We start from the raw sequence: 56,149 nt of genomic DNA, 5'->3' as shown, positions 1-56,149 counted from the left end.
CGAGTTTCATTCCCATCACGCGCCCCGCGGTGGGCGCACGTATGATCACGTGGCGCATCGCGACCGTCTTTCCGAGCAGCCGAAGCTCGCTGGTCATCGGATGGACTTCGGCCCTGGCCGCGCTCACCAACAGGACGGGATTGGGCTGCGCCGCGCCTTCGCTGTCGCCTTTCTTTGCGCCGCCGCATCCTGCAATCAACGCGCTGGCGATCGCCGCCGCGAAGATCGTCCTTGCGCAACTGTGCCAACCCGCGCGCTTCATCATTCGATACGGCCGAAAACCAGGTTGGTCTCCGCTACCGCCTCGCGCGCGTTGAATTCCTGGGCGTGGCGCTGGAGCCGCAATTGCTCGGCCTGCTGATAGGCATCCAGCACCTCGAGCATCGTCGCGGTCCCGCCGCCCATAAAGCGCGTCCACGTCAGTGCGAAGTTGTCGTCCGCCGTCGGCTGCGCGCGCGACAGGAGATCGAGCTGCCGCTGCGCCTGGTCGTAGCGAATCGACGCGTCTGCCATTTGCCGCTTCAGCAGGTACTCGGCCTGCCGCGCCTGCGCTGTCGCCGAATGCTCTTTCGCCTTCGCCTGATCGATGTGCGATGAGATCAAGCCGCCATCGAACACCGGGATCGACACCACGCCGTCGTAAGAGCCGCCAAAGTTGTGCGAGATCGTCGGACGCGGATCGACACCGAGAAATCCGGTTGTGAAGGCGACCTGGAACGTCGGCAGACGCTCGGCCTTCGCCGCCTCGATTTGCGAGCTCGCCGACGCGATCTCGCGGTTCGCCGCCTGCATCACGGGGCATTGCGCGAGATCGCCCGACGGTTTCGGCGGAAATCCGCTGATGCCCGCGAGGTCGAGGTCGGCCTGATTGGGCTCGCCAATCAAAATGCCCAGCGCCGCCGTCGCGCGCTGGCTATTGCCGCGTGCGGCGTCGAGCGCAAGCTCGGCGCTGTCGCGCGCGGTGCGGAACTTCAGCACGTCATTGGTGATTACGCGCCCGCTTTTTTCGAGCTGCTCGATCGTAGTGACGTAGCGAGTCAGCCGTTCGAGGCTGGCCTGCAAATCCCGTTGCTCTCCGCGCGCGCGCAGTAGATCGAAGTAGGCGATCGAAGTATCGAAGACAATTTGCGCCCTTGCCACTGTCACCCCCAGCCGCGAGGCTTCGCTCATATACTCGGCCGCGCGAAGCCGCGCCTGGCGCCGTCCCCCGTCCCACGCCGTGTAATCGAGCGTCAGCTGACCGCTGGAAAGTCCGCGGTTGGTGATGACCTGATCGTAACCCGGCGCCTGGTAGTACTCTGCTCCCGCCCGGACGGTCGGAAACAGCGGAGCGCGCTGCCCGCGCACGTCCGCGGCGCTCATATCGCTCGCCGCAGCGGCGACGTCCACCGAAGGCGCCAGACGCAGCGCCCGATCGATCGCGTCGGATAGAGTAATGGTCGCGGCGGTGGCCACCGAAGCCCAGGTCAGGATCGCGGCAGCGAGCACCGCCGCAGATAGGTTGCGGCAAGTTTGCTCCATTCACGAAAGAGTAACAGCGGCTTGCCAAGCGGCCAAGTTAATGGACGTTAAGCTGAAATTGAGAAGCGGCGACTAGCGCAGCGGCGCGGTCGCCCGGTTCGGATCGTCGCGGTAAAGCGCCAGCGTCACGACGAACGCGCATCCGCCGGTGGGAAGATTCGCGGCTGCGATCTCGCCGCCATGCGCCCGCACAATTTCCCGGCACAGGCTCAAGCCCAGGCCGCTGCCTTCGCCGGGCGACCCTGCGCCACGAAAAAATCGATCGAAAATATGCGGCAGTTCCGCCGGATGGATCCCCTCCCCGCTGTCGACGACGCGGATAATCGCCCGATTCGAATCGCTCCTCAGCCCGACTTCGATCGATCCCTGGGCCGGCGTGAACTTCAGGGAGTTGTCGAGCAGATTGACGACCAGGCGGCGCAGATGCGCCGCGTTGCCATTGACGAAAACGTCCTCGGGCGCGTTGACCGAAAGCTTTATCTCGCGCGCCTGCGCCAGCGGTCCGACCGTCGCCGCTATCTCGCTCAGCAGCGCGCGAAGATTCAGCCGCTGCCGATCGACCATTACTTCGCCGTTGAGCCGCGACAGCATCAGCAGTTCGTCGGCAATCCTGCACAGCGACAGCGCCTCGCGATGCGCCGCCCCAAGTGCGGCGCGATTTTCCTCGGCCGAGCGTTCGCGCGCGAGCGCTACTTCCAGCCCCGTGCGCAGCACCGCCAGCGGCGTCCGCAGTTCATGCGCGGCGTCGGACGCGAAACGGCGCTCAGTAGCCGACGCGCGTTCCAGGCGCTCCAGCAGCGCGTTGATGACTTCCGTGAGCCGAGCGACTTCGTCGGCCACCGGCGGGACTGTCAGCCGCGAGCCCAGATTGGCCGGCCCAATCGCGTCGAGCTCCGCCGTCACCGATTCAATCGGCCGCAGCGCCCGGCCCGCCAGCAAGTATCCTCCACCGACGCAAAGCAGCAGCACGATCGGCACCATCAGCAGCAGCAGGTTGCGAAGGCTGTCAACCGATTCCTGAACCAGGCCCGCCTGCACCCCGCTTTGCAGGTACGCGAGCTCGCCGTCGTACATCATCGGAACGACCGCGAACCTGGAGGCGCGGTTGCCGACAATCGCCGGGTGGGTGGGGAGTGTCGGATCGAACGGCGGCGGAATCGTGTGGATGTTGCCGTAGTTTCCAAGCTCGCCATGCGCGGTGACGATTCGTACGCGCCGGCCGGGCCCGATATCCGTTTCCAGACTCAGGTGCTGCAGGATTCCAAGGGCGCTCGAGGCGCCGCTGCGCTGGATTTGATCGGCGGTGGTTTGGGCCTCTTCCAGTAGCGCCGCGTCCAGCGCGCTCCATTGCTGACGCGCGAATAGTTTTACCGCGGCGATCGCCGCGACCAGCAGGATCGCCGCCAGCACCGCGGCCCAGTAAATGGTTAGCCTGAGTCTGATCGTCATTGGCGGCCGCCGCGCGGCAACGGCAACGCGCGGCGTCATTCCGCGCGCATCGTGTATCCGACTCCGCGCACGGTGACTATCAGCGAACGATCGGCGCGCGGATCGATCTTCTGGCGCAGCCGATTGACGAATACTTCGATCAGGTTGGTCAGCGAGTTGTAATTTGAATCCCAAACCGTCTCCGCGATCATGCCGCGCGTCACCACCTGCCCGGCGTTTCGCATCAGCAATTCGAGCAGCATCTTTTCCTTCGGCGACAGGTTCAGATTGTGCTCGCCGATTTTCGCCCGCCGCTTGACGGTGTCGAATTCCAGCTCGCCGACTTTGAGAACCGCCGATAGCGGCGCCCGCGGACGCCGCGCCAGCGCCTTGATTCTCGCCACCAGCTCGGCAAACGCGAACGGTTTGGTCAGATAGTCGTCGCCGCCGCTGTCGAGTCCGGCCACGCGTTCTTCGAGCAATCCGCGCGCGGTCAGGATCAACACCGGCGTCTGGTTGCCCGCCGCGCGGATCTCGCGCAGCAGTTCCAGTCCGCTTTTCCCCGGCAGCCCAAGGTCCAGGATGATCAGATCGAGCGCGCCGCCTGCGATTATCGGTCCCGCCGCCTCGGCACTCCCGGCGATTTCGACCGTGAAGCCTTCCTCGACCAGTCCCTGCTTGACCGCGTTGGCCAGCCGGGCCTCGTCCTCGATCAGCGCAATGCGCAGCGCGTTCATACCCTCCGATGCTGGCACGGCGGCGCGTCCAAAAAAAGCGATGCCCCCACCCCGTCGGACCGCCTAATCGTTGCCCCATCCGCCGCCGCTTGAGCTAACATCGCGCTGGCGCCGGCGCGGCGACTATCGAATCGGGACAGGATGCCCATGGAAGACAAAACAGTTCTCTACGAGAAGCACGACCGCATCGCCAGGGTCATCCTCAACCGCCCGCGCTATCGCAACGCCCAGTCGCGGCGATTGCTCGAGGAAATGGACCACGCCTTCGCCACCGCCAACGCCGACGACGACGTCCGTGTCATCATTCTCTCCGGCGCCGGCGATAATTTCTGCTCCGGCCACGACCTTGGCACGCCCGAAGAAAAAGAGGACCAGCAGCGCCGCCCGTTTCCCAAGGGCGTGCGCGGCGAGTACGCCCGCTCGCGCCAGCTGTTCCTCGACAACGCGCTGCGATGGCGCGATCTCGACAAGCCCACCATCGCGCAGGTGCAGGGCCTGTGCATCTTCGGCGGATGGATATTGGCGGCCGCGATGGATCTCGTCGTTGCTTCCGACGACGCCAAGTTTCTGCCCGCGCTCTTGCAGTACTTCTCGATCCCGTGGGATATGCCCCCGCGCAAGGCCAAGGAAATCCTCTTCCAGAGCCGCTTCGTCGACGCCGACGAGGCCTGCCGCCTCGGCTTCGTCAATATGGTCGTGCCGCGCGCCGAGCTCGAGGCCGAAACGATGGCGCTCGCGAATCGAATCGCCGAGAGCGACCGCTTCACGCTGCGCATGGTCAAGTGGGCGGTCAATTCTGCGCAGGACGCGATGGGCTTCAGCACCGCGATTCGCAACGCTCATTCGCATCACATGGTGCTCGGCATCGACGGTCTAATCGCCAGGCTGGAAGGCAAAGAGCTTCCCAAGCGGATGCCCGGGGTCGATCAGGCGCTCAAGAAAGTGAAAAAATAGACCGCGCAGATCGCTGCTCGCGCTCAATTAACGGCGAGCTGCGTTCGATTTGCGACTTTAGAGTCCCCACAAGACCACTTCCGCACGAACTGCTTTGGCCTTGGTTTCCAAAAGTCGTCACAATTGAAGTGTGACGACTTCTACTCGAACACTTAGCTACGCAATCGTCGTGGCATTCCTTTTTGTCGCGCTCACAGCGACCGGCTCCAGCCCATCTCTTTTGTCCGACGCAAGTCCAACTGCCGCGCCTGCTCCTTCGTCGGACCCAAAACCGCCCCCTGCCGCGGCGATCTCCGCCGAGCCGATCGCGACGCTCGCGCCGATTGCGCATCGGATCGCAGGGGGAGAGTTCGATTTCATCGTCGCCGAGGGCAACTCCTTTACAAGTATCGGTTCGCGATTCGGTGAGAGCCCCAGGATATTGGCCCGCGACAACGGCAAGCAGGTTACAGACCAGCTGCATGCCGGCGACACGATTCATATCGACGATCGTCATATCGTCCCCGTCGAAGCATCCGATTTGATCGAGATCAACCTGCCGCAGCGGATGCTCTTTCATTTCGAGAGCGGCCGGGTGAGCGGGGCGTATCCGATCGCGATCGGGCAACCGGGGGTGCAGTGGCGGACGCCGATCGGCGCTTTCAAGGTGATCCAGATGCGCGAAGATCCGGCCTGGCGCGTGCCGGCGTCGATTCAGCGGGAAGAGGAAGAACAGGGCAGGGAGGTCATTGACGAGATCGAGCCCGGACCCGACAATCCGCTCGGCAAATACTGGATCGGGCTGAGTTTCCCGGTGATCGGGATTCATGGCACCAATCATCCCATCAGCGTTTACAGCTACCGAACCCATGGATGCGTCCGGTTGCACCCCAACGATATCGAAGCGCTGTTCAACGCCGTCGATCTGAATGATCGCGGCGAAATCTTCTACTTGCCTGTGATGCTGGCGCGGCTGGACGACGGGCGGATTTTCCTCGAGAGCGAGAGGGACATTTACCGCAAGGGCACCGGCGGAATCGACGCGGTGCGTGCTCTTGCGCAGGCCGGTGGGATTGATAGCCTGATTAACTGGTTCCGTGCCGGAGAAGTAGTAACCGACCAGGAAGGAATCGCGCGCGACGTGACGCTCAAGTCCGAACGCGCAGGGGGAACGCCAGCAGATCCGATCGCGGCGACGACAAGTGAGCGAGCACGCACAGTCGCAATCCGGGCATCGCGCGGACTTATCGCGGCGGCGCTTCCTCCGCATTAGCGCGATTGCCGCTGCGCAACTGGTTGTGCCTGCGCTCGCGATGGCGCGCACCACCGTCGCGCTTCGGCGCCGTTCGCTCAAGTTCTACAATCTGCACACCGGCGAAAGTCTGAGCACCACTTACTGGCAGGACGGTCACTACGTTCCCGGCGAGCTCGATCGCGTCAACTACATCCTGCGCGATTTCCGCGCCAACGAAGTAAAGCCGATCGATCCCGCGCTCCTCGATCTGTTGGTGCAAATCCAGCACCGGCTGAGCACCGCCGAGCCGTTCCAGGTGATCTCCGGATACCGCTCGCCCGTGACCAATGCGATGCTCCATGCGCATAGCGAGGGCGTCGCCGTCCACAGCCTCCATCTCGAAGGCAAGGCGATCGATATTACCGTGCCGGGACGGAGCCTCGCGCAGCTTCGCGGCGCCGCGTTGGCGCAGCAGGCCGGCGGCGTCGGCTACTATCCGCACAGCGGATTCGTTCACGTCGATACCGGCCGCGTCCGCTTCTGGTAGCCCGCGCGCGCCGCCCCTTCGCATTCAATACGCGGCGTCGAGAATCGCGATCAACTGCTCGAGCGTCACCTCGGCGCCGACCGTGTTTGCCCGCTTCACCTCTTCGAGCACCGTTCCCGCGATTCGCGAAATTTCCTCGCGCGGCACCCCCACGTCCCGCAGCCGCGTCGGCACCTCGAACTTGCCGATGAACTTCGCCGCACGATCGGCGCATTCCACCGCCGCCGAGCGTGGACTGCGCGCGTCGAAGCGCACGCCGAATCCTTCCGCGATCGGCCCAAAGCGATCTGCGGCGACCCCGGCCATGAAGCGCATTACATGCGGTAGCGTGATGCATGACGTGACGCCGTGCGGGACGTTCCAGAACGGTCCGATCTGATGTCCCAGCGCGTGCGAGATTCCGCTGCGAGTGTTCGTCATGCCGAAAATCGAGAGCCACGCGGCAAGCTGGCATTGCACGCGATGCTCGAGCTCATCGTCGCCATGCGTTTGCAGCGACGGCAACAGATGCTCCGTCAGCAGCGAGATCGCGCGCGCCGCGAGCGTGTCGGTGACAATCTGATGGCGCGTCGAGTACGAACCCTCGACCGCGTGATCGAGCGCGCGCATCCCGGTCGAGGCCCACAGCCATGCCGGCGTTTCGACCGTCAGCGCCGGATCGAGGATGACCACCTTGGCCTGCAGGCGCGGGTCGGCAACCCCGCCTTTCACCCTGGTCGATTCGTCAGTGACACCGCCCCCCGGCGTGAACTCGCCGGCCGACAACGTGGTCGGCATCGCGATATGCAGAATCTCGCGTGCATCCGCCGTCTCGGTTGCCGCCGCGCTGAAATCGACGACGCGCGAGCCGGCGCGACCGCCCATCAACTGCCACGCCGCGTTCTTCACGGTGTCGATCGGGCTGCCACCGCCGAAACTGACCATCGCGTCGGCGCCGACGCGGCGCGCCTCTGCCACCAGTTCCGTGACCGTATGCGACGGCACATGCTGAGCGGCGCCGGCGAACACGCCCGCAATCGCGGGACCGGCCGCATTCTTGATCTTGTCGAGCAGTTTCGAGCGGCCGAGCGTCTTGCCGGTCACGATGAGCGCTCGCTTCGCTCCGCGGCGCGACAATTCGCGCCCGAGTGATTCGGCCTTGCCGACGCCGAAGACAACCGTCTCGAGTCGCGTGAAATGGTACTCGCCAGCGGTTTTGTCCAATTTTTTTCTCCTGACGAAAAATAAATTCGCTTGGCCCCGAGAATCATATTCCGGCGCTTATCGCTACGGAAAACAAGCCAGAATCATATTTTGGTGCTTGTCACTACCGAAAACACGGGTTCCACTGCTTGCAGCGCCGATCGAACAGGGCAACACTCATGCGGCTACCTTCGATTGGTAACTCCCGCGTTTGATCGCTTTTACAGGGACAGGTGAAATATTGAATCTACGACACACTGCCGTCGCGCTCGCGCTTGTGGGCTGGTATTTGATGGCGCCGCCGCAAACCAGGACCTGGTGGATCGGCCCGCAACGCTCTGATGTTGCCGCCCCGCTTAGCAGGTGGACGAATGAGCAGTCGTTCGAAAAGGCGGATCTATGTGAGGCGGCTCGGCTGGCTGGCCAGCAGAATGCTGGAGATGCCGCAATCGGCTCGGGTTCCGCCGTATGCGTTGCCACCGACGACCCGCGCCTCAAGGGCATTTAGTATCTGAGGCACGACACAAAAAAGTGAGCAGGCCGGTTTTTGTGATCGCGAGGCGAAGTTGAACTGCCGGAGCGATTATTTCGCCCCGGCGGCTTCGTCATCGAAATCGGTATAGCACGGCTGCGTGCCCGTGCCCCTGAGGCTCACGTCGTGCCGACTCGCCGAATCTTGCGAAATGCCGACGGCCAGCATCGCATCGCGCGTACCAATCGCGAAACCTTCTTTTGAGGTGGCACTTTTCCTTGAGAAGACGCTCTTGCTCGTCGAAGTGGATGTCCACGGCGGCGCATCCGATCGCCAATCCGGCAACCATCATAGTCGCGGCTAAAGCACTCGCTATCATGGCCTACGCCTCTAATCGCGTCGCGCCTAGAGCGCCGGCGGCGCCGAAGTTCGCGTGCGCGCCGCAGCGTCGCTTTCCTGCGTACTTGTTCATATGCTCCTCCTCTATGCTTGACGAGGAAATCATCCAGTACGACTTAAAGCGCGCTAATCCCTCCTAATACCACCAGTACCTGATATTAAGACAATCTTATGCGCATAGACCGCGCCATGCAAACCACATTCCCGTCTCCGACCGAGAACGCCTTGGTCGATTCGTGCGACGAGCGCAGTGAGGGTTTAGTTGGCGGTCGAGGCGCCCGGATTTGAACCGGCGACTATGCGCGCCGCAGCGGGAGCGCGCTAGGGCTTGATTATCACTATCGTGCCGTGAGCGAATCGGAATGAGGCTCTGGGCGTTGGCCCTATTTGGCAGCGCGAGGCGATGGGGGGCAGGTGATTTTGCGACCAGGATAGCGGCAGGTGAGGGTGCCTCCTTCGTCGCCGTTCGTGAGCAGGATCCTAGCGCCACGCGGTTCACGAATCACGCCTGCGAGCTGCGGGAACCCAGTCTCGTCAGACGGAGACAGCGTGGTTTTCGCAACGAGGCACCATTTGCCCGCGGCAAGTTTCCATACGGCTAGTTCGCGGGCGGAGGGTCCCCATATCGAGTCATTCCTGGTGTCGAGTACCGCGACGATTTCCTTAAAACCGTCGCCGCCGACCTGAGCGATCTGCGCATAAATCACGTAGGGTGGCCTTTCCCAATCCGGCCACCACACACGGTAGGTGGTGCCGGTCCATCGGAGAATCGCAGCGCCCTGCGCGGCGGTGCGGTCGCGGCCGCGGGCCGGAATGAAAATCTCCGCATTGCCGTCGTGGTCGAGGTCCTCGAAGACGGGCTCGCCTTCGAGAAAATAGTAGTCGCTGATCGGTTCGAGGGAGTGTTTGTGCAGGTCGAGATAGAAAAGGCATTCGCCCGACGAGCCACCGCATCGCGTTTGGAAGACCGCTTTACGAGGAGATTCATCGAGAAACCATGCGCCGGGAGCGTAGCCTTCGGTCGGCGCGCTCAAGGTCAGGTAACGCTGATAACCGCCGCCGGAATAGCGATACACGAGCAGAGCGATCGCATCGCAGCCTGTCTTTTCGCCGGGCCGATAAGGGGTTTGATTGTAAGGCGCAAGACAGTCCGGGGCGTTATACTGAGGCCAGTAATCGACGAAAACTTGTGGGACGCCGTCGCCGAGTAGATTGAAAACTCCATCGAAGTTGGCAGTGCGACTATCGCCAATAATTTTGGCGTCCGAAGCGGGAAGAGTCCCAAGAGAAGTACATTGCGAATGATCGTTTGCCTCGATTGCGCAGACGGTACCGTCACGCAGTATCACGGCCGGTTGCGACCCGACGCCGCTCGCCTTTCGGACTACATCGGTGACGCTGAAGGTCCGCAACGTACCCGCGTTCGCGCCAACGAATGAGCATCCGATAAACGCGAGTATGATCAGTAGCCGCGCCGTGATCACTTCCGCCCGCATCTCTCCTTCCCGCCTTCAGGGCTTGATTATCACTATCGTGCCGTCGGGAAGCAGCCGCTTCAGCTCTTCGACATCTTCGTCGTCCACCGAGATGCATCCCGTGGTCCAGTTGATATTGCCCTGGTTCAGTTCCGGTTCGTCGGTGCCATGGATTCCGATTCTGCCGCCCACGCCAAGCGGATGGCCGTCTTCGTTCGGCACCGCGCCGCCGTCGCGCAGTTCCTCGTAGCGGCGCCGGTCAAGCAGGTTTGGATAGTTCAGCGTCAGGAACCAATCCCAGCGCCGGCTCGGATGCTTCCCGACGATTGTGTAAACGCCTTCGGGCGTGCGCCGGTCTCCCTCCCACAGCTTCGTGCCGGGCTCGAAGCTGCGCCCGAACACGGCGTGGTAGTTCTTAAACATCCGGCCTTTGTAATAGACGATGAGCTGGTGGCGCCTTTTGAAAATATTCACCGACCAGCTGACCGGGTCCATGAAAGTTATGTCGCGCGTCGCTTTGAAGAGAAGTTGACCCGGAGTCGGCACGCGACCGGTTCGGACCCCGTCGATTTTCACCTGCGCGGCAGGAGTTGGCGTCGCGGTCGGCGTCGGCGTGAGAGTGGCCCAAGGATCGGGCGGCTCCGGCGTCGGCATCCCCGGATCGACATATTTCACCACGGTCGGATCGTAGGGCGGAGGCGGTGGCATCGTGCCCGCTTTCTCCGCATCGCCGGCGGTGATCGGCGTATCTTGCAACATGAGCGCCGCCGAGGATTCGGCGCGCACGGGCTCGGCCGCACACATCGCCACCATGGTCGCGGCAACCAATACGGCGGCGATCGATCCAACAGTCCGGCCCATCAACTCCAGCAAAGCTCCAGCATCGCGGTCACATTCTCTATTTTGGGAACGCTTGGTGTGTAGATCAATCGCCAAGCCGGGTCAATCTGCCGCGCTATCCGCTTTGACGGTCGGCAAAATCGTCTGATAGCATCCGCCCGCGGAGAGATTTGGATGGCGATCGAAAAGAACGAGCTGCGGCGCGTGATGGGTCATTTCGCGACCGGTGTTACCGTGGTCACGTCGCGTCGCAGCTCGGGCGAGCTGCACGGCCTGACGGCCAACGCGTTTACCTCGGTCTCGCTGGTTCCTCCGCTGGCCCTGGTTTGCGTGGACAAGAAGGCCGAGAGCTATCCCTGCTTCGAGGAGAGCAAAATCTTTACCGTCAATGTACTGGCCTCCGACCAGGAAGCGTTGTCGCGCAAGTTTGCGGTCAGCGGCGGCAACAAATTCGAAGGCGTCAGTCACAAAATTGGCGCCAACGGCGCCCCGATCCTCGACGGCGCGCTCGCTTATCTCGAGTGCAAAGTGACCAACGCGATCGATGGCGGCGACCATACGATTTACATCGCCGAGGTCGAGCAGGCCGAAACGCCCCGCGAGGGCAAGCCGCTGCTGTTTTTCCGCGGCGGATACCGTGAGCTCGGCGACTAGATCGCCCATCCCAACGTGAGCTCCCCGGCCCGAATCCCCGCAATCAGCGTTTTCCTGCCGTCGCATAACGAGGAAGGCAACGTCGAGCGCGTCGTGCGCTCATACCTGGCCGAATTGCCGCGCGTCGCAGACGACTTCGAGATAATCGTGGTTGACGACGGCAGTCGCGATCGCACCGGCGAAATCGCCGAGCGCCTAGCCGCGGAGGATACGCACGTCAAGCTCGTACGCCACCAGGTCAACCAAGGCTACGGCGGTGCGGTGATCTCCGGAATTCGGGCCGCGACCAAGCAGTACGTGCTGCTATGCGACGGCGACGGGCAGTTCGATCCTTCAGATCTCGAGCGTTTGACCGCGTTTGTCCCCCAATACGACGTCGTTGCCGGGCACCGAGTGCGCCGTGCCGACCCTCTGATTCGCAGAATCAACGGCAAGGCGTGGACCCTGCTGGTTCGGGTGCTACTCGGCATCACGATCAGCGATATCGATTGCGGCTTCAAATTGTTCAAGCGCGAGAAGCTCGAGGGGATGGATTTGCGCGCGCATGGCGCGATGATCTCGACTGAGCTGATGGCGCGGCTGGCCGGCCGTAATGCGAAGGTAATAGAAGTGGACGTGAAGCATCTGCCCCGGCTGACGGGCGAGCAGTCGGGCGCCAATCTCAAAGTGGTCGCGCGGGCATTTAAGGAGCTAATCGCGCTCTATCGAGAGCTCAGGGCCGAGCGCCGGGCGCGCGGTTAGGGGGCGGGGGCGACCGTGAAGGGATACCAGCGCAGACGCAAAGCGGATAGACGATAGACCGATTGCGTCATCGCGGAGCGTCCTCCCGGCGAAATTCCCTTGTAGTTCCACGGAGATCTTGCCGTCACGCCGATGGCACGGGTATAGCAATACCCTTAATAGTCACTTTGCGGTCCATTAAGGGCCGCCCAGATCAAGGAGATCCAAGAGTATGAAGCGCACCCTTTCAGTTCTTTCCGCAGCTTTCTTCGCCGCCGCGTTGGCGATGCCGGCTTTCGCCCAGGATGCCCCGGCTGCAGCTCCCGCGGCCGAGGCGAGCGCGGCAGCCCCGGCCAAGGTAGCATCGGCGGCCAAGCGTAAACATCGTCGCCACAAGAAGGCGACGGCCGTAGGCGAGGCAGCTGGCTCAAAAGCTGGCGCCGAGGCAGGAGCAGCGGCAGGAGAAAAGGCCGGTGCAGCGGCTGGTGGCGCGGCGGCTCCCGCTCCCGCTACTCCGTAATTTCGCTCAGGCTTGATAGCCACGAGGGCGGCTGCATTGGCAGCCGCCCTCGTTCGATTCGCTTAAGGTCTATCGATCCACCCAGGATCGGGGGGCAAAGATGGCTTCGCCCCCGGCGTCCGGCCAGCCGCGTGAACCCGGATTTATCCGGTCCGCGGCTGGCACGACGCCTTTTTTTTCCGCTCGCGGCGTTAAAAACACACTGCGCGTTTTTTTGTAGCGAAAATTCCTGCTAACATCAGATTTCTTCCTGCGGGGACGCGGGAGATAGTAAGTTGTTGAGTTGTCGCCGTTCGAGCATTTGTCTTTTGGTTCTGATTGCGCTGGTGCTCCAGTCGCCGGTCAGCGCGCGGGCCAGCGCTAAAAGCAGTTCTTACGACGAGCAAGTTTGCGATCCGCTGGCGGATTACTTTCTGGGTATGGAAGATTACCCTGAGGCAATCCGCCGTCATCGCATCGTGATCAGCGACGATCCCACCAACGCGCTCGCGCATTACCATCTGGGTTTCGCCTACGGCGTCGTCGGACAGCATCGCCAGGAACTCGCCGAGTATCAGAAGGCGATCGGCCTTGGCCTCGATGACTGGCAGTTGTTCCTGAACCTCGGCCTGCTCTACCTCGAAAACGGGCAGACTCGCGACGCGACTCAAGTGCTGCGGCTGGCGGCGCTGCTCGGACCGGAACGGCCCGAGACCCATTTCAACCTCGCGCTGGCATACGAGCGGCGCGGCGCGCTCGCACAAGCCGAGCAGGAAGCGCTACTGTCGCTACGAATTGATCCGAGTCAACCGGACGCGCGCAACACCCTGGCCGCAATCTACGCCGAGGAAGGCAACTACGTCAGGGCGAGCCAGGAATGGAACGAACTGGTTGGTGAGATTCCCGATTACGCGCCGGCGCGGACCAACCTCGCGATTCTGCAACACGTCAAGAGCAGCGGCTCGAAGGGCGCGCCCGAATCAAGCGGTTTCATCCGCATTCCTTGAACGGGACGAATCGGATTTCGACAGGAGACAAACCGGTGGTGGAATTGGGCAGGTGGAGGCGGGCAATCGTTAATTTAAAATCTGCGGTCTTGTTTGGCTCGGCAATGATGTTGAGCGCGGCCGTCGTGTTCGCGGCGTCGCCCGCGGGCGCGACCGCGCAATCGCGCCGGCATAAGGCGGTCCGGTCGAAGCGGACGGCAAGAGCGACGGGAGCCCCGCTCTACAAGGGTGCGCTGCTCGAGGATGCCGACAGCGGCCGCGTGCTGATGGCGTACAACGCCGACATGGAATGGCCGCCGGCCTCGATGGCCAAGATGATGCTCCTGCTGGTCACGCAGGAGCAGATCAACGCCGGTCGTTTCAAGTACGATGACCTGGTCAGAATTTCCGAACGCTCCGCGCATACCGGCGGCTCGCGCATCGGCCTCAAGCAGGGCGACGTCTATCCGCTGCGCGAGTTGATGAAAGCGGCGCTGGTCAAATCGGCCAATGACGCCGCGGTCGCAGTCGCCGAAAAGATCGGCGGATCGGTCGAGGCGATGGTCCGCATGATGAACGAGCGGGCGCAGGAACTCGGGATGACGCATACGCAGTATCGGACCGTCGATGGACTGCCGCCGCGTCCGGCCCATGATGCGGATCGCACCGACGCCTACGACCTGGCCACGGTCGGTCGCGCGATCATCCGCGAGACCAGTCTGCTGAGCTGGTCGAGCCAGCAGAAGATCGATTTCGACAACGGCGTCTGCATGCTGAACAATACCAATCATCTGATCGGGCATTTCGAAGGATGCGACGGGCTCAAGACCGGATTCACGTTTCAGGCGGGGTTCAACGTCACGAGCACGGCCAAGCGCGGCGGCATGCGGCTGATCGCGGTGATTCTCGGCGCCCCGTCGAATCAGCAACGCTTTGCGCAGGCGGCGAAAGTGATGGAGTGGGGCTTCGAGCAATTCACCTCGGTGCCGCTGCTCAAGTCCGGCCAGCCGCTTCCGGTCCAGGTGCAGGTCAGTTCGGGCCCGCTGATTCAACCGGTCGCGGCGAGCGATCTCAAAGTTGTGGTGCCGAAGGCCGATGCCTCGGCGGTCACGCTCGTGTACGATGTACCGCCGGCAATCGATGGGCCGGTCGTGACGGGAGAACCGCTCGGACGAGTGATCGTGCAGAACCAGGGGCAGGCGATGACCGAAGTGATGGCGATAAGCCCGGTAGCGTTCGCCGCCCCGCAGACCGGACCGGGCGAGGCGTACAACGCATCGGCGCCGCCGTCGTATAATCCGAACCAGGAGAACCAATGAAGGTAGCCTCGAAGCAGCGAAATCGGCGCAATCGCAAACTTGCGCGCAAGAAGAAGAGCGATCCGCATCAGGCGAAGTCACGGCTGCGCAAGATGCGCCGCACGCGCATTCGCGGCAAGTAGTTCGCGCGCGCGTCGCGATCTGTTTTCGATGGGCGGCCCTTACCGGGTCGCCCGTTCGTTTGTGACGCGACGGAAAACCCGCGACTATCGTCGGTGTCTCGGCAATCGAGCCGGTGCTGGTTCAGTTTCTCGATCCGAAGACTGCGACGGGCCTGATTCTGACTGATCGAAAAGAGCTGAGGAGAGCAATTCACACCATCGGTAGTGGTTTTGGGACGGCTGCGCTCTATGGCTAGCTTTGTTCCGTCAAAAATAATTTTTGCCAGACGCAGGGGTCGCCCGATTTCGGGCGAGGCGAGTGAGTACGGGACATCCTGGCGGTTGACCATAGCGTACGCATAGCACGCTGCATCAGCCGGGGTCAGGCTGAACTAATTCATCCCCATTGACAGCCGTAGGTTTGTTTATGGCGGCGGAATGTTTCCGGGCGCAGGCTGCACTCTCACCTACCTCGCTACGCTCGGCCTCCTCTCCCGTGAAAGAAGGCGATTATGCCGACCTTGACTAGCAACGGGTGCTGGGTCTATGCTCTGCCCTATGGCAGACGAAAAAGACAAAGAGAAAACCGAAGCGGTCGGGGAGTTTTTGAGAGCGTTCACGGAACGGAACGCAGACATTCGCAAGTTCTTGGACAGCTACGCCACTGCGGGGGAACAAACCCGCAAGTGGGCCGAAGATCTGACGAAGCACGCCGCATCCAAAGTGAACGCCCTGAACGCCGCGACGTTGGGGGTGGGAAAACAGGTTGCCGAGATCGCGGAATGGATGAAATCGCTGGACGAAGTGCTGCGGTTAACGAAGGAAGGAAAACTTGGGGCGTATTCCGACGATACGCCGGTCCCAGAATTGATGGAAAGGATGAGGCGGTTAAAGGAAGCGCAAAAGACCGCCCTCGAAACTGGTCAAGTAGATTTAGCGGCGGCCAACGAATGGCTTATAAGCCGCTGGCCAGCACATCGACCCTGCCCGCTCTGCAATCACGAAGAGTGGGCAATCGGCCCTTCTTTCACTCAAATTCCGACAAGTACCCCCGGATTGCAAAAACCGCCACGAATCAACCCGTGCGTCGCCGTCGTATGCGGTCACTGCGGCAATACGATTCTTCTGAATGCCATAATCATGGGTCTTCTTCAGAGCGAGGGCTAAGCAGATGCAAACAGAAGAATCTGCCCCGATCGCGCCTGTTGGAGAGAAGCCACTCACAATACGTAACGACCTCACCCTGGTTCCGCCGAGCGGCGATATGACACGGCAGGTTGTGATCTATCGCAATACTTGGGTGCGGCTGATCGGCGAACTCGATCAATGCAAACTCTACGGCGCCGGAGTGCTCTCGAATCTCGCCAGTGGCGCGTTTGGAATTTTGTTGTCCGCAGGCATTCAAACAAAGCTTGCCTACGACCCAAAACAGCCGTCGCTTTGGGTTCCGTGGGTAATAGTCGCCGCATGCTCTTTCTTTGCGTGTGGGGTGTTCGCGTACTGTGCCCACTATGTCCGTAAGCGCGAAAATGCGTCCCTTCAATCCGTGATTGCTGAGATGGAAGAACATCGCGAACGTTGGGGCTGAAAATGTACAAGCAAAAGATCATTCATTTTTTCTGCCGTCCCTGCGGCGAGTATCACCTAAAAACGCACCCGCACTATGCGGCGCAGAAACGCAGAGCCGCGAAGCGGCGCGCGCTCAAAGCTTCTGCCGCCAATCAGGTGTAGCACCGTGCTCTCGGAAACAAATCCAATTGCGTCGGCTTTCTGGCTGGCGACCGCTGAAGCGCCCGCCAGTCAGGTCGCTTCAGCATCCTGCTATCGCCTTCCCGAAAATGTCGCTTTCCTTGCGATTGTTGAACCGAAACGAAAACTCATTCAAATACAGCGGCAGATATTTCTTGCTGACGTTGTGGTACGTGCCGACGATCCCGCGCTTCAACAGCGACCAAAACGATTCGATATTGTTCGTATGGACTTCGCCGCGAACATATTCTCCTTGGCCGTGGCGAATCGTCTGATGGGGGTAGCCCTGCCAGCGATCCAAATACTGGTAACCGCTATGTTCATCGGTCGCGACCAGCGACACTTTCTGACTAACCGCTTCGGCCACAAATCGGCTCATAGTGGGCATGTCGGCGTTCTCGATCATTTTGCAGACCACGTTGCCCTTGCGCGCGATAGCGCCAATGACGGGAGTTTTATCCCACCCGCCAGTCTTGTGATGCTTCTTATTGGCGTGCCGGTTACGGTCACTTCCGCCGATATAGGTTTCGTCAACCTCGACGATGCCCATCAGTTGGCGAAAATCCGGATCGGCCAATCCGGCGCGAAGCCGATGGCAAATAAACCATGCGGTGCGATACGAACCGGACCCGATCATCCGATGGATTTGAAGTGCGCTGATTCCCTTTTTGCTGGTCAGCATCAAGTAGAGAACCTTGAACCAGATCAACAACTTGTAATTCGTGTTCTCGAAAACCGTATTGACGGTGACCGAGAACCTGTAAGGAGCGCGCGGAGTCTTCCCGCATTTGGTGCACTGCCAATGAAAGGGCCGCGCCTTGCTCGCGTAAACCTTTTCATTTCCGCAACGTGGGCAACGGACGCCCTTCGGCCAGCGTTGATCGCGGAGATACGCCTTGCAGGAATCCTCATCAGGAAACATGCGGTCGAATCCCCCAAGGGTCAACTGTTTTACGATCAGCTTCGGTTCGTGTTCTGCCTGATTGTTCTTGCGCATGAATCAAATATAGCGCATCCCACCATGATAGTCAAGGGGTGCATAATCGCCTGAAATAACGGGCGAGGTAAGAAGCCGAAGTTGTTGGCAATCGAACGGCGCGAAATTGACAAACGCCGCGGCGGGCGGTTACCAATGTACGTGCCCCTCGGATCGACAACCTCGAACAGCGGAGAAAGTTTCTGGCCGACGTCTCAGTGATCGCCGTCGTACCGGCGCGGTACGCGTCTTCCCGCCTGCCCGCAAAGGCGCTGGCGGAGATCGCGGGAGTGCCGATGGTGGTCCGGGTGTGGCGGCAGGCGTCGAAGGCAAAGTCGGTTGCGCGCGTGATCGTTGCGACCGACGACGAACGAATCGCGGCGCCGGTGCGCGCGGCCGGCGGCGAAGCAATCATGACCTCGCCGGCGCATCAGAGCGGCACCGATCGAATCGCCGAGGTCGCATCCAAGATTGTCGCCGACGTCTATCTCAGCGTGCAGGGCGATCAACCGTTTATCGCTCCGGCGGATCTCGATGCGCTGGCGGCGGCGATGCGCTCCGACGCGTCGATTCAAATGGCGACGCTGGCGGCGCCGATCGAAGACCTGGCCGAATGGACGAATCCGAGCAAGGTGAAGGTCGTGTGCGGCGCCGACGGGAACGCGCTATACTTTTCGCGAAGTCCGATTCCACACGCGCGCGGCGGCGGGATGCCCAAAGCGGCGCTGCGCCATATCGGTGTTTATGCTTATCGGCGCGAGTTCCTCATGAAATTCGCCGCCCTGCCGATGGGTGTGTTGGAGAGCCTGGAAAAGCTCGAGCAGTTGCGCGCGCTCGAGCATGGCTACACGATCAGAGTGGTTAAATCGGTGGCGCCTTCGCTGGAAGTGGACACCGCGGACGACTTGGCGCGCGCCCGCGCGTTGGCGGCTGAATCAACTCGTTGAGGATGGGGAGGGATTCGACGTGGAGCGGGGAAAGACAAAATTTATTTTCGTAACCGGCGGCGTGGTCTCGTCGCTTGGCAAGGGCCTGGCCGCGGCGTCACTGGGCGCGCTGCTCGAGGCGCGCGGGCTCAAGGTCACGCTGCTGAAGATGGATCCCTATATCAACGTGGATCCCGGCACGATGAGTCCCACCCAGCACGGCGAAGTGTTCGTAACCGACGACGGCACCGAGAGCGATCTCGATCTGGGCCATTACGAGCGCTTCGTGCAGACTCCGATGGGCCGGCGCAACAACTGCACCACCGGCCAGATCTACGACACGGTTATTCAGAACGAACGGCGCGGCGACTACCTGGGCGCGACCGTGCAGGTGATTCCGCATATCACCGACGAGATCAAACGGCGCATCTTGAGCGCTGCCGAGGGCGCGGACCTGATCATCGTCGAAATCGGCGGGACGGTCGGCGATATCGAAAGCCTGCCGTTCCTGGAAGCCGTGCGCGAGTTCCGCTGGGACCTCGGCCGCGAAAATGTCCTGTACGTGCACCTGACGCTGGTGCCGTTTATCCCCACCGCTGGCGAGCTCAAGACCAAGCCCACGCAGCACAGCGTCAAAGAGTTGACCGGCCTGGGGATTCAGCCCGACATCCTGCTCTGCCGATGCGATCGCCAACTCGAACAAAAGCTCAAGGCGAAGATTGCCCACTTCTGCAACGTCGAGGAGAACTGCGTGATCTCGGCGCCGGACGTGCCGACGATCTACGAAGTGCCGCTGCGTTTTCACGACGAGGGTTTCGATCAGCGCGTGTGCGAGAAGCTCAACATCTGGACCGGCGCGCCGAACCTCTCCAAGTGGCGGCGAATCGTCAAGACCGCGCAAAATCCCAAAGTTACCCTCAACGTCGCGGTGGTCGGCAAGTACGTCAACCTGCAGGATGCGTACAAGAGCCTGCACGAAGCGATCGCGCACGGCGCGATCAGCAATGAGGCCCGGGTCAACATCGACTACGTCGATTCCGAAGAGCTCGAAAAGCAAAACGTCGAGGAGCGGCTGGCCCAGGCCCACGCGATAATCGTTCCCGGCGGCTTCGGCGAGCGCGGCACCGAGGGCATGATTCGCGCCGTCCGCTACGCCCGCGAAAACGGTGTGCCGATTCTCGGCATCTGCTACGGCCTGCACATGATGGTGATCGAGGCGGCGCGCGACCTGCTCGGCCTCAAGCGCGCCAACACCTCCGAAAACGCGCCCGACTCGCCCGACCCCGTCATTGCCATCATGGAGTCGCAGCGCGACGTCTCGAAAAAGGGCGGCACGATGCGCCTGGGCGCGTACCCGTGCATGCTGAAGTCGGGCTCGCTGGCGGCGTCGCTGTACCGCAAGGCGCGCATCTCGGAGCGCCATCGCCATCGCTTCGAAGTAAACAACGCATATCGCGAGAGGCTCGAGAAAGTCGGCCTCATCGCGACCGGCACTTCACCCGACAACAGCCTGGTCGAGATAATGGAGTTGAAGGGGCATCCGTGGTTTCTCGGCTGCCAGTTCCATCCCGAGCTGAAGTCGCGTCCGCTCGATTGTCATCCGCTGTTTCGCGGTTTGATTCGCGCGGCCGTACAGCGCCGCTCGGAGCTTGCGGTGAAGAGCCCGAAGGTGCGGGAGCTGAGATCGGTTTCGTGAGCGTGGCCCGGGTCAAAGCCGGCGACGCCGTTTTTGGCGGGCCGGAACTCGTGCTGATTGCGGGTCCATGCGTGATCGAGAGCTACGAATCATGCATCCGCCACGCGACCCGGCTGGCTGATATCGCTCGTCGCGCCAAGCTGCCGTTGGTCTTCAAGTCTTCATTCGACAAGGCCAATCGCACCAGTCACAGCTCGTTTCGCGGCCCCGGCTTGATCGCCGGGCTCGAGATTCTGGCGCGCGTGAAGCGCGAGGCCGGCGTGGCCGTGCTGACCGACATCCACGAACCGTCGCAAGCCGTGGCCGCGGCCGAGGTCGTCGACGTGATTCAGATTCCCGCGCTGCTCTCCCGCCAGACCGATCTTATCGACGCCGCCGCGAAGACCGGGTGCGCCGTTAACATCAAGAAGGGCCAGTTCCTCGCCCCGTGGGACATGAAGGCGGTGGTCGCGAAGGCCGAGGCGGCCGGTACGCGGCGAATCATTCTGACCGAGCGCGGGTGTTCGTTTGGCTACAATAATCTCGTCTCCGACATGCGATCGCTCGTGATAATGCGCGGATTCGGCTACCCCGTCGTCTTCGATGCGACCCACTCGGCGCAGCTTCCGGGCGCGGGCGCCGGCGGCGAACGCTCGGGCGGTCAGCGCGAGTTCGTAGCGCCGCTGGCGCGCGCGGCGGCTGCGGCGGGAATCGACGGAATTTTCATGGAAGTGCATGAGGATCCCGACCGCGCGCTCAGCGATGGCCCCAATTCATATCGGCTCGACGACCTGCCGGCGTTGCTCGACACGCTCAAGCGAATCCATCACCTGTCCCGCGAGGCCGACTGATTTGCGCTAACCGGGTTTGTGTGGGGTTACGCGCGGTGGTTGCAAAGTAGCGAGCGCAAGTTCGCGCTGTTTTGCAAGTATGGTGCCGAAGCGCCGCTCGGTTTACTTGGAAAAAAGCGCTTGATACCCTCAAGCATCGGAGAGATTGATGTTGAGTCCCAGGCAAATCGCCAGGGCGCTGGCCGGTTTCGGAGCGGCCGCGCTTATTTTCCTGCTGATTGCGACCATTTGGATCGTGCGCCATCGCTCCGCTGCTAAAGTGTTGCCGGCCGCGGCCGGGATGGTCCCCGGAACTCTCCTTCGTGCGCATAATTTTCATTGGACGCAGATGAAAGCCGGCGAGCGGCAGTGGGTGCTGACCGCGGCCGAGGCTGACTACGCCGCTGACAAGACCACGCTGAAGCTGACCGACGCTGTGGTCACGATGGACTCGTCGGACGGCAAGCCGGTGGTCGTCAATGCACCGCATGCGGATTTGACCTTGAACGGGAATCATGTGACGCGCGCGTATTTGACCGGAGGCACGGTCATCCACTTCGGCGATTACGTTCTCAGCACCGATTCCGCGACCTTCATGCCTGATGATGACAAGGTCGAAGCGCCGGGTCTCGTGACGGTCGTCGGCGACGGACTGAAAGTGACTGGGGTAGGGCTGAGCGGTCATCCCAAAACGCGTGTCTTCCAGCTCAATACGCAGGTGGAGACCGTAGTCACACCGAAGAACGATAGTGAAAAATCCAAGCAAAGTTAGTCGGGCGTCGCGTATCGTCGCGACTGCGATAGTCGCAATTGCGCTCGCATCGCCGGCATGGGCTCAGGACGGCGTCAATGCGCCGAGGTCGTCGCCGGATTCAGGGCCTGCGATGGGTTCGGGCACGGTCGGTGATTCGATCCGCAACGAACCGGCGAATTCGGCGTCGCCGGCCGCGTCCGCTCCCCAGCCCGCCAACAGCGACGATTTAAGCGGCGATTCGATCAGCGTGACCGGTGGAGTGCCGGGCACGCCGCCATCTGCGGCTGCATCGGACACCAACGGCAGCGGCTCGCAGGCTCAACCGTCGGTGGCGACGGCTCCGGCCGAAGCGCCGCCTTCGGCGCCGGCCGTCGCGATCGCGCCTGCTCCGGCAGAAGCGCCGCCTTCGGTGGCGGCTGTGCCGGTCACCGCAGCAGACGTTGCACCCGCCGCGGCGCCGTCAATTGCTACGACCACGACCGCTCCGGAGGCGGTTGCCCCGGAATCAATGCCAGTAACGACCGCCGCGACAGCCCCGCCGGCTGGCGCGATTGCGCCGCCGATGACGCTCGCGCCGGTCTCGGCTGACGTGCCCGCAGCCGAACCGCCGACTTTTGCGGCGAGCGCTCCCGCAGCCGCGACTCCCCCGGCGAGCGCCACCGCGCCGGCCGAAGCTGTCGCGCCGCACAAGGCGCACAAGGCGTCCGGCGGCGAAACCAAGCTCGCGTCAAATGCTCCCCAACAAGGCGGTGCGTTCGGGGGTATGCAATTCGGCAACAACAAAGCCCCGATCGATATAAAGTCCAAGTCGATGTCGCTCGATTACCAGAATCATTCGGTCCTGTGGGTGGGAGATGTGCACGCTACCCAGGCGGACGCTCAACTTACCAGCGATCAGCTGCGGGTAAACTATCTCGACAAAGACTTCAAACAGATGAAGGACATGGTCGCGGACGGGAACGTTCGGCTCAGCCAGGGCACGCGATGGGCCACCGGCAAGCACGGCGTAATGGACCAGACCAACCACACCGTAGTCTTGACCGGCAGTCCGGTCGCGCATGACGGCAACGATCAGATTACCGGCTGTAAGATCACGGTGTATCTCAACACCAGCCAGAGCGTGGTCGATTGCGCTCATGCGGTACTGTTCCCGCATTCGGAGGCATCGCCGGGTGCGGGCGCGGCGCCGGCCGCTGCAACGGATTAGCAAACAATTCTTCGATGGCGCTGGAAGTAAAACTCGGACAGGACCTGCGGCTTCGCCAGCAACTGGTGATGACGCCGCAGCTCCAGCAGGCGATCAAAATTCTGCAGCTTTCGCTCCCTGAACTCGAAGCGATCGTGCAGTCGGAACTCGAACAGAATCCGATGCTCGAGCCGCTCGATCAGAGTCCCGCCGAAGCCGCTTCCGAATCCGAGGTGTCCGATCCCGAGGCCCCCGCCCAAGCCGACGGTGAACCGTTGCCGGCCGAGGCCGACGGCGCCGCCGGCGCAAATTCCGACGACGATTGGGAAACCGGCTCGCGCGAGGAAAAACCCGCGCCCAGCGTCGAGACCGAAGCGCGTGACGCCGCGCTCGAACTCAAGGAACTCAACAATCTCGAAAAGCTCGACTGGCGCGAATATCTCGAGACCTATTCGAACAACTGGCAGGAAAGCACGCCGCCTGATTCCGACGACGACCATCGAAGCGCGCTGGAAAACACGCCCCTGCGCCGAAGCTCGCTCGAAGACCACATGATGTGGCAGCTGAGGCTTTCGAACCTGACCGAATCCGACCAGCAAATCGGCGCGACCATCATCTACAATCTCAACCAAGACGGATACCTGGAAACTCCGCTCGATGAGCTGGCGGCGCAGCTCGAAGTTGAGCCCGCCGAGGTCGAGCGCGTGCTCGCGCGCGTGCAGCGCTTCGATCCGCCCGGTGTCGCCGCGCGCGATCTTCGTGAATGTCTGCTCGCGCAGTTGCAGAACCTGGGGATGGAAGAGTCGCTGGCGGCGCGAATCGTCAGCAATCACCTGGATTTGCTCGAAAAGCATCGCTACACCGAAATCGCCAAGGTTCTCAGCGTGCCGGTCGAAACAGTCGGGCAGTCGGCCAAAATAATCTCGCTGCTCGAACCCAAACCGGGACGCGACTACGGCGGCGACGAGCCGACTTACGTGGTGCCCGACGTTTATATCCAAAAGGTTGGCGAGGATTACGTCGTCACGCTCAATCGCGACGCGGTGCCGCGCCTGCGCCTGGCAGGCTACTACCAGCGGGTGCTCAATGACGTGGACGTTGCGCCCGAGACGCGGGAGTATCTGCAGGAACGGCTGCGCTCGGCCCGCTGGCTGGTCAAATCGATCTACCAGCGCCAGCAGACGATCTTCAAGGTCGCAACCTCGATCGTGAAATTCCAGCGCGCGTTCTTCGATCACGGCATCAGCCTGCTCAGGCCGCTGGTGCTCAAGGATGTCGCCGAAGATATCGGGATGCACGAATCCACGATCAGCCGCGCGACCGCCAACAAGTACGCGCATAGTCCGCAGGGAATCTACGAGCTGAAGTTTTTCTTCACCTCGGGGGTTAAGGGCGCCAGCGGCGAAGACGTGAGCGCCGAGACGGTCAAGGAACAGATCCGCGGGATGGTGACGGCGGAGATTCCGCAAAATCCACTGTCGGATCAGGTGATCGCGGAGATGCTGCGGGCCCGGCAGATCAATATCGCGCGGCGCACGGTGGCCAAGTATCGACAGGCGATGGGAATCCCTCCGTCGGCAAATCGCAAGCAGATCGGATGACGGCGCCGGACGCGGGCAACGAAAAACGAAAAACGAAAAACGAAAAAAAACAAGATGAGTAAAATCGATAAACAGGGAAAGCGCGGCCGGGCGACGGCCCGAAAGGTGCGGCGCGCGGCGCGGATCGCCGACGCCCCCGCGACTCAAGTGACGGTGACGTTTCGTCACGTCGAGCCATCCGATGCGCTCCGGCTGTACGCGGAACGAAAATTCGCGCACGTTGGCAAATTGATCAAACGCACCTGCCAGGCTCATCTGATTCTCACGGTTGACAAATACCGGCAGCACGGCGAAGTTACCGTCAAATCAGGGCGCCTGTCGGTGAGCGCGCAGGAAGAAACCAAGGATCTTTACTCGGTGATCGATCTGCTCGCGGACAAGGTCGGACGCCAACTGAAGAAGCACCTGGAAAAATTCAAGGCGAAGAAAGTCAGGTCGCCCTCGACCGGCGAGGTGCTTAGCGCCGGCGAGGAAACTTGATTCGCGGCGGGATGCTCCGGCTGCGAGTTCGCCAATCCGTATCCGCATATCTCAATTTTGATTTTTCACTTTCTCACTGGACCTTGATGACGAGATGAAAATTACCGATATCCTCAGCCCTGACATGGCCATTGCCGACTTGAAGGGCGCCACCAAGCCCGAGGTCTTGAATGAACTGGCCAAAGCGCTGGCCGCCAAGTACAAGGAGATTAAGCTTGCTGACCTGACCGCGGTGCTGGCCGAGCGCGAGCGGCTGGGCTCGACGGCGATCGGCGACGGAATCGCAATCCCGCACGGCAAGCTGCGCGGCGTGACCAAGATAATCGGAGTGTTCGGCCGCCATGCCCAGGGAGTCGATTTCGATTCGCTTGACGGCGGCCCGTCGCAACTGTTCTTCATGCTGGTCGCGCCGGAGGATTCCGCCAGCCTGCATCTGAAAGCCCTTGCGCGCGTGTCGCGATTGCTTAAGGACGGGGCTTTTCGAAGCCGCCTGCTCGCGGCCAAGGACAGCGCCGAGCTGTATTCCCTGATCAAGGAAGAAGACAACAAGTACTGAGGCGATGAACCGCGTCCGCCTCACGGCGCGGCGCAAACCCAGAGCCCGATGAGCTCACCTCAGCCACCTCGCCTGATAATAGTTACCGGTGTCTCAGGATCGGGACGCGCATCTGCGATGCGCGTGCTCGAGGACCTCGGCTTCTACTGCGTCGATAATCTCCCGGTTGCGCTGGCGCCCAATGTCGCGATGCTCGCCGCGGGACGCGATCCCGCTCTACGGGGCGTCGCGCTCGGGGTGGACTCGCGCGAGCGGCTGTTCTTCCCGCAATGGCCGCGGGTATTCGCGGAACTCGATGCCGCCGGAATCCGTCCCGAAGTGATTTTTGTTGACGCGTCCGACGACGTGCTCGCGCGCCGCTACTCTGAGAGCCGCCGGCCGCATCCGATGGCTGCAAGCGGAGCGACTGTCGCCGAGAGCATTCGCCGCGAACGTCTTGCGCTGGCCGAGATGCGCGAGCGGGCCGACCGGGTGATCGATACGACCGCGCTCACGGTCCACGAACTGCGCGAGGTGGTCACCGCGGCCGTGCTGGGCGCGGGCGCGGGATCCAGGATGTCGATATCGATAGTTTCTTTTGGTTACAAATACGGATTGCCGGTCGGAATGGACGTCGTGCTCGACGTGCGGTTTATTCCCAATCCGTTCTTTGTCCACGAGTTGCGGCCGCTCACCGGATTGGACCCGCGCGTGCGCGAGTACGTGATGGCGCAGCCGGAGTCGCAGCGCTTTATCGACGAGTTCGGCCGTCTTTTGGATTTTCTGATTCCGCTGTATCGGCGCGAAGGCAAGAGTTATCTGACGGTTGGTCTCGGATGCACCGGCGGACGGCATCGCTCACCCGTGCTCGCGCGCGAGCTGATGAAGCGGATCGAGAGCGGCGGCTTCGAGAGCAGCGTGCGCGACAATGACATCGCGCGTTAGCTGCCGACGCCGCGCCTAGTTCATGATGCTGCCGCAATCGACGTTCATCGTCTGACCGGTGACTCCCGCCGACAACTCGAGCGCGAGGAATAGCGCGACGCGCGCGACTTCCTCCTCCGTCGCCATTCTGTTCATCGCGGCCTGCGCCACGAACTGATCGCGTATTTGCTCGTACGGTCGCTTGAGGGCCTCGGCCCGCGCGCGCATCACGCGCTCGATTCGTTCGCCCTCGATTGCGCCGGGGCAAATGCAGTTGCATCGGATTCCACGCTGACCCCATTCGCCGGCCACCGTCTGCGTCAGCCCGATCATTGCCCACTTCGCCGCCGCGTACGGCGAGCGCATCGGAAAACCGCGCCGTCCCGCGCCCGACGAGATGTTGATGATGTTGCCGGAGCCCTGCTGGTCCATTACCGGCAGCACGGCGCGAGTCGCGAGCCACGTTCCGGTCAAGTCGATATCGAGCGTCTCCTGCCATTCGGCGAGCGACATATCGGTGATCCGCTTGGTCGGCCCCGAGATACCGGCGTTGTTGACGAGAATGTCGATGCGGCCGAATGCCTTCAGCGTCTCGCCGGCCATCTTTGCGCAGTCGGCTTCCTTGGAGACGTCGGTGCTCAGGTAAATCGCGCGGGCGCCGACGCGCTCGAGTTCGGCGCAGGTCTGCTTCATCGGTTCGATCGAACGCGCCGCGATTACAATTTTCGCGCCGGCTGCTCCGTACTTCAGCGCGATCTGTTTGCCGATTCCGTAGCCGCCGCCGGTGATGATTGCGACTTTATCCGGGAGTTCGTTCATGAAAATGGCTTATTCCTTGGCGATCTCGAGAGTCGAGCGCTGCGCCGACTTTAATAGCATCGTGACGCGCCTACAACGCGCGCGCGAAGTCTTGTCTTAATCCGTTGCCGCCCAATATCATTGAGGGCTCATGGCCGCCGTCAATCCAATCGGGACTCGAGCACCCAAGCCGAGCGCAAACGGCTCGAGGCTGATGAACGTCGTGAAGATCGCGGTAATCGCGATCCTGCTTGGCGGCTCGATCTGGCTTCTGATTGCGCACTCCGAATGGTTCACCAATCCCGCCTTGGTCAAAGCCCAGGTAATTCAGTGGGGCGCGTGGGGGCCGGTCGTTTATATGCTGCTGTACGCGGTGGGGCCGTCGTTCCTGGTGCCCGGCGCGGTGATGACTATCGCGGGCGGACTGGCGTTTGGCACCAAATGGGGTTCGGTGTACTCGCTCATCGGCGGCGATGCGGGCGCGCTGATTGCGTTTGCAGCGGGAAGGTTTCTCGGCAAGTCGTTCGTCGAGCGGATCGTCGGCGAGCGATTCGAGTCGATGCTGCGCCGGATCGCCAAGCACGGCTTCCAGATAATCCTTTACCTGCGGATGGTCCCCGTGATTCCGTACAACGCGCTGAACCTGCTGGCAGGGGCGTCTCCGATCACCTTTCACGACTACTTCTGGGCGACGATGATCGGCATGATTCCGGGCACGATCCTGTTCGCCTTTTTGGGCGACGCGCTATGGCATCCGCTCTCGCTGAGGTTCGTCCTTGCGCTGTTGCTGATCGGCGCGTCGGTCGGATGCGGTGAGATCTACCGCCGCTGGTCGCGCGTCAAAATCGACCAGTAGCGATCAAGCGGCTTTCAGCCTTTTGACCCGCCGAAGGGCCGGATTCTTTCGCGCGCGGTAAAGGTCGTACTGCTGCTGCACGTTGAGCCAGCTCTCGGGCGATGAATCGAAGGCGATAGCGAGCCGCAACGCCATCGAGGGGCTGTCGCAACCTCAGCGCGCAGGTTGTTCCCGCTTCGGGAACGATGCTACGCTGTTGACGGTGCGGGTGCTAGCACGACGAACCCTGCTGCGGTTTGTGGAGTCGCTAAAGGGGCAGCAGGGTCAAAAGGCGGTGAAGGGGGCGCTCGATGCGTGGTTTCACGAAGCGCAGCGCGCCGAGTGGCGCAGCCCAGCCGACGTGAAGCGCAACTATGGTGCGGCCAGCATCGTCGGCAGCGACCGTGTGGTTTTCAACATCAAGGGAAACGATTACAGGCTGGTGACCGCGATCAACTATCGTCGCCAGATCATTTTCATCAAATGGATCGGGCCGCACCGGGACTACGATGAGATCGACGCAAGGACGGTCCAGTATGGAGATTAAACCGATTCGGAGCGAGCTGGACTACGAGCGGGCGCTGCGGGAGATCGAGCGTCTGTGGGGCGCCAAAGAAGGAACTCTAGAAGAAGACAGGCTCGACGTGCTCGCGACTCTGGCGGAAGCCTATGAGCGCAAGCATTTTCCGATCGATGCGCCCGACCCGATTGAGGCGATCCGATTCCGGCTCGAACAGGAGGGACTCGACCCGCGGGCATTGGTGGGGGTGATCGGTGGCCGCAGCCGAGTGTACGAGGTTATGAAGCGCAAGCGTGCGCTGTCGCTGGAGATGATCCGCCGCTTGCATGAACGCTTCGGGATACCCGCCGAAGTGTTGATTCGCCCCATCCGCGCCGGCCGTCGCCGCCGCGCTGCGTCAGCCGGCTAGGTGCCGGATTCCCAGCTTGCCAGGTATTTGCGCTGCTCGGCGGTCAGCGTATCGATCTTGAGGCTCATCGCGGCCAGCTTCACGCCGGCGATTTCCTCCTCGATCTCGACCGGTACCTCGTGAACCTTGACCGCGAGCTGCGCGCCCTTTGCCACCCACTCCGACGCCATCGCCTGCGTCGCGAAACTCATGTCCATGACCTGCGCGGGATGGCCTTCGGCGCACGCGAGGTTAACCAGCCGGCCCTCGCCCAGGAGATAGACGATGCGCCCGTTGGACAAATGGTATGCGTCGATGTTGCGGGTGACGTCGCGATCGATCTTTTTCGCGGCGTCGTTGAGGTAAGCGACGTCGATCTCGATATCGAAATGGCCCGAGTTGCTCAGGAACGCGCCATCCTTCATCAGGCCGAAATGCGCGGAAGTGAGCACGTGCTTGTCGCCGGTCGCGGTGATGAAAATATCGCCGACTTTCGCTGCCTCGACCATCTTCATCACCCGGAATCCGTCCATCGCGGCTTCCAGCGCGCGTATCGCGTCGACTTCCGTGACGATTACGTCGGCGCCAAGCCCGCGCGCGCGTGACGCGATACCGCGGCCGCAATAGCCGTAGCCCGCCACCACCACGACCGAACCCGCGATCAGAACACCGGTAGCGCGGATGATCCCGTCAAGCGTGGACTGCCCGGTGCCATAACGATTGTCGAACAGATGCTTGGTCTGTGCGTCGTTGACCGCGACCACCGGAATCTTGAGCGCGCCATCCTTGGCCATCGCCCGCAGCCGGATTACTCCCGTGGTCGTTTCCTCCATGCTCGCCTTGACGCCGGCGGCATGGCCGGCGAACTCGGTGTGAAGCAGGCTGACCAGGTCGGCGCCGTCGTCCATCGTGATCGTCGGACGGCGTTCGAGCACGGCGCGCAGATGGCCGTAGTAGGTGTCGCGATCTTCGCCGTGGATGGCAAAGGTGGGGATGCCGTACTGATCGACGAGCGCCGCCGCCACGTCATCCTGCGTTGAGAGCGGGTTGGACGCGCAGGCGAGCACTTCGGCCCCGCCCGCCTTGAGGGCGCGCAGCAGGTTGGCGGTCTCGCAGGTGATATGCAGGCAGGCGCCCAGCCGCTGGCCCTTGAGCGGCAGTTCTTTCGCGAATCGCTCGCGCAGCCGCCGCAGCACGGGCATCTGCTTGTCGGCCCATTCGATCCGCTTGCGTCCGGCCTCGGCGAGTCCAAGCTCGTGCACGTCGAAGTCGCGGCCGTTTCCGTTGGCGTGGGATTTAGAAATTGCCCTGGCCTTTCTTGCCGTCTTGGCCATCGTGTTCAAACTCCAAAAGTTGCTGTCTGGTTTGATTGAGAGCGCGGGCCGCTATCAGCCGCGGCCGTCGAGCCCGAACGCGCTGCGCAGAGTCTCGGCCATATCGACCCGCTCCCACGGGAACAGCCCGTCATGCGGGGTGCGGCCGAAATGCCCGTAGGCGGCGGTCGGCTGATAGATCGGGCGCTTCAAGTTCAGCGTCTTGATGATTCCGGCGGGCCGGAAATCGAACAGCTCGCGCAGCGTGGCTGAGAGTTTGCTCTGGGGCACAATGCCGGTGTCGAAGGTATCGATGAGTATCGAGACCGGCTCGGCGACGCCGATCGCGTAGGCAACCTGGATTTCGCATTTCGTGGCCAGTCCCGCCGCGACAACATTCTTGGCCACGTGACGCGCCATGTAGCAGGCCGAGCGATCGACCTTGCTCGGGTCCTTGCCCGAGAACGCGCCGCCGCCGTGACGGCCGTAGCCGCCGTAGGTATCGACGATGATTTTGCGCCCGGTGAGCCCGCAATCGCCATGCGGTCCGCCGATGATGAAGCTGCCGGTGGGGTTGACGTGATAGACGGTGGCGCGGGTCAGGTACTGTTCGGGAATCGTTTTCTTGATCAATTCCTCGATCACCGACTCGCGGATTCTTTCGTATTTGACGTCGGGCGAATGCTGCGTCGAGATGACGACCGCCGTCACTTCGACCGGCCGGCTGTCGGCGTAGCGCACCGTGACCTGGCTCTTCGAGTCGGGACGCAGAAAATCGAGCTGACGGGTTTTGCGCAGCTTGGTCAGATTTTCCATCAGCCGATGCGCCATCGCGATCGGCAACGGCATCGCCTCCGGCGTCTCGTCGCACGCGAAACCGAACATCAGGCCCTGATCGCCCGCGCCCTGTTCCTTGTGCAGGCCTTGCCCCTCGGTGACACCCTGCGAGATATCGGCCGACTGCGGCTCGATCGCGGTCAGCACCGCGCACCGGTTGCCGTCGAAACCCACGTCGGCGCTGTCGTACCCGATTTCGACCGCGGTCTGCCGCGCGATTTTCACATAGTCGGGGCGTGCGCGGCTGGTTATCTCGCCGGCCAGCACGATAAGCCCGGTCTTGGCGAGCGACTCGAGCGCGACGCGCGAGTCGGGGTCCTCGGCGATGAGCGCGTCGAGCACGGCGTCTGAAATCTGATCGCACATTTTGTCCGGATGGCCTTCGGAGACCGACTCGGAGGTGAACAGGAAATCCTTAAGCGGCATTCGCGATTGCTCCTTGAAAAGCGCGTTTTCGGGCGCCCCGTCGCAGACTAGGATTCAACTTATGCGGTCGGCGCGCGGGACTGAGAAGTTCAATTGAGTTCTATTCCAGAGGGGTCAGCATAGCGCCTGCCGAAAAGTGCAAAAACGGCAGCGCGCCTCAAGATTTTCGGGTAGTGAAGGGTATAACTGACCAATCGGACAGAATCAAGACGGCGGCCAGCCAACGCTGTTCGGTGCGCCGCGACCACCGCGAGTCAGCCCGCTCATTCCTCGCCGAAGCGCTCGTCGAACAACGTCTGCACGGCTTTGAGAGCCTCGCGCGCGTCGGCCCCTTCGGCGCGGACCTTGAGCCTGGAGCCCTGGGCGGCGCCCAGCATCATCAGGCTGGTCATGCTCTTGGCGTTGACCAGGTTCTTGCCCCGGCCAATCATGACCTGCGAGGCGAATTTCGCGGCCGTCTGCGCCAGCGCGGATGCGGCGCGCAGATGAAGTCCGAGCCGGTTCCTGACCTCCACGGTCGCCTCCGCCGCATTCACGAGCATTACGATAAAGGTATCGCCGGCTTCGGTAAACGACCGCGCGCGATCAATCCGCTTGCGGAACTGTCCGGGCCGTGCGAGCAAGCTCGACGCCGGCCCGCCGCCCGCTCACTTCAGCGCCGGCATGATACTCCAGCGGGATGAAAAGCAGCGACGACAGCAGCGCGAGGACTCCCATGACCATAAAGGCCGGGGTGAAATCATGCACCGACAGATGGGCCGCGCTGCGCGCGCCCATGCTCATGTGCAGCACCATCGCGCCTATCGCCACACCCAGGCTCAAAAACAGTTGCTGCGCCATGCTCGACAGGCTGCTCGCGCCGCTCATCATCGCGTTGGACACGTCGGCATAGGCCAGGCTGCCCAGCGCGGTGAATTGAAGCGAGCGGAAGAATCCTCCGGTCAGCAGCGCCAAGATGATGACGAAGTGAGGCGTGGTCGAGCGGAACAGTGCGTAACTCATCATGATGAAAGCGCTGAGCACGCCGTTGCCGATCAGCACCGAGCGAAAACCCAGCCGCCGGATGATCGGCGTCGCCGTCATCTTCATGAACAAGGCGCCCGCGGCGCTGGCGAACGTCAGCATTCCCGATGCGAACGGGCTGAGTCCGAAAACCACCTGCAGCAGCATCGCCAATAAAAACGGCAGCGCGCCGATGCCCATCCGAAAAAGTCCGCCGCCCAGCGTGGCCGCGTTGAAGGTCGGGATTTTCATCAACCCCAGGTCGATGATCGGATAGTCAATCCGCTTGGCGTGCAGGATATAGAGCGCCATGCAGATGCCGCCGGCGGCCATCACGCACATGATGATACTGGGGGAAATGACGCCGCGGCCGATCGACTCGAAGCCGAACACCAGACCCGCCAGTCCCAGCCCGGTAAGCAGAAAGCCCCGCCAGTCGAGCGGGACGACCGCATCCTCGCGGATGTTGGGGATGTACCAGGTGATCAGCGTGATCCCGATCGCGCCGATCGGCACGTTGATGAAGAAAATCCAGCGCCACGAATAATAGGTCACGATGAACCCGCCGATCGGCGGCCCGACCACGGGTCCCAGCACCGCCGGCACGGTCAAATAAGACATCGCGGTTACCAGCTCGGACTTGGCCACGGTCTTCAGAACGATCAAACGGCCGACCGGCACCATCATCGCCCCGCCGAAGCCCTGCGCAATACGCGCGGCGACCAGTTGGTGCAGCGATTGCGACACTCCGCAGAGGATTGAACCGATCGTGAAGATCACGATCGCGGCGCGAAACACCGTGCGCGCGCCGAATCGATCCGCCATCCAGCCGCTGATCGGAATAAAAACGGCCAGGCTCAGCAGGTAGGAGGTGATCGCGAGGTTCAGCTTGATCGGATCCTCGCCCAGCGACTTGGCCATCACCGGCAGCGCGGTCGAGATGACCGTCGAGTCGAGCATCTCCATGAACAGCGCGCAGCCGACGATCATCGGCGCCAGAAATTCGAGCGGGGAAATTTTGAACAGCCTCGGACTCATCGCAGCAGATCACACATCACGCATTGCCGCCAATCACGATATGTAAATCGCGCTAACCGGTAAACGGCCGCGCCGCCACGCGGCAATTCCGGGGTCCCTCGGCTTCGCTCCGGGTGACACAAAAAAAGACTTCGTTCGGGGTGATACGAAAAAACGGCTAACGCCCGATCTTGTCGCACTCCGTCCACGAACCACCGAGGTTTTTGAAGTCCCTGCACATCCGCCGCTGATTTCCCTTCAACACCTTGTCGCAACTGCTCCCGACTTTGTAAGGAGTCAAGTAACCGGTTTGCTCAGCCTGCGGCGAAGTGATCGTGGCGTCTCTTCGCAATGAAACCGTAAGAGTGAAGTAAGTCGGATTCCCTGCTTTATCGACTTCGACACCTCCGAAGCTAAGAGTCAGTTCAAAGCCCCTCAATCGAAAGTGACGTAGTGCACCATATTCCGGGTACCTGGCGCACGATCCCGTTAGTTCGCGGAAATTGTCAAGCCTTCCTCGCGAATACCAGTACGGAGACTCATCTTCCGAGAGGAGGCTGTCCTCAGACTTCACAGGGTCCGTCTTTCCTTCCACGAGTCGGCATGCGAATGGTCCAACGTAGTTAACGTCCCAGGGAGCACCTAGCTTGGCGAGGTATTTCTCGCTCCCGCCTGCGCATATGAAGCCATACCGCGTTTCTCCGTGGACATCGATCAATGGAAATTCGAAAAATATGCGATCGGCGGAGGTTTCGATTTCGACTTTGGCGGTGAATTCCGCCATCTCTGGCCACGCATGCCCTGCGCAGAATCCGGCATTCGATTTGACCAGCAGCGATAGTGCCAGGACGAGGAAAAAGGTTGTTCGACTCATCGGCGGAGCCTCCCTTACTTCCTGAAATCGATCGGTTGCGGACATGCCTGTCCGCGGCGGAACGCGTCAGTTGCCGTTGCGGGCGGGCGCGCTGCGAACCGCGCCGGCTTCGGCCTCGCCCTTGATCGCCGCGCTGAACAACTCGCGCAGCCGCGTTTCGATTTGCGAGTCATGGGTAGTGCCCTCGCGCCGCCGCCATGCTCGCAGCGGGATCACCGCTTTGGACATGTTGCGATGCCCGCCGGCGCTGCCGATATCGGCGAACAGATTCTTCACCGCCTCGCCCGCGTTGTCGCCGCTCATGCCGTGGTTGCGCACGCTTATCACCAGTTTGCTGCCGAGCTTGCCCGCGACCGCCACCCACGCCACGCCCTCGAACTGCAGGCAGAAGTCCGCCATCTGCACGATCAAGTCGTCGCGCTCGACCGGGCCGAGATTGAGCACCACCAGGCGGTCCTTGACCACCATCCGTTTCATCGCGCGCGCCAAAATGTGCGCGAAGCTCAGCGGCAGCTCGGGACGATCGATCTGCCGGAGCATACTGTAGTTGGCCAGCCGAACCAGACGGGTGAACGCTAGCAGGTCGTCGTCGGTCACGCGGCGCGACAACGCCAAAGTGTCGCTGCGAATTCCGTAGAGCAGCGCAGTCGCCAGCCGCTCGCTGATTTTTTCGTCAGCCGTGACCAGGTACTCGGTCATGATCGTCGCAGTCGCGCCGTATTTCGTGCGCACGTCCTCGAACGGAGCGGCGCCGCCGGGGTAGCCGGTATGATGATCGATCACGATATCGGCGCGCGGAATTTTCTCGCCGAAGTACGGCGGCTGCACATCGACCATCGCAATCTTGTCGAAAGCGCGCAGCGCCTCCGTATCGGCCGGCTGGATTTCGATCTCCAGCAGATGCTCCATGGTGAGATTTTCCGGGCGCGTCACCGGCTTGAACGCGAACAGCGGCGTGGTCTGCTTGTTGCGCCCGAGCAGCGTGCGCAGCGCCATCGCGCTCGCCATCGCGTCGGGATCGGGATCGTCCTGCAAGACGATCGCAACCCGATCGCCTTCGCCGACCATCGCGCGCAATTCCTTGATTTTCTGCCTGGTGAACGCCTGATCCATAAGATGAAATTATCCCGCGCCGCCGCGCGCGGCGACGGGTGAAGTCGCTGGTTTAGCCGCGGACAGCTCGGGTGCGGGCGTTTGGGGCGCGATTGGCTCGAATAACCGGACCGGCGGTCTGAAAATGCAGGCAGTCGTCGCAATTGTGGCGAACCGTGGAAGAATTCATGGATGGTCGGGAAATACCACAGCGCAAAGAGTCGAAGCAATGATATAGAATAAAGGCCGTCTATGGATTCCACCGATTCCCATTCCAATAAATTTCACTGTGCGATTTGCCGCCGCGCATTCGCCGAGTGGTTGCTGCGCATTTGCGTCGAAGATACCGCGGGCTTTCGCCAGCAGGCCTTTATCTGCGGCAACTGCGCGGTTAAACTCCGCCTCGCCTCGGAAAAAAATCGCGACCTGCAGATCGATCCATGGATACACGAGGCGGTCGCCAGCGTGCTGCGCGGCAAGAATCCCGACAAGCCGGAAAGCTAGGCGGGCGGGTCTAAGGAAGAAAACCAATCGATGGCGGACGCATCGAGATCCGGCCGTTCGGATAAGTCAGATTCGCAACCCGGCAACGCGGCCGGTGCGGAACTATGGCCCCGTGAGGAAGCTCGGCGGCTTGCAGAGCGCGTCGCGGCGTACGAGCCGGCGCGTCCGGTAATTTTCCAGAGCGGCTTTGGGCCGTCGGGATTGCCGCATCTGGGCACGATGGCGGAAATTCTGCGTCCGTCGTTCGTGCGCAAGGCGTTTGCTCTGATCGAGCCGTCACGGCCGTCGCGGCTGATCGTCTTCATCGACGATCTCGACGGACTCCGCAAGGTGCCGGAGAACGTGCCGAAGCGCGAGGACGTCGAGCAGTACCTCGGCATCCCGGTCTCGAAGATCCCCGACCCGTTCGGATGCTGTGCCAGCTTTGCCGATCACATGATCGGACTGCTCGGCGGATTTCTGGCGCCGGTCGAGGTCGAGTACGAACTGATGCGCTCGGCCGAGATGTATTCGTCGGGGCGCTTCGACGAGGGACTGAAGTTGATCCTCGACAAGCACGCCGAGATCACCGCGATCATCGCGCCGACGCTGCGCGAGGAAAATCGCGCGGGATGGTCGCCGTTTATGCCGATTTGTCCCAACTGCGGGCAAGTCGTCGAGCGAACGGTGTCGGCGTACCACCCCGAGCGCGCATCGATCGAGTTCGCGTGCGAAAAGAGCGCCGGTGGCAAGTCGGGATGCGGTTTTCGCGGCGAGCAGTCGGTGCTCGGCGGCAAGGCCAAGGTGCAATGGAAGGTCGATTGGGCGCTGCGCTGGTACGTGCTCAAGGTCGATTACGAATTGTACGGAAAGGACCTTACCGACTCGGCGCGGCTCTCGGGACAAATTATGCGCGTGCTGGGTGCGCAGGCGCCGCTGGGATTTCCGTTCGAGATGTTCCTCGACGAGCAAGGCCGCAAGGTCTCGAAGTCGGTCGGCCGCGGCGTGACCGTTGACCAGTGGACGCGCTACGCGCCGATCGAGGTGCTCAAATTTTTCCTGCTGCGCAATCCGCGCCGGGCGCGCAAGTTGTTTCTCGAGGCGATTCCGCAATACGTCGACGAATATCTCGACGCGTTGCGCGCCTACGCGGCGGCGTCGCAGCAGCAGCGGCGCGAATCGGTGCTCGAATTTGTCATCCAGAGCTCGACGCCGCGGCGATTCAACTCCGAGCTCAGCTTCGCGATGATGACCAACGTGGTCGGCGCGCTGGGCACTTCGGATCGCGAGCACATCTGGAATTATCTGGTCCGCTACGACGCCTCGATCGCGGGCGATCCCGAAACGGAAGCGATGGGCCGGGCGCTGATGGAATGCGCGCTCAATTTCTACCGCGATTTCATGGTGGCGGAGCCCTACACGCCGACGGATGCGCAGCGCGCGCAGCTGAAAAATCTCGCGGCGTATTTGACTGAAAATCAGGGTGCCAGCGCCGAAGAGATCGAGAAGAAGATTTACGATCTTGGCCGCGAAAATTACGACAAGCCGGGCAAGATCTTTCCGCTTGTGTATCGCTCGATTCTCGGCCAGGAGCGAGGTCCGCGCCTGGGCGCGTTCATCCGGCTGGCCACGCCGGCCCGCATCGTCGAACTGCTCGACGCAACGATCGGACGCTCGGGCTAGACGAATTCGGCAAACACGGAGTCGGCCATTTCCAGGCCGCGATCGGTCAGTTTGATTCGGCCGCGATCGAGCGTCAGCAACCCGTTGTTGAACAGCGGGGTGGCGACGCTACCGAAGACGCACTCGAAGTTGCGGCCGAAGCGCTCCTGAAAATCGGCCGGCGCGAAGCCTTCGCGCAGGCGTAGATTGAGGAACACGAATTCACTCTGCGCGCCGGCTTCTTCGATCGTCTCGGCGCCGGCCTCCGCGTTCGCGCGCTCTTCGATCGCGGAAATGTAACGCGCCGGGAGCTTTTCGTTCCACCATCGCTTTGGCCGGCCGCCACGTTCATCGCCTGCGTAGCTATGAGCGCCCGCGCCGATTCCGAGGTACGTCTGCGCGCGCCAGTAGGTCAGATTGTGGCGCGCTTCGTGGCCGGACGCTGCATAGTTCGAAATTTCATACATCGGATAGCCGCGCCGCGGGATTTCCTCGCGCACCGTTTGATACATCGCGGCCTGCTCGTCGGTCGCGAGCTGTTTGATTCGTCCGCGCATCAAGTCCGTGAAAAAAGCGGTGCCTTCTTCGAAGGTCAGGTTGTAAGCCGAGATGTGATCGGGTTCGAGCGCGGCCACCGATTCGATGTCGAAGAGAACATCGGCAACCGTCTGTCCCGGAACCGCGAAGATCAAATCGAGATTGAGCCGATCGAAGCCGGCGCGATGCGCCATTCTTGCGGCTGCGCGGGTTTCGTCGGCGCAATGAATCCGGCCGAGAAACTTGAGCGTCGCGGCATTGAACGACTGCGCGCCGAAACTGATTCGATTGACGCCCGCCGCGCGCATCCCGCCGAGTTTCGCCAGGTCCACGGTGCCGGGATTCGCTTCGAGCGTTATCTCCGCGTCGTGTTCGATCCCGCAAACGCGATTGGCGGCGTCGATAATCTCACCGATGGATTTGGGATCGAACAGCGACGGCGTTCCACCCCCAAAAAAGATTGTCCGGATGCGCCGGCCTGAATACGGCGCAGTGCCCGCCCGGTACTTGAGCTCAGAAATCAGCGCGCGGGTATATTGCGCTTCCGGCCATGACGATGCCGCGTGCGAATTGAAGTCGCAGTACGGACACTTCGATTGGCACCACGGAATATGGACGTAGAGCGAAAAGCTCACACGACGATTGTAGCGCGCCTTGAGGCCTGCGCGAACGCCCGCTACTACGCGCCTTTGACGGTCGCTATACTCCCTGCGTCAGAGGGAACTTGTCCGAAATCGCACCCAATCGCCAGGATCGCAACGAACCGCGCGTCGAGGCACGCCCCGGCCCCGCCAGCGCTAGCGGATCGGGCGCGAGCCGGGCGGGCACGATCGCCGCGGGCGTGTTGCTCAGCCGGATTGCCGGTCTGGTGCGGGACAGCATCTTCGCGCATTTCCTCGGCGACTCGGCCACCGCCGACGCGTTCAAGGCGGGGTTTCGCATCCCGAACATTCTGCAGAACCTGTTCGGCGAGGGCGTGCTGTCCGCGTCGTTCATCCCGGTTTACGGAAAACTGCTGGGCGAGGGCGACAATGAAACCGCCGACATGGTCGCCTGGGGCGTCGGCGCGATTCTGACGCTCGGCGTGTCGGTGCTGGTGGCGATCGGCGTGATGGTGACGCCGTATCTGATCGACGTGATCGCGCCGGGCTTCGAGGGCGACAAGCGCGACTTGACGATTCAGATCGTGCGCATCCTGTTTCCCGGCGCGGGATTGCTGGTGATGTCGGCGTGGTTCCTCGGCGTCCTGAACAGTCATCACAAATTTTTCGTCTCGTACACCGCGCCGGTGGCGTGGAACGTCGCGATGATCGCGGCGCTGCTCTATTACGGGCCCCGCCGCTCGCAGGACGGACTTGCGATCGCGATCTCGTGGGCGTCGGTCCTCGGCTCGGCTTTGCAAATCGCGGTACAGGTTCCGCAAACGCTGGCGCTGCTGAGAAAGCATCGCATCGACTTCGCGCGCATTGCCGCGCCGCTGCGATCTGTGTTCCACAACTTGACGCCCGTGGTCGTCAGCCGCGGCGTGGTCAACCTGAGCTCTTACGTGGACAACGTGCTGGCGAGCCTCTTGCCGACCGGCGCCGTCGCAGCGCTCAACTACGGCCAGTTGCTCTACATGGTGCCGATCAGCCTGTTCGGATACTCGGTGGCCGCGTCGGAGCTGCCCGCGATGTCGCGCGCCGCGGGTGCGACGCCCGAGCAAATGAGCGCGATTCTGCGCGTGCGATTGAACCGGGGACTGCGCCAAATCGCGTTCATGGTGGTCCCGTCGTCAGCGGCTTTTTTGATTCTCGGCGACGTGATCGTCGCGATGATTTATCAATCCGGCGCGTTCACCCGCGCCGACGCGGTTTACGTGTGGGCCGTGCTCGCGGGTTCGGGGGTAGGGCTGCTCGCAGCGACGATGGGCCGGTTGTACAATTCGGCGTTCTACGCGCTGTTCGACACCCGCACCCCGCTTCGATTCGCACTAATCCGGGTCGCGCTGACGCTGGTGCTCGGCTATCTATGCGCGATCCCACTGCCGCCCATGCTCGGAATCGCGCAGAAGTGGGGCGTGGCCGGACTGACGGTGTCGGCGGGCGCGGCAGGATGGGTCGAGTTTGCGCTGCTGCGATGGGCGCTGAACGGGCGCATCGGATGGACCGGGATCGAGCGTTCGTATCTGGCGAAGTTGTGGGCGCTGGCTCTTGGAGCCGCCGCGCTCGCGTTCATGCTGAAATTTCGGATGGCGGGATTCGGGCCGCGCATCCAGGGGTTGGCGATTCTTTCGACTTACGGCGGGCTCTACTTATTCGGCGCCTGGATGCTTGCGATGCCGGAACTCAAGCAATTCACCGACCAAATCACGCGCCGTCTTTCGCCGCGCGCGGCTTCGAACTCATCCGATCAATAGTCGCGCTGGTGGAGCGTCCGCCCAGCAACGGCGCCAGCGCCACGGTTCCTCCGCGCGATTCGACGAAGGCCTGGCCGTCAACCCGCTTGCCGCGCCAATCCTCGCCCTTGATCAAGACGTCGGGTTTGACCGCGCGAATAATTTTCTCGGCCCGCGTTTCGTCGAACACAACTACGTAATCAACCGCTTCCAGGGCCGCGAGGATTCGCGCCCGCTCCGCCGCGGGATAGATGGGGCGCGCGTCGCCCTTGAGCCGCCGCACGCTGCGATCGCTGTTGAGTCCGACCACCAGCAGGTCGGCCTGCGCGCGCGCAAACGCGAGCATCTGGATATGGCCGGCGTGCAGCAGATCGAAGCATCCGTTGGTGAAGGCGATCCGACGGCCGGCGCGCCGCTCGCGCTCCAGCACCGCCTTGAGTTCGTCCACCGAATTGATTTTGCGCTCGTAGCTTAAGTGAGCGGGACTCAGCGCGCGGGCGAGATCTTCGCGCGTGATCACTTCGGTGCCGATCCGGGTCACCTCGATACTCGCGGCCAGGTTCGCGATCGTCGCCGCCGACGAGAAGCCCAGTCCCGCGATCGAAAACATCCCGAACACGCTCAGCACCACGTCGCCCGCTCCGGTCACGTCGTAAACCTCGCGCGGCGCCGTCGCGATGTAGGTATCTTTGCCGCCGCGCTCCGCCAGATACATCCCGTCGCGGTCGAGCGTTATCAGGCACGCCTCCAGGCCGAGCTTGCGCACGAGAGTTTCGGCCGCCTTGCGCCACGCGCCGCGGTCGGTGAGCTGCATCCCGGTGGCGACTTCGGTTTCGTGACGATTGGGCGTGAGCGCGGTGGCGCCGCGATAAATCGAAAAGTCCTCCGTCCGGCGCGGATCGACTATCACCGGGATGCCGCGCGCCCGGGCTCCATCGATCAGCGCCCGCAACACGGCCGCAGTCAGCATCCCCTTGTCGATATCCGATATCAGCACGCCGTCGCAGTTGCGAAGCTCGGACTTGACGCGCGCAATCAGCTCGCGTTCGCGCGCGGGCTTGAGCGGACTCGGGTCTTCCTCATCGACGCGCAGCAGTTGCTGGGTCGCGCGATGGGCCGCCTGCACCGAACCGAGCATTCGATCCTTGACGATGGTGGGGCGGTCGGGATCGATCAGAATCGAGCGCGTATCGATTCCCAGGTCGGCAAAAATCTCGCGCAGCAGATCGCCGTTTCGATCCGCGCCCACCACGCTGAGCGCGCTCACGTCCGCCCCGAGCGCGCGCAAGTTCGCCATCACGAAACCCGCGTTGCCGGGTTTTTCCTCGCGGCGTTGCACGCGCAGGATCGGAATCGGCGCTTCGGGCGAGATTCGCGCGACATCGCCCCACAGGTAGCGATCGAGAATTACCTCGCCGGCCACCAACACGCGCAATGGCTTGAGCGCCGGCAGGCCGTGCTCGTGACGCGCGGATTCAGGACGAGCGGAAGCGGGCGTTTTGGGTCGAGTCATGATGCGGCATCTTACGCCGCGCCGCGGCCCGGGTTAAACAGTTGAACAGTTGAGCACAGTTAAAAACGCGAGCGCTCCTTCTCATCTGATCGCGTAGCCGCCATCGACGTACACGATCGATCCGGTTACGAAGTCCGACGCGTGTGAGGCCAGAAACACCGCCGCACCGGCGGTCTCCTCGGGCTTGCCGAAGCGGCCGGCCGGCGTGCGCGCGATTATTTCCTCGAACCACGGGCCGCTCTGCGCGACCACCGTCATGTCGGTTTCGATCCAGCCCGGCAGGATCGCGTTGACCTGGATGTTGTGCGGCGCGAGCTCGATCGCCATCGTCCTGGTCACCTGCACCAGCGCGCCCTTTGCCGCGGCGTAAGGAATTATGCCCTGCGCGCCGAACCGGGAATATTCGCTCGCGATATTGATTATCTTGCCTTGCTTGCGGGCGGCCATCGATTGCGCCGCGATCTGCGAAAGGAAAAAGCATGAGTTCAGGTTCGTTTCGATCACTCGGTCCCAGTCCTCGGCCCTGAAATTCAACGCGCTGCCCATGATCGCGATTCCGGCGTTGTTGACCAGAATCGAGACGGGCCCCAGCTTGCGCTCGGCTTCCTCCATCGCCGGGCGCAGGTCGTCGCGCCGCGTCACGTCGAGCTTGATCGCTAGCGCCGGTACGCCCGCGTTGGCGAGCTCGTCCACGACAGCGCGATTCTTCTCCTCGTTGCGCGCAAGGATCGCGACCGCCGCGCCGGCTTGCGCCAGGCCGAGCGCGATCCCGCGCCCGATTCCACCGTTGCCGCCCGTGACCACGGCGACCTTGCCGCTCAAATCGAACATCTTTGGACTCGCCATAACGTTTCTCCCGCGCGAGCAGTTGGACAGCGACTGCTCAGCGCTTCTATATTGGCGTTTCACACCGGCCGCAACCGAAACGCGATGAGCGGCGCGTTTGCGCGGTGATTAAAGAAAAGACGGAGGTGGCGCGCTGTAACAGCACCCTCACCCCCGGCGCGGACGCCGTTCCCTCTCCCGCAAGCGGGCGAGGGTTAATAGGTACTCAAGAGACATAGAGGGAAAATCACGACGATGGGACTACGAACGGCTGAACAGTACAAAAGCTCGCTGCGCGACGGCCGCGCGGTTTTTTTCAGGGGCGAAAGGGTGGCGGACGTAACCGCGCATCCTGTTATCGCAATAGCAGTCGAGCACGCGGCGCTCGACTACCGGATGGCTCACGATCCGAAGTATCGCGAGCTCGCGGTGGTGAAGGAGGGCGCCGACGAGTACAGCCGCTACTACCATGTTCCGCAAAATGGCGACGACCTGCTCAAGCGCAGCGCGCTGATCGCGGCCGCGACGCGCGAGGGTGCGACGCTGGTGGTGTTGATCAAGGAAATCGGCACCGACGCTTTGCTCGCGCTGCATATTATCGGCGAGCGGCTCGCGGCTGCCGGCAAGCCCGAGTACCGCGAGCGCATCCACAAGTACTACCGCAATTGCCGCGACAACGATCTCGCCGTCGCCGTCGCGCAAACCGACGTCAAGGGCGATCGCGCGCTCGGGCCCACGCAGCAGGATCATCCGGATTACTACGTCCGAATCGTCGAGGAACGCCCCGACGGCATCGTCGTGCGCGGCGCGAAGGTCCACACCAGCGTCGCGACCAACACCAACGAGGTGATCGTCCTGCCGACCCGCGCGATGCGCGCCGAGGACAAGGCCTACGCCGTCGCGTTCGCATTGCCGATCAACACGCCGGGACTGAAGCTGCTCGCGTCGCCCCACGGCAGCTCGCATAAAAACGATTTCGAGCATCCGATCAGCGCGCGGCACAAGATGATGGAGACGCTGACGGTCTTCGACGACGTGTTCGTGCCCAGGGAGCGGGTGTTCCTGCAAGGCGAGATCGACTTCGCCGGGTTGCTCGCGCTGACCTTCGTACGCTTCCATCGCTTCACCGCCGTGTCGTACAAACTGCCGCTGCTGGAACTGATGGCGGGCGCGGCCTATGCCGTTGCCGAGGCCAACGGAATCTCGCGCGCGGGTCACGTGCGCGACAAGCTGACCCATCTCGCGGCCTATCACACCATCGTGCGCGGACTGATCGAGCATGCCGCGCGCAGCTGCACGCTCGAGGACGGCGTCGCGGTGCCCAATACCCTGCTCACCAACGTCGCGAAGTATCACTTCGCTCACAACTACCACCAGGCGGTGCAAATCGTGCAGGATCTCGCCGGCGGTCTGCTGGTGACGGCGCCCGCCGCTGAAGATCTCACCAGCGAGGCGACCGGCGCCTACGTGCTCAAATACATGGGCGGCGCGAAAGGCTTCGATGCCGAGAAGCGCCTCAGGCTGCTGAACCTGATTGGCGATCTGACGTCGTCGGATTTTGGCGGCTACCAGGAAGTGCTGGCGGTGCACGCCGAAGGCGGTTTCGAAGCCGAGAAGTTGCAGGCTTATCGCGAGTACGACTTCAAGACGGTGGCCGCATACGCGCGCAAGCTCGCGGGGATCTGAGAGCAACGGGAGAACTTAATTGAATGTGAAACCCACGGCGGGTTTCACATTCAACGCTAATGCAGTTCGCCGCCGCCGGCGACGTTGATCGTTTCGCCGGTAATGTTTTCCGCGCGGCACAAATAGACCACCGCCTCGCCGATATCGGCCGGCGTCTGCTCGCGCTTGAGGAACGTGTTGCGCGCGATAAATTCGTCGAACGCCGCCTCGCCATTCAACCCGTACTGAACGGCGACGATCGGACTGAGCACGTCGGTCCACATCGCAGTGCGCAGATACCCGGGGCATACCGCGTTGACGCGAATGTTCACCGGGCCAAGCTCTTCCGCCAGCGATTGCGTGAAGCCCACCGACGCGAACTTGCTCGCGCAGTATGCCGACATGCCACCGTGACCGGTCTTGCCCGCCACCGACGCGATATTAACAATCGCGCCCTCGCGCTGCTTCATCAGGTGCGGGATACACGCCTTGGCGCACAGGAACTGGCCCTTCACATTCACCGCCATCACGCGGTCCCACGCTTCTTCGGCAAAACCGCTCACCGGCCCGAACGCGATGATCCCGGCGTTGTTCACGAGGATATCGATCGTGCCGAGTTTCGCGGCCACCTCCGACGCCATCCGCTCCAGGTCGGCAAACCGCGTCACGTCGGCGAGGATCGGGATGGCCTTCACGCCGAGTCCCTTGACTTCCTCGACCGTGCGATTCAGTTCAGTTTGCGCGCTTAGATTGTAGGTAAGCGCGCGGTCCGCCGGACTGCCGAGATCGACCAGCGCGACGTTTGCGCCCGCCGCCGCCAGCTTGAGCGCGATTCCGCGGCCGATTCCCCGCGCCGCGCCGGTGACGATTGCATTCTTGCCCTTGAGTTCCATCCGATTTTCTCCCTGGTCTGCGTGCTATCCAGCCCGACGGCTGCGGACGGCGGCAAGCGCGCTCGCAGGCGTTTACTCGAACGCGTTCTCGCCCGTGATGTCGCGGCCGAGGATCAACGTATGCACGTCGAAGGTGCCCTCGTAAGTGTTCACCGTCTCCAGGTTCAGCATGTGACGGATCACCGGGTACTCGTTCACGATTCCGTTGGCGCCGAGCATGTCGCGCGCGTCGCGTGCGATCTTCAGCGCCTCGTTGACGTTATTTCTCTTGGCGAACGATACGTGCTCCGGGCGCATCTTGCCCTGGTCCTTCAGATGAGCCAGGCGCAGGCAAACCATCTGCGCCTTGGTGATCTCGGTCAGCATCCTCACCAGCTTTGCCTGCACCAGTTGATAGCCGGCCAGCGGACGCGAAAACTGCTTGCGCGACTTCGTGTAATCCAGCGCGCAATGGAAACACGACCGCGCCGCACCGATCGCGCCCCACGCGATTCCGTAGCGTGCCTGCGTCAGGCATCCCAGCGGACCCTTCAGCCCGCGCGCTTTTTCCAGATGAGCAGTCCTGGGAATTCGCACGTCTTCTAAAATCAGTTCCGAAGTGATCGACGCGCGCATCGAAAATTTCCCGTGCATGTCGCGCGTCGAAAATCCCGGCGTCCCCTTCTCGACCAGGAACCCGGTGATGCCCTCGTCGACCTTCGCCCACACGATCGCGACGTCCGCGATCGAGCCGTTGGTGATCCATCGCTTGGTCCCGTTGAGGATCCATCCGTCGCTATCGCGCCGCGCCCGCGTTTCCATCCCGCCCGGATCCGACCCGTGGTCAGGCTCGGTCAGACCGAAGCAACCGATCAATTTTCCCTTGGCCATTTCCGGCAAGTAGCGCTGCTTCTGTTCCTCGCTGCCGTTTGCATAAATCGCGTACATCGAAAGCGCGCTTTGCACGGACGCGAACGAGCGCAGCCCCGAGTCTCCCGCTTCGAGCTCCTGCATGATCAGGCCGTACGCGACGTTATTCATGCCCGCGCATCCATAGCCCTTGAGATTAGCCCCAAACATTCCAAGCTCGGCCATTTGCGGTACAAGATGCATTGGGAAGGTTTCACTGGCAAAATGGCGCTCGATCTCTGGCAAAATTTCGCGATCCACGAAACGTTTGGCCGTATCGCGGGCCATCCGTTCTTCATCGGTCAGCAGGTCGTCGAGGTGAAAAAAATCGAGATCTCTCAATAAATCTGGCATCTTGTGCTCCATCCGATTTTTGAAACGTGTTTTACTGTGAGATTGCGGACGCAGACTGTGGGCAGAGTCCAGCCCGGTCGAGCGATCCTCTGGATGAACGAAATCATGCCCCCGGGTATCATGCGCTTTTGATCCGCGCGCGGTCGTTTCGTACGCTGATTCAGAGCCGAATTATCACGGCTACTACTTGCATCAGATTTGAGTATCACGTAGCCTTATATCCCAAGTCGCCAATATGCATATAGAAACGCTAAAGGTCTTCTGCGACATAATCGAGAGCGGAAGCTTTTCTTATGCCGCATCGCAAAACTTCGTCACTCAGTCGGCGGTCAGCCAGCAGGTCAGAAGCCTCGAAGAGAAGTACGACTGCCGATTGATAGAACGCGGACGAGCCGGAGTCAAACCCACCCCGGCCGGACAAATTCTGTACACTTCGAGCAAGGAAATCGTGCGCCGTTTTCTGGAATTGGAAAACCGGTTGCGTGAGATCGGCTCGGTGGTCGCGGGCACGATTCGCGTCGGCACTGTTTACAGCGTTGGCTTGCACGAATTGCCGCCGTATCTGTCCGAATTTCTGCGCAACTATCCGGCCGTCAATGTACATCTCGAGTATCTGCGCTCGAACAAAATTTACGAAGACCTCATCGAAGGCAAGGTCGATCTTGGCGTCGTCGCCTATCCTTCCAAGCGCAGCCAAATCGTCTCGGTGCCGTTTCGCCATGACGAACTCGTGCTCGCGGTGCCGCCCGACAATCCACTGGCCAAGCACTCGAAGCTAAGCGTCGGACAGTTGCAGGGTCAGAAGTTTGTCGGATTTGAGCGCGATATCCCGACCCGAAAGGCCTCCGATCGAATCCTGCGCCAGTACGGCGTCAAGCCGGTCTACGTGCTCGAATTCGACAACATCGAGACCATCAAGCGCGCCGTCGAAATTGGCCTTGGATGCGCCATTGTGCCGCGGATGACGGTCGAGAACGAGGTCGCGCGCGGCGCTCTACGGATGCTTGAGTTCCAGGAAGGGAACTTTATGCGTCCGCTGGCGATCATCTACAAGCGCGGCCGCGAGCTCTCGCCTGCGGTGCGCAAGTTTATCGAGACGCTGACGACCAGCAACGTCGTGCCCCGCGGTCGCGGCGACAAGACTGGCGACAAGACTGGCGACAAGACTGAGCGTCCGCCACGCGGCGAGCGCGCTGAGCGCAACAACGACGCGAACAACTCGGATCGCGCCGAGAAAGTCGAGAAAGTCGAGAAAGTCGAAAAGACGGCGTAGCCGCAACGGATCATTGACGACGAACGGCCGGGTCGTGGCGACTCGGCCGTCTTTGTTTCCCGCTTCCCCGCACGCCGGCAATCTCTTCGAGATCATCAGTCTTCTCCAGCGCCGCGAAGGCGTGCGTTTCGAGATCAAGGCCGCGCGCACGTAATCTCGTAGCTCACAGGCTCGCCGATGAGCTACTGCGCGCTCGCGCATAACGCTATGCGCGTTCAGCTTGCTCTATTTCAGCGCGGCGCGCAGCCGCTCGCGGTCGAAGCCTGCGATCATTTGTTTGCCCGCGACGACGATCGGGCGCTTGATTAGATTCGGCTCCTTCACCATCAGCGCGAACGCCTGCTCGACCGTGAGCGATTTACCCGCTAGGCCCATCGCCTTGAAGGCCGGGCTGCGCGGGTTTAGAAAATCGCGCGGGTCGCGGCCCGCAAAAAGATCCTTCAGCTCAGCCGCACTCAGCGCAACTCGCGCATAGTCGCGCTCGTCGAGTTCGACGCCGAGATCCTTGCGCAAGAAACTTCGCGCGTCGCGGCAAGTCGTGCAAGTGGATTTCCAGACAAAACGGATCCTCTTCATGCGCGATTCGCGATGCTCCGGCGCCTTGCTGCTACTCGACGTTCGAGTTCGGCGCCGATCCGCCCGCGGGACCGCTGCCGTGATCCAGCGGCTGCCCGCCTGCCGACGACGATGCGCTCGCGGACGAGCCCGCCTGCGGAAGCGGCGCTATCGGCGCGACGCTTCCCGACGATGAACTTGACGAGGGACCCTCAGGCGGGGTTTCGGTCGGCCCGCTGAAGTTGATCGGCTCCTGGCCGGCCAGCATTTGCGGCGTCACGACGTAATCGCCGCCGAGCGCGCTGCGCCACACGGTGTTGGCAGCCTGCGAATTGCCGGCGGTCACCAAAAAGGTCCCGCCGCCAACGATGCCGCCGAGCAGTGCGTAGACCAGCTTGGCCGGGATGTAGAGAACATTGCAGAACAAGGCGCCGACGCCGTAACCCGCGCCCGGCCAATTAACGCTGTTGGCCTGCGGCTGCGGCACCTGCATTGGCGTCGCAGCGCCTGCCGGCTGCGTCTGTGCCGCGGCATACTCGGCGAGCGGACCGGCCGGCATCGCGAGCATCACCGACAATCCCAGCGCGAACGCAGCGAATCTGAAATTTCCCTTCCTCATGATTTCCTCCACCGCCAGCTCGGACGTAAATTGCTACTCGGTTTTGACCACTGCCTCGGCCGGCAGCAGTCCCATCAAATGACGAAACGCGCGCTCGAGATATTCGGCGTTCTTCGACTCGAGCGTTAACTTCACGCGGTAGTCGGGATCTCCGATCCGCGGATACGAGCCCAGCATCAACTCCGGAAAATTGCGCATGCAGTCGTTCAGGTGATCGGCGATCGTGCCCTCGCCGGCGGTCAGGTAAATCGCGCGCATGAAATACGGGTCGGCCGCAAAGCGGCTGCTCAGCGCCCGCAGCTTGGCCTCGAACAGTTGCGGGATTCCGGGCAGCACGTACACGTTTTCGATCTGCACGGTCGGAAAACGGATGTCGCCGGCTTCGTTGAGGACCGCGCCCTCGGGCACTTCGGCCATCTTGAGGCCTGCGCCGACCGAGCGCTCGTGGAAATGTTTGCGGATGAGGCGCTCGAGCTCGGGATGGACCACGAGACGGCGGTTGAATGCGCGCGCGACGCCTTCCATCGTAAGATCGTCGTGGGTTGGGCCGACGCCGCCCGAAGTGATCACGAAATCGAAGTTGCGGGAACAGTACGAGACTTCGCCGGCGATCGGCGCAAGTTGGTCCGGGATGGTTGCGATACGAGCCAGCGCGACGCCGATCTGGTGCAGCTCGCGAGCCGCGAAATACGCGTTGGAATCCTGAACCTTGCCGGAAAGGATTTCGTTACCCACCACAACCAGCGCGCAGCTGCGTTCTCGCATTCGACTGCAGGCTCCTTGCGCGATCCGCCTCAGACCGCATTATCGCAAGCGGCGGCTATCAGCGGCAATGGGGTAAACCGGCGATCAGCGATGCCTACGACGGGCCGGCGTCGTCGATGTCGGGCGCCTTCGCCTCGATAAACTCTTTCAGCCGGCGCTTGAGCCGCGTTTCGATCTGCCGCACGCGCTCGCGGCTGATTCCGAAGCGGGTGCCGATCACCTGCAGCGTCTCGGGATCCTCCGACAGCAGCCGCGCCTTGAAAATCTCCAGCTCCTTCCCCGCCAGCGTCGCGGCGAACTGCTCGACCTTGTCGTGGGCGAAGTCGCGCCACTCGCGGTCGGCGGTTTCGGTTTCCGGGTTGTGCGCGGCGTCGGGGATTACGTCGAGCAGCCGCGTGTCATCGCTGGCGCCGGCGGGTTGATCGAGCGATAGCTCGCTCTGCCCCATCCGTTCCTGCATCTCACGCACGTCGCTTTCCCGCACACCCATCCGATGCGCGAGCAGGAGCGGCTGCGGAGTGAATCCCTCGCGCTCCAGCCGTTCGGTCTCTTTGCGGAGATTGAAGAACAGCTTGCGCTGCGCCTGGGTTGTGCCGATCTTGACCAGCCGCCAGTTGTTGATCAGGTAACGGTAGATATACGCGCGCACCCACCACACCGCGTAGGAGGGAAAGCGGATTCCATGCTCGGGGTCGAAATTCTTGACCGCTTCCATCAGGCCGACGTTGCCCTCCTGTACCAGGTCGAGCACGTTTTTCGTCGCGCGCGCGAACTCGTACGCGAGTTTCACGACCAGGCGCAGATTGGCGGTGACCAGCCGGTAAGCGTCCTCCGGATCCTTGTCCCTGACGTAGCGCCGCGCGATCACGGCCTCCTCCTCGCGCGTCAGCAGCGGGAAGCGGCGAATCTCGGCCAGGTAGCGGCCCAGCGGATCGGCGGCTACGAGCGCGCCGCCGTCGTTGGCGGCGTCGGCTTCAACCTCGGCGGGCTCCTGCTCGGACGGCGCCGGCGCTTCGTCGTCGGTGCTTTCTATCGGACGAAACTCGGAGACTTCGATCGGCGCGTCATCGGCAGCCTCGGCGCTGACGCCGGCTTCGGGGCCGAGCTCCAATTCGGACTCTTCAGCCGCGATCGGCTCGGGAATCGCGCGCGCGCGACGAGCGTCGGCGCCGGCGTTACTAGCGCGTTTCGCTTTGGTTGTGCGCTTGCGACGGATCGGTTTGCCGGGTTTGCGCGCCACAGGCTGGCTCCAGCTTCACCACACGCTGGTACGAGATGCGGACACCAATGCTCGAGCCGTCGGCGGCGCGGCGCGGTGTCGGTTCTTGTCGAATCGATCGTGCCCGGTCAGGCGTCGGGTTCTTCGATCGTGACCTTGCCGGCGGCGATTTCGCGCAACGCCGTGACTACTTCTTTGTTGTCCGATTCCACCAGTGGCCGCGCGCCCTTGAGCAGTTGTTTGGCGCGCCGCGCCGCGCCGAGCACGAGCTCGAAGCGGTTGGGGATGTTTTCCAGGCAATCTTCAACGGTAATTCGTGCCATTAGGCGTTAATTCTCCGGCGCATCGCGCCTCTTGTCAACGCGCCCGCTATCGGTAGGCTGGAACGGCATGGAGGCTCCGCAAGTTTGATGGACAGGTTTGGGACGTTGCGCCAGTTTATCCTGATCACGGGACTCGCGCTGATCGTCGCGGCCGCACGGCCCGCCGCGGCCGGCGATCCGGCCACGATCCTCGCGGGCAACCATCCCGACGAAGCCGCCGAGATTGTGGGCGAGGCCGCCGCATCGCCTTCGCGGCCGCTCGCGATGCAGCTCACGATGGCGCTGCGCAATCGCGCTGAACTGACGCGCCTGCTTGCCGATCAGCAGAATCCGGCGTCATCGCAATACCATCGGTGGCTGACTCCGGATGAATTCACCGGCCGTTTCGGACCCACGGAGGCCGACCTTGCGCGAGTCGCGCGATGGCTTAAGAAAAAGGGTTTCACCGTCAGGTCTGCCGACGCCTCGACCCGAGAGGTCTCTTTCACCGGCACGGTGGTGCAGGCGGAAAACGTCTTCGCCGTTAAGATTGCCGCGACGGCCGACGCCCGTCTGTATTCCAACACCGGCGATCCCGCCGTACCCGCCGACCTCGCACCGCTAATCGAATCGATCCGCGGCCTCGACAACCTGCTGCACAGCAAGCCCGCGATGCATCGCGTGCCCAGGCGCGATTCCAGCGCCAGTTCGCCCGATGCAATGGTCAGCGGCGTCGGGCCGGCCTTCGGTCCTGCCGACATATATGCCTTCTACGACGAAACGCCGCTGTTGAACGGTGGCATCGACGGTAGCGGCGCCGGGTGCATCGCGGTCGTCGAGGACTCGAACATCGATCAGCCTGCCGCGGACGCATTCAACAGCCAGTTCGATCTGCCCGCGCTGACGATCGGCGCTAACTTCAACATCGTGTTGGTTGATGGCACCGACCCGGGCCAGACTGTGGACGCAGACGAGACGATGCTTGACGTGAACTATTCGCACACCGTCGCGCCCGCTTCGAGCATCCGCATCTATCTCGGCGATCAGAACCACACGAAGTCTTCAGCCATTCTCGACGCAATCCATGCTGCGGTGACGGAAACGAACAGCCCGTGCAGCGCGATCAGTATCAGCTTCGGATTCTGCGGCGGCTCGAAAGGCTTCTACCGAACCCAGAACGGTTTGTTTAAGCAGGCGGCTGCGCAAGGCCAGTCCGTGTTCGTCGCGACCGGCGACACAGGCGCAGTGGCGTATGTATTTAATCAGAGGCAGGGTGCTTGCGTGCCCGCCACGACACGCAGTGTCAGTGAACTGGCAGCGTCGCCATACGTGACCGCGATTGGCGGCACCGAGTTCACGCCTGTTTTCGACGGCAACGGCGACGACGCCGGCTCCGTTGCAGAAAGCGTGTGGAACGACAGCCGCGGCGCCTCCGGCGGCGGCCAGAGCAAGGTCTTCAAGAAGCCCGCGTTTCAGAACGGGCTGATTCGCAAGGATAAAAGGCGCGACGTTCCCGACATCTCGTTTGGCGCCAGTCCCTATTCGCCGGGTTTCTTCTATGGCGGCCGCGACCCGTACACCGGCGTGCCTGCCGTCGAATGCTGCATCGGTGGCACCAGCATCGGCGCTCCATCATGGGCGGGCATCAGCCAACTGATCTCGCAGCAGAAGGGCGCTCCGGCCGGCAATCTCAACACGCGAATCTATCAACTCGGCGCGGAGAACGACGGCGCAACGACCGGGATTCGCGACGTGACGTCGGGCAACAACTCTGCCAACGGAGTCGCCGGATTTTCCGCGGTCCCCGGCTATGACAAAGCCAGCGGATGGGGCACGGTCGATATGGGGCTGTTCGTCCCGGCGTATTTGGGACTGTAGCGGGTCCAATCAGGCGCGATTGCGGTCCGACTACCGGCAGATGGCGGATAAGGTGGGGTATTTGGGCGCTTGGTTCAGGCCAAGCGAGGCCAAGATTAGCCGCGCGATCGCCGGATAAATGGCATCGGTGGATTTATAATCCTCTGCGCGGTTGGGAAAGCGGCGCCATTAGTGGCTGTCCGCGCTCAAGAGAGCCGCCGCCCTTGCACACCTTCAACATAGGGCACCCGCTACCGCCTTAACCCGGATCGGGACCACTACTACTCGGGCGCGCTGCCTCGACATGCAACTCGACCCGGCGCATTCTAAGCCGGGAGGTTAAGCCAATGGCAAACAACGACGAAACCGACGACGAGCTTCGCCGGCGAGTGGAGGCCATAGCCGAGAAGATCATCCTCGACCGCAACGCGTGCGGATTTGCCGAACTTGGCAGGTGCGGGGGCGACGTAAAGGTGTCACGACACGGACCGAAGCTGCCGGGGGCCAAGGGCGTGTACCTGCCCGGCGAGGACTTCGTCGAGTGTGGGATGTGTGGGAGCGACGAACACTTCCTCAACCTTCGCGCCTTTCATCGGGGCGAGCTGTGAAGCTCAGTGCCAGGCAAGGGACCCACGTTGCAAGTAACTTTTACGAATCTGCATCTCAACCACAACAACGGTTCTATCTCCCCGAGCTCGATGCCCTACGCTTCACGGCATTCGCAGCAGTGTTCTTCTATCATCTGCGGGATGCGGGGGACGAAAGCAGTTTCCTTCCGGGCGCTCAACATAGCGCTCTACTGAATCTGGCCGCTCGAATCTGGGACTCGGGCCGCTTTGGTGTGGACTTATTCTTTGTACTCAGCGCCTACCTAATCACGGAGCTTCTGATGCGCGAGAAGGATCGGACGGGCCAGGTGGACCTGTCGGCCTTCTATTGCCGACGCATCCTGCGCATCTGGCCGCTCTATTTTTCGTTTCTTGGCGCGATATTCATCGTGCTAAGGCTGGTCCCTTTTATAACCGTCAATATGCGATATTTCGCCTGTTTCGCGCTATTCGTCGGTAACTTCGTGATATTCCGGTGGCCACCTGGCGCATCGCTGGTACTTTCGTCGCTTTGGAGCGTCTGCATCGAGGAGCAGTTCTACTTGAGCTGGCCGCTTGTGGCGCGCAGTCTCACCCGCAACAGCATCGGGAGCGCCGGACTCCTAGTGTGGGGTGTCTCGATTATGTTTCGCGCGATGCTGAGCCATAAAGGTGTGCCAGCCTTCGCTTTCTGGTATGACACCTTGGCCCACCTGGACCCGATTGCCTGCGGGATTCTACTCGCTGCTATTTTTTCCGGGTCATTACCGAAAACCGAATATCGCTGGGGCTTGATCGTGGCGGGCGCATTTCTCTGGGTGTGTGCGAGCGGCGCTCCACCGTTCCTCAGCTATCCGATGTCGGCCCTCGGCAGTGCGCGTTTCTGCTCGCTGCGATAGGGATCAACGCGGCAGGCTGGATGATCTATCTTGGCCGCATCTCGTACGGGCTCTATGTCTTCCACGGACTGGCGCTGGTCCTGGTCGTGCATGCTTGCAAAAGCTTGCCGCCATCTGAGAAATGGGCCTTGTTTCCGCTCCTGGCTCTTGCAGTCACGATCTTACTGGCGGCTGCATCCTATCAGTGGCTCGAATTGCCGTTCCTACGGCTCAAGAAACGGTTTCAGCATGTGCAGAGTCGATAAGTGAGTAGCCTCAAGGTTCCGAGGCCGCTACAAGCCGTGATCGAGGTAACCGAGGTGTTTCGGAAAACTTACCTGCGTTACCAGTGCACCAGGATCGGCCGCCGGAATCGACGAGAGAACCAAGGTCTACGTCGCGGCGGCGCGATGAGCCTGTCGCCCACCTGCGCGAGCGCGGCGGCGTGGCGGAGATTCATGCCCGTGAGTTAGCAGACTGCCGCGCGACCGACAACTTCGCCTCCCCGACAGAGCAGTACTGCCACTGGCACAGGGCAAATTATGAGGATAAGGATCGCGGATCCGGGGTCCCTCCGCTTCGCGGACTTTGGTCGGAATGACACGAGGAAGGGAGCGACTTCGGTCGGGATGACACAAAGAAAGAGCGCGCGGACAGGGGCATCCTGGATAGCGGACCCTCACCCGCGCCGTAGGCGCGGCCTCTCCCTGTCAGGGCGAGGCAGGGAAGGAGCCGGGATTCTTCGCTTCGCTCTAGAATGACACAAGAACGAAGACGACCCTCGTGTCATTCTGAGCCGCTGCGGCGAAGAATCTCGCCGGACAACGAAAACTCCGGCGTCCGGCGCCCAACGACTGCAAACGCGCTTACGCGCGAGATCCTTCGCTGCGCTCAGGATGACACAATAAAAATTCTAACAGGCCGCCAGGCCGCATCTTCTTCCTCACTAAGGTGCAGGGGTTACCCCTGGCCGTGGCGACGGCAGCGCAGTATTAAGCCATTGGCAAGGGGCCGCGCCCGCCAACGGCGGGCGGTCGTTGGCACGACGGGCCAGTATTAATTCGCAGGGGTCACCCCAGCACCCACGGCGGGTTTCGCATACAACTAAGTTC

General features: G+C 62.1%; 57 protein-coding genes (1 of these 57 cut by a window edge). 32 read left to right on the top strand and 25 right to left on the bottom strand.

All coding sequences use genetic code 11. The annotated features are described in order from the left end of the window. From VIO10_RS06135 to VIO10_RS06120, 4 genes are all read right to left on the bottom strand, one after another. Nucleotides 1–265: the start of an efflux RND transporter periplasmic adaptor subunit gene (locus VIO10_RS06135; RefSeq protein WP_331960939.1), read on the bottom strand. The gene continues 743 nt to the left of window position 1, outside the view; only the first 265 of its 1,008 coding nucleotides appear in the window; the start codon lies at nt 263–265; its stop codon lies beyond the left edge, outside the window. Then, nucleotides 262–1,521, bottom strand: coding sequence for a TolC family protein (locus VIO10_RS06130; RefSeq protein ID WP_331960936.1), 1,260 nt, complete (start codon nt 1,519–1,521; stop codon nt 262–264). Before VIO10_RS06130 ends, VIO10_RS06135 begins: the two co-directional genes overlap by 4 nt. 72 nt (nt 1,522–1,593) lie before the next feature. After that, the gene (locus VIO10_RS06125; RefSeq protein ID WP_331960933.1) at nt 1,594–2,970 is read right to left on the bottom strand and encodes a HAMP domain-containing sensor histidine kinase; all 1,377 of its coding nucleotides are present in this window, start codon (nt 2,968–2,970) and stop codon (nt 1,594–1,596) included. A gap of 35 nt (nt 2,971–3,005) precedes the next feature. Next, entirely contained in the window at nt 3,006–3,686 is a 681-nt protein-coding gene (locus VIO10_RS06120) for a response regulator transcription factor (protein WP_331960930.1), read from the bottom strand. Nucleotides 3,687–3,833: 147 nt separating this feature from the next. Between VIO10_RS06120 and VIO10_RS06115 the strand changes: the two genes are divergently transcribed. The 3 genes from VIO10_RS06115 (at nt 3,834) to VIO10_RS06105 (ending at nt 6,400) form a co-directional block, all read left to right on the top strand. Next, nucleotides 3,834–4,640 (top strand): enoyl-CoA hydratase-related protein, encoded by an 807-nt coding sequence (locus tag VIO10_RS06115; protein ID WP_331960927.1) that lies wholly within the window; start codon nt 3,834–3,836, stop codon nt 4,638–4,640. A 169-nt stretch (nt 4,641–4,809) separates the two neighbouring features. Then, a complete protein-coding gene (locus VIO10_RS06110; protein WP_331960924.1) occupies nt 4,810–5,892 on the top strand; it encodes a L,D-transpeptidase in 1,083 nt (360 codons plus the stop codon). A gap of 40 nt (nt 5,893–5,932) precedes the next feature. Next, nucleotides 5,933–6,400, top strand: coding sequence for a DUF882 domain-containing protein (locus VIO10_RS06105; protein ID WP_331960921.1), 468 nt, complete (start codon nt 5,933–5,935; stop codon nt 6,398–6,400). Nucleotides 6,401–6,424: 24 nt separating this feature from the next. Here the strand turns inward: VIO10_RS06105 and VIO10_RS06100 are convergent, their stop codons facing one another. Then, nucleotides 6,425–7,603 carry an iron-containing alcohol dehydrogenase gene (locus tag VIO10_RS06100; protein WP_331960918.1) on the bottom strand — a complete coding sequence of 393 codons (1,179 nt, stop codon included), beginning with the start codon at nt 7,601–7,603 and terminating at the stop codon, nt 6,425–6,427. A 662-nt stretch (nt 7,604–8,265) separates the two neighbouring features. Here VIO10_RS06100 and VIO10_RS06095 point away from each other — a divergent pair. Then, nucleotides 8,266–8,418: a hypothetical protein gene (locus VIO10_RS06095; protein WP_331960915.1), complete on the top strand. Its 153-nt coding sequence runs from the start codon at nt 8,266–8,268 to the stop codon at nt 8,416–8,418. 418 nt (nt 8,419–8,836) lie between these two features. Here VIO10_RS06095 and VIO10_RS06090 read toward each other — a convergent pair whose 3' ends face one another. Together VIO10_RS06090 and VIO10_RS06085 are read right to left on the bottom strand one after the other, a co-directional pair. Beyond that, nucleotides 8,837–9,937 carry a hypothetical protein gene (locus VIO10_RS06090; protein WP_331960912.1) on the bottom strand — a complete coding sequence of 367 codons (1,101 nt, stop codon included), beginning with the start codon at nt 9,935–9,937 and terminating at the stop codon, nt 8,837–8,839. A 27-nt stretch (nt 9,938–9,964) separates the two neighbouring features. Beyond that, nucleotides 9,965–10,789 carry a L,D-transpeptidase gene (locus VIO10_RS06085; protein ID WP_331960909.1) on the bottom strand — a complete coding sequence of 275 codons (825 nt, stop codon included), beginning with the start codon at nt 10,787–10,789 and terminating at the stop codon, nt 9,965–9,967. Between the two features lie 153 nt (nt 10,790–10,942). Between VIO10_RS06085 and VIO10_RS06080 the strand changes: the two genes are divergently transcribed. The 7 genes from VIO10_RS06080 (at nt 10,943) to VIO10_RS06050 (ending at nt 16,635) form a co-directional block, all read left to right on the top strand. Next, entirely contained in the window at nt 10,943–11,422 is a 480-nt protein-coding gene (locus tag VIO10_RS06080; RefSeq protein WP_331960906.1) for a flavin reductase family protein, read from the top strand. A 15-nt stretch (nt 11,423–11,437) separates the two neighbouring features. Continuing rightward, entirely contained in the window at nt 11,438–12,163 is a 726-nt protein-coding gene (locus VIO10_RS06075; RefSeq protein ID WP_331960903.1) for a glycosyltransferase family 2 protein, read from the top strand. 918 nt (nt 12,164–13,081) lie between these two features. Continuing rightward, nucleotides 13,082–13,648 (top strand): tetratricopeptide repeat protein, encoded by a 567-nt coding sequence (locus tag VIO10_RS06070; protein ID WP_331960900.1) that lies wholly within the window; start codon nt 13,082–13,084, stop codon nt 13,646–13,648. Nucleotides 13,649–13,737: 89 nt separating this feature from the next. Beyond that, entirely contained in the window at nt 13,738–14,946 is a 1,209-nt protein-coding gene (locus VIO10_RS06065; RefSeq protein ID WP_331960897.1) for a D-alanyl-D-alanine carboxypeptidase family protein, read from the top strand. Beyond that, nucleotides 14,943–15,068, top strand: coding sequence for a hypothetical protein (locus tag VIO10_RS06060; protein ID WP_331960894.1), 126 nt, complete (start codon nt 14,943–14,945; stop codon nt 15,066–15,068). The genes VIO10_RS06065 and VIO10_RS06060 overlap by 4 nt, the downstream gene beginning before the upstream one ends. 537 nt (nt 15,069–15,605) lie before the next feature. After that, a complete protein-coding gene (locus VIO10_RS06055; protein ID WP_331960891.1) occupies nt 15,606–16,214 on the top strand; it encodes a hypothetical protein in 609 nt (202 codons plus the stop codon). A 4-nt stretch (nt 16,215–16,218) separates the two neighbouring features. Continuing rightward, on the top strand, nt 16,219–16,635 hold the full coding sequence (locus VIO10_RS06050) for a hypothetical protein (RefSeq protein ID WP_331960888.1): 417 nt from the start codon (nt 16,219–16,221) through the stop codon (nt 16,633–16,635). 222 nt (nt 16,636–16,857) lie between these two features. Here VIO10_RS06050 and VIO10_RS06045 read toward each other — a convergent pair whose 3' ends face one another. Next, entirely contained in the window at nt 16,858–17,718 is an 861-nt protein-coding gene (locus VIO10_RS06045; RefSeq protein WP_331960885.1) for an IS1595 family transposase, read from the bottom strand. Nucleotides 17,719–17,990: 272 nt separating this feature from the next. On the opposite strand from VIO10_RS06045, the gene kdsB reads away from it, so the two are divergent. The 9 genes from kdsB to rapZ all read left to right on the top strand — a co-directional run bounded on the left by kdsB (nt 17,991) and on the right by rapZ (nt 26,704). Beyond that, nucleotides 17,991–18,719, top strand: a complete 729-nt coding sequence (gene kdsB, locus VIO10_RS06040; RefSeq protein WP_331960882.1) for a 3-deoxy-manno-octulosonate cytidylyltransferase — start codon at nt 17,991–17,993, stop codon at nt 18,717–18,719. Between the two features lie 19 nt (nt 18,720–18,738). After that, entirely contained in the window at nt 18,739–20,394 is a 1,656-nt protein-coding gene (locus tag VIO10_RS06035) for a CTP synthase (RefSeq protein ID WP_331960879.1), read from the top strand. Further along, nucleotides 20,382–21,224 (top strand): 3-deoxy-8-phosphooctulonate synthase, encoded by an 843-nt coding sequence (gene kdsA, locus VIO10_RS06030; protein ID WP_414645319.1) that lies wholly within the window; start codon nt 20,382–20,384, stop codon nt 21,222–21,224. Before VIO10_RS06035 ends, kdsA begins: the two co-directional genes overlap by 13 nt. Nucleotides 21,225–21,372: 148 nt before the next feature. Continuing rightward, nucleotides 21,373–21,975 (top strand): LPS export ABC transporter periplasmic protein LptC, encoded by a 603-nt coding sequence (gene lptC / locus VIO10_RS06025; protein WP_331960873.1) that lies wholly within the window; start codon nt 21,373–21,375, stop codon nt 21,973–21,975. A gap of 112 nt (nt 21,976–22,087) precedes the next feature. Further along, nucleotides 22,088–23,164: an LptA/OstA family protein gene (locus VIO10_RS06020; protein ID WP_331960871.1), complete on the top strand. Its 1,077-nt coding sequence runs from the start codon at nt 22,088–22,090 to the stop codon at nt 23,162–23,164. Nucleotides 23,165–23,178: 14 nt separating this feature from the next. Continuing rightward, nucleotides 23,179–24,744: an RNA polymerase factor sigma-54 gene (gene rpoN, locus VIO10_RS06015; protein WP_331960868.1), complete on the top strand. Its 1,566-nt coding sequence runs from the start codon at nt 23,179–23,181 to the stop codon at nt 24,742–24,744. Between the two features lie 54 nt (nt 24,745–24,798). Further along, a complete protein-coding gene (hpf, locus tag VIO10_RS06010) occupies nt 24,799–25,224 on the top strand; it encodes a ribosome hibernation-promoting factor, HPF/YfiA family (protein WP_331960865.1) in 426 nt (141 codons plus the stop codon). A 94-nt stretch (nt 25,225–25,318) separates the two neighbouring features. After that, the gene (locus VIO10_RS06005) at nt 25,319–25,780 is read left to right on the top strand and encodes a PTS sugar transporter subunit IIA (protein ID WP_331960862.1); all 462 of its coding nucleotides are present in this window, start codon (nt 25,319–25,321) and stop codon (nt 25,778–25,780) included. A 48-nt stretch (nt 25,781–25,828) separates the two neighbouring features. Further along, the gene (gene rapZ / locus VIO10_RS06000; RefSeq protein WP_331960859.1) at nt 25,829–26,704 is read left to right on the top strand and encodes an RNase adapter RapZ; all 876 of its coding nucleotides are present in this window, start codon (nt 25,829–25,831) and stop codon (nt 26,702–26,704) included. A 15-nt stretch (nt 26,705–26,719) separates the two neighbouring features. On the opposite strand, the gene VIO10_RS05995 is transcribed toward rapZ, so the two are convergent. Then, nucleotides 26,720–27,502 (bottom strand): SDR family NAD(P)-dependent oxidoreductase, encoded by a 783-nt coding sequence (locus VIO10_RS05995; RefSeq protein ID WP_331960856.1) that lies wholly within the window; start codon nt 27,500–27,502, stop codon nt 26,720–26,722. A gap of 130 nt (nt 27,503–27,632) precedes the next feature. On the opposite strand from VIO10_RS05995, the gene VIO10_RS05990 reads away from it, so the two are divergent. The 3 genes from VIO10_RS05990 to VIO10_RS05980 all read left to right on the top strand — a co-directional run bounded on the left by VIO10_RS05990 (nt 27,633) and on the right by VIO10_RS05980 (nt 29,245). Further along, nucleotides 27,633–28,337 carry a TVP38/TMEM64 family protein gene (locus tag VIO10_RS05990; protein WP_331960853.1) on the top strand — a complete coding sequence of 235 codons (705 nt, stop codon included), beginning with the start codon at nt 27,633–27,635 and terminating at the stop codon, nt 28,335–28,337. Nucleotides 28,338–28,419: 82 nt separating this feature from the next. Then, complete coding sequence (locus VIO10_RS05985) at nt 28,420–28,863, top strand: type II toxin-antitoxin system HigB family toxin (RefSeq protein WP_331960851.1); 444 nt, start codon at nt 28,420–28,422, stop codon at nt 28,861–28,863. After that, on the top strand, nt 28,853–29,245 hold the full coding sequence (locus VIO10_RS05980) for a transcriptional regulator (RefSeq protein WP_331960848.1): 393 nt from the start codon (nt 28,853–28,855) through the stop codon (nt 29,243–29,245). The genes VIO10_RS05985 and VIO10_RS05980 overlap by 11 nt, the downstream gene beginning before the upstream one ends. Here VIO10_RS05980 and ahcY read toward each other — a convergent pair. The 6 genes from ahcY to VIO10_RS05950 form a co-directional block, all read right to left on the bottom strand. Continuing rightward, the gene (gene ahcY / locus VIO10_RS05975; RefSeq protein ID WP_331960845.1) at nt 29,242–30,558 is read right to left on the bottom strand and encodes an adenosylhomocysteinase; all 1,317 of its coding nucleotides are present in this window, start codon (nt 30,556–30,558) and stop codon (nt 29,242–29,244) included. The genes VIO10_RS05980 and ahcY overlap by 4 nt on opposite strands. Before the next feature lie 54 nt (nt 30,559–30,612). Beyond that, nucleotides 30,613–31,800, bottom strand: a complete 1,188-nt coding sequence (gene metK, locus VIO10_RS05970; protein ID WP_331960842.1) for a methionine adenosyltransferase — start codon at nt 31,798–31,800, stop codon at nt 30,613–30,615. A gap of 263 nt (nt 31,801–32,063) precedes the next feature. Continuing rightward, the gene (locus VIO10_RS05965; RefSeq protein ID WP_331960839.1) at nt 32,064–32,342 is read right to left on the bottom strand and encodes an HPr family phosphocarrier protein; all 279 of its coding nucleotides are present in this window, start codon (nt 32,340–32,342) and stop codon (nt 32,064–32,066) included. A gap of 43 nt (nt 32,343–32,385) precedes the next feature. Then, nucleotides 32,386–33,840 (bottom strand): MFS transporter, encoded by a 1,455-nt coding sequence (locus VIO10_RS05960; protein ID WP_331960836.1) that lies wholly within the window; start codon nt 33,838–33,840, stop codon nt 32,386–32,388. A gap of 157 nt (nt 33,841–33,997) precedes the next feature. Next, nucleotides 33,998–34,693 (bottom strand): hypothetical protein, encoded by a 696-nt coding sequence (locus tag VIO10_RS05955; protein ID WP_331960833.1) that lies wholly within the window; start codon nt 34,691–34,693, stop codon nt 33,998–34,000. A gap of 66 nt (nt 34,694–34,759) precedes the next feature. After that, on the bottom strand, nt 34,760–35,806 hold the full coding sequence (locus VIO10_RS05950) for a DHH family phosphoesterase (RefSeq protein WP_331960830.1): 1,047 nt from the start codon (nt 35,804–35,806) through the stop codon (nt 34,760–34,762). A 231-nt stretch (nt 35,807–36,037) separates the two neighbouring features. Here VIO10_RS05950 and VIO10_RS05945 point away from each other — a divergent pair, with 231 nt between their 5' ends. Beyond that, entirely contained in the window at nt 36,038–36,289 is a 252-nt protein-coding gene (locus tag VIO10_RS05945; protein WP_331960827.1) for a hypothetical protein, read from the top strand. 30 nt (nt 36,290–36,319) lie between these two features. Beyond that, on the top strand, nt 36,320–37,951 hold the full coding sequence (gene lysS, locus VIO10_RS05940) for a lysine--tRNA ligase (protein WP_331960824.1): 1,632 nt from the start codon (nt 36,320–36,322) through the stop codon (nt 37,949–37,951). Here the strand turns inward: lysS and hemW are convergent. Beyond that, nucleotides 37,948–39,102: a radical SAM family heme chaperone HemW gene (gene hemW / locus VIO10_RS05935; RefSeq protein ID WP_331960821.1), complete on the bottom strand. Its 1,155-nt coding sequence runs from the start codon at nt 39,100–39,102 to the stop codon at nt 37,948–37,950. The genes lysS and hemW overlap by 4 nt on opposite strands. Before the next feature lie 89 nt (nt 39,103–39,191). On the opposite strand from hemW, the gene murJ reads away from it, so the two are divergent. Continuing rightward, the gene (gene murJ / locus VIO10_RS05930) at nt 39,192–40,865 is read left to right on the top strand and encodes a murein biosynthesis integral membrane protein MurJ (RefSeq protein WP_331960818.1); all 1,674 of its coding nucleotides are present in this window, start codon (nt 39,192–39,194) and stop codon (nt 40,863–40,865) included. On the opposite strand, the gene VIO10_RS05925 is transcribed toward murJ, so the two are convergent. Further along, nucleotides 40,816–42,357, bottom strand: a complete 1,542-nt coding sequence (locus tag VIO10_RS05925) for a bifunctional heptose 7-phosphate kinase/heptose 1-phosphate adenyltransferase (protein WP_331960815.1) — start codon at nt 42,355–42,357, stop codon at nt 40,816–40,818. The genes murJ and VIO10_RS05925 overlap by 50 nt on opposite strands. An 81-nt stretch (nt 42,358–42,438) precedes the next feature. Then, nucleotides 42,439–43,203 (bottom strand): glucose 1-dehydrogenase, encoded by a 765-nt coding sequence (locus VIO10_RS05920; RefSeq protein ID WP_331960812.1) that lies wholly within the window; start codon nt 43,201–43,203, stop codon nt 42,439–42,441. 234 nt (nt 43,204–43,437) lie between these two features. Here VIO10_RS05920 and VIO10_RS05915 point away from each other — a divergent pair, with 234 nt between their 5' ends. Then, nucleotides 43,438–44,868 (top strand): 4-hydroxyphenylacetate 3-hydroxylase N-terminal domain-containing protein, encoded by a 1,431-nt coding sequence (locus VIO10_RS05915; protein WP_331960809.1) that lies wholly within the window; start codon nt 43,438–43,440, stop codon nt 44,866–44,868. Nucleotides 44,869–44,924: 56 nt separating this feature from the next. Here VIO10_RS05915 and VIO10_RS05910 read toward each other — a convergent pair whose 3' ends face one another. Beyond that, nucleotides 44,925–45,740 (bottom strand): SDR family NAD(P)-dependent oxidoreductase, encoded by an 816-nt coding sequence (locus VIO10_RS05910; protein ID WP_331960807.1) that lies wholly within the window; start codon nt 45,738–45,740, stop codon nt 44,925–44,927. 72 nt (nt 45,741–45,812) lie between these two features. Further along, nucleotides 45,813–46,982, bottom strand: coding sequence for an acyl-CoA dehydrogenase (locus VIO10_RS05905; RefSeq protein ID WP_331960804.1), 1,170 nt, complete (start codon nt 46,980–46,982; stop codon nt 45,813–45,815). A 235-nt stretch (nt 46,983–47,217) separates the two neighbouring features. Between VIO10_RS05905 and VIO10_RS05900 the strand changes: the two genes are divergently transcribed. Both VIO10_RS05900 and VIO10_RS05895 read left to right on the top strand, forming a co-directional pair. Next, nucleotides 47,218–48,255: a LysR family transcriptional regulator gene (locus tag VIO10_RS05900; RefSeq protein ID WP_331960801.1), complete on the top strand. Its 1,038-nt coding sequence runs from the start codon at nt 47,218–47,220 to the stop codon at nt 48,253–48,255. A gap of 13 nt (nt 48,256–48,268) precedes the next feature. Beyond that, a complete protein-coding gene (locus tag VIO10_RS05895; RefSeq protein WP_331960798.1) occupies nt 48,269–48,409 on the top strand; it encodes a hypothetical protein in 141 nt (46 codons plus the stop codon). Between the two features lie 71 nt (nt 48,410–48,480). Here the strand turns inward: VIO10_RS05895 and VIO10_RS05890 are convergent, their stop codons facing one another. The 5 genes from VIO10_RS05890 to rpoZ form a co-directional block, all read right to left on the bottom strand. Beyond that, a complete protein-coding gene (locus VIO10_RS05890; protein ID WP_331960795.1) occupies nt 48,481–48,831 on the bottom strand; it encodes an arsenate reductase family protein in 351 nt (116 codons plus the stop codon). 31 nt (nt 48,832–48,862) lie between these two features. After that, nucleotides 48,863–49,429: a hypothetical protein gene (locus VIO10_RS05885; protein WP_331960793.1), complete on the bottom strand. Its 567-nt coding sequence runs from the start codon at nt 49,427–49,429 to the stop codon at nt 48,863–48,865. Between the two features lie 33 nt (nt 49,430–49,462). Then, nucleotides 49,463–50,194, bottom strand: a complete 732-nt coding sequence (locus tag VIO10_RS05880; protein ID WP_331960790.1) for a competence/damage-inducible protein A — start codon at nt 50,192–50,194, stop codon at nt 49,463–49,465. A 94-nt stretch (nt 50,195–50,288) separates the two neighbouring features. Continuing rightward, nucleotides 50,289–51,434 (bottom strand): RNA polymerase factor sigma-32, encoded by a 1,146-nt coding sequence (locus VIO10_RS05875; RefSeq protein ID WP_331960787.1) that lies wholly within the window; start codon nt 51,432–51,434, stop codon nt 50,289–50,291. A 107-nt stretch (nt 51,435–51,541) separates the two neighbouring features. Continuing rightward, the gene (gene rpoZ, locus VIO10_RS05870) at nt 51,542–51,736 is read right to left on the bottom strand and encodes a DNA-directed RNA polymerase subunit omega (protein ID WP_324094404.1); all 195 of its coding nucleotides are present in this window, start codon (nt 51,734–51,736) and stop codon (nt 51,542–51,544) included. Nucleotides 51,737–51,823: 87 nt separating this feature from the next. Between rpoZ and VIO10_RS05865 the strand changes: the two genes are divergently transcribed. The 3 genes from VIO10_RS05865 to VIO10_RS05855 all read left to right on the top strand — a co-directional run bounded on the left by VIO10_RS05865 (nt 51,824) and on the right by VIO10_RS05855 (nt 55,058). Beyond that, nucleotides 51,824–53,593, top strand: a complete 1,770-nt coding sequence (locus VIO10_RS05865) for a S53 family peptidase (RefSeq protein WP_331960779.1) — start codon at nt 51,824–51,826, stop codon at nt 53,591–53,593. A gap of 326 nt (nt 53,594–53,919) precedes the next feature. Beyond that, the gene (locus VIO10_RS05860) at nt 53,920–54,180 is read left to right on the top strand and encodes a hypothetical protein (protein ID WP_331960776.1); all 261 of its coding nucleotides are present in this window, start codon (nt 53,920–53,922) and stop codon (nt 54,178–54,180) included. After that, nucleotides 54,177–55,058: an acyltransferase gene (locus VIO10_RS05855; protein ID WP_331960773.1), complete on the top strand. Its 882-nt coding sequence runs from the start codon at nt 54,177–54,179 to the stop codon at nt 55,056–55,058. The genes VIO10_RS05860 and VIO10_RS05855 overlap by 4 nt, the downstream gene beginning before the upstream one ends. Nucleotides 55,059–56,149: the final 1,091 nt, after the last annotated feature.

Source organism: Candidatus Binatus sp. (genome assembly GCF_036567905.1).
Lineage (GTDB): Bacteria > Desulfobacterota > Binatia > Binatales > Binataceae > Binatus.
Note: the sequence above shows the minus strand (reverse complement) of the source record. Positions and strands in the feature narration are given on the sequence as shown.

What these genes read in the sequence shown, in the direction of transcription:
- VIO10_RS05900 (WP_331960801.1), top strand. Translation starts at nt 47,218, where the DNA reads ATGCATATAGAAACGCTAAAGGTCTTCTGCGACATAATCGAGAGCGGA.
- VIO10_RS05920 (WP_331960812.1), bottom strand. Translation starts at nt 43,203, where the DNA reads ATGGCGAGTCCAAAGATGTTCGATTTGAGCGGCAAGGTCGCCGTGGTC.
- VIO10_RS06005 (WP_331960862.1), top strand. Translation starts at nt 25,319, where the DNA reads ATGAAAATTACCGATATCCTCAGCCCTGACATGGCCATTGCCGACTTG.
- VIO10_RS05905 (WP_331960804.1), bottom strand. Translation starts at nt 46,982, where the DNA reads ATGCCAGATTTATTGAGAGATCTCGATTTTTTTCACCTCGACGACCTG.
- VIO10_RS06070 (WP_331960900.1), top strand. Translation starts at nt 13,082, where the DNA reads ATGGAAGATTACCCTGAGGCAATCCGCCGTCATCGCATCGTGATCAGC.
- VIO10_RS06120 (WP_331960930.1), bottom strand. Translation starts at nt 3,686, where the DNA reads ATGAACGCGCTGCGCATTGCGCTGATCGAGGACGAGGCCCGGCTGGCC.
- VIO10_RS06095 (WP_331960915.1), top strand. Translation starts at nt 8,266, where the DNA reads ATGCCGACGGCCAGCATCGCATCGCGCGTACCAATCGCGAAACCTTCT.
- VIO10_RS06050 (WP_331960888.1), top strand. Translation starts at nt 16,219, where the DNA reads ATGCAAACAGAAGAATCTGCCCCGATCGCGCCTGTTGGAGAGAAGCCA.
- VIO10_RS06130 (WP_331960936.1), bottom strand. Translation starts at nt 1,521, where the DNA reads ATGGAGCAAACTTGCCGCAACCTATCTGCGGCGGTGCTCGCTGCCGCG.
- VIO10_RS05980 (WP_331960848.1), top strand. Translation starts at nt 28,853, where the DNA reads ATGGAGATTAAACCGATTCGGAGCGAGCTGGACTACGAGCGGGCGCTG.
- hpf (WP_331960865.1), top strand. Translation starts at nt 24,799, where the DNA reads ATGAGTAAAATCGATAAACAGGGAAAGCGCGGCCGGGCGACGGCCCGA.
- VIO10_RS05995 (WP_331960856.1), bottom strand. Translation starts at nt 27,502, where the DNA reads ATGAACGAACTCCCGGATAAAGTCGCAATCATCACCGGCGGCGGCTAC.
- VIO10_RS05960 (WP_331960836.1), bottom strand. Translation starts at nt 33,840, where the DNA reads ATGAGTCCGAGGCTGTTCAAAATTTCCCCGCTCGAATTTCTGGCGCCG.
- rpoN (WP_331960868.1), top strand. Translation starts at nt 23,179, where the DNA reads ATGGCGCTGGAAGTAAAACTCGGACAGGACCTGCGGCTTCGCCAGCAA.
- VIO10_RS06125 (WP_331960933.1), bottom strand. Translation starts at nt 2,970, where the DNA reads ATGACGATCAGACTCAGGCTAACCATTTACTGGGCCGCGGTGCTGGCG.
- lysS (WP_331960824.1), top strand. Translation starts at nt 36,320, where the DNA reads ATGGCGGACGCATCGAGATCCGGCCGTTCGGATAAGTCAGATTCGCAA.
- VIO10_RS05860 (WP_331960776.1), top strand. Translation starts at nt 53,920, where the DNA reads ATGGCAAACAACGACGAAACCGACGACGAGCTTCGCCGGCGAGTGGAG.
- VIO10_RS06080 (WP_331960906.1), top strand. Translation starts at nt 10,943, where the DNA reads ATGGCGATCGAAAAGAACGAGCTGCGGCGCGTGATGGGTCATTTCGCG.
- VIO10_RS05925 (WP_331960815.1), bottom strand. Translation starts at nt 42,357, where the DNA reads ATGACTCGACCCAAAACGCCCGCTTCCGCTCGTCCTGAATCCGCGCGT.
- ahcY (WP_331960845.1), bottom strand. Translation starts at nt 30,558, where the DNA reads ATGGCCAAGACGGCAAGAAAGGCCAGGGCAATTTCTAAATCCCACGCC.
- VIO10_RS05865 (WP_331960779.1), top strand. Translation starts at nt 51,824, where the DNA reads ATGGACAGGTTTGGGACGTTGCGCCAGTTTATCCTGATCACGGGACTC.
- metK (WP_331960842.1), bottom strand. Translation starts at nt 31,800, where the DNA reads ATGCCGCTTAAGGATTTCCTGTTCACCTCCGAGTCGGTCTCCGAAGGC.
- lptC (WP_331960873.1), top strand. Translation starts at nt 21,373, where the DNA reads ATGTTGAGTCCCAGGCAAATCGCCAGGGCGCTGGCCGGTTTCGGAGCG.
- VIO10_RS06045 (WP_331960885.1), bottom strand. Translation starts at nt 17,718, where the DNA reads ATGTTTCCTGATGAGGATTCCTGCAAGGCGTATCTCCGCGATCAACGC.
- VIO10_RS05890 (WP_331960795.1), bottom strand. Translation starts at nt 48,831, where the DNA reads ATGAAGAGGATCCGTTTTGTCTGGAAATCCACTTGCACGACTTGCCGC.
- VIO10_RS06105 (WP_331960921.1), top strand. Translation starts at nt 5,933, where the DNA reads ATGGCGCGCACCACCGTCGCGCTTCGGCGCCGTTCGCTCAAGTTCTAC.
- VIO10_RS05965 (WP_331960839.1), bottom strand. Translation starts at nt 32,342, where the DNA reads ATGCTCGTGAATGCGGCGGAGGCGACCGTGGAGGTCAGGAACCGGCTC.
- VIO10_RS06085 (WP_331960909.1), bottom strand. Translation starts at nt 10,789, where the DNA reads ATGGGCCGGACTGTTGGATCGATCGCCGCCGTATTGGTTGCCGCGACC.
- VIO10_RS05990 (WP_331960853.1), top strand. Translation starts at nt 27,633, where the DNA reads ATGGCCGCCGTCAATCCAATCGGGACTCGAGCACCCAAGCCGAGCGCA.
- VIO10_RS05915 (WP_331960809.1), top strand. Translation starts at nt 43,438, where the DNA reads ATGGGACTACGAACGGCTGAACAGTACAAAAGCTCGCTGCGCGACGGC.
- VIO10_RS06055 (WP_331960891.1), top strand. Translation starts at nt 15,606, where the DNA reads ATGGCAGACGAAAAAGACAAAGAGAAAACCGAAGCGGTCGGGGAGTTT.
- VIO10_RS06115 (WP_331960927.1), top strand. Translation starts at nt 3,834, where the DNA reads ATGGAAGACAAAACAGTTCTCTACGAGAAGCACGACCGCATCGCCAGG.
- VIO10_RS05945 (WP_331960827.1), top strand. Translation starts at nt 36,038, where the DNA reads ATGGATTCCACCGATTCCCATTCCAATAAATTTCACTGTGCGATTTGC.
- VIO10_RS05910 (WP_331960807.1), bottom strand. Translation starts at nt 45,740, where the DNA reads ATGGAACTCAAGGGCAAGAATGCAATCGTCACCGGCGCGGCGCGGGGA.
- VIO10_RS06060 (WP_331960894.1), top strand. Translation starts at nt 14,943, where the DNA reads ATGAAGGTAGCCTCGAAGCAGCGAAATCGGCGCAATCGCAAACTTGCG.
- rpoZ (WP_324094404.1), bottom strand. Translation starts at nt 51,736, where the DNA reads ATGGCACGAATTACCGTTGAAGATTGCCTGGAAAACATCCCCAACCGC.
- VIO10_RS06020 (WP_331960871.1), top strand. Translation starts at nt 22,088, where the DNA reads ATGGGTTCGGGCACGGTCGGTGATTCGATCCGCAACGAACCGGCGAAT.
- rapZ (WP_331960859.1), top strand. Translation starts at nt 25,829, where the DNA reads ATGAGCTCACCTCAGCCACCTCGCCTGATAATAGTTACCGGTGTCTCA.
- VIO10_RS05885 (WP_331960793.1), bottom strand. Translation starts at nt 49,429, where the DNA reads ATGAGGAAGGGAAATTTCAGATTCGCTGCGTTCGCGCTGGGATTGTCG.
- VIO10_RS05955 (WP_331960833.1), bottom strand. Translation starts at nt 34,693, where the DNA reads ATGAGTCGAACAACCTTTTTCCTCGTCCTGGCACTATCGCTGCTGGTC.
- VIO10_RS05880 (WP_331960790.1), bottom strand. Translation starts at nt 50,194, where the DNA reads ATGCGAGAACGCAGCTGCGCGCTGGTTGTGGTGGGTAACGAAATCCTT.
- VIO10_RS05950 (WP_331960830.1), bottom strand. Translation starts at nt 35,806, where the DNA reads ATGGATCAGGCGTTCACCAGGCAGAAAATCAAGGAATTGCGCGCGATG.